Source organism: Bradyrhizobium sp. Arg816 (assembly GCF_029989365.1).
In the GTDB taxonomy this organism is placed as follows: domain Bacteria; phylum Pseudomonadota; class Alphaproteobacteria; order Rhizobiales; family Xanthobacteraceae; genus Bradyrhizobium.
The window spans coordinates 112,058-167,091 of record NZ_JAPRAQ010000003.1; the positions used below are offsets into that span (position 1 = coordinate 112,058).

The window sequence follows — 55,034 nt, forward strand, 5'->3', positions numbered from 1 at the left end:
AATCTCCTGGTCGCCTCGCTCGAAAAGGCCGGCCTGTCCTGGTCCGACATCACGCCCGCGCCGCTCGCGCCGGCCGATGCGACGGCAGCCTTCGTGAAGGGTTCGGTCGACGCCTGGTCGATCTGGGATCCCTATCTCGCGCTCGCCGAATTGAAGGAGAACGCGCGCGTTCTCGTCTTCGACAAGGACGTGCACAAGCCGAACGCCTACTACATCGCCAACACCGACTTCGTCGAGAAATATCCGTCGCTGGTCGCGAAGCTCAACACGACCTTCGCCTCCGAAGGCAAGTGGGCGGAGCAGCATCACGAGGAGGTCGCAAAGGCGCAGGCCGAGGCGACCGGCGTCGACATCGAAGCTGTCAGGCGCTTCGTCAACCGCTCCGTCTACAGCGTGGTGCCGCTCGACGCGGAGGTGATCAGGACCCAGCAGGCCGTCGCCGACCGCTTTGCAAAGCTCGGCCTGATCCCGAAGCCGGTCAACGTCTCCGACATCGTCTGGAAGTGGACGCCGGGGTCCTGAGGCGGCTCAGCCTTTCAGCGCCGCCAGCAGCTCATCCGGGCGCTCGGCCATGATCATGTGGCCTGCGCCCGGCACCACGACGGTCTTCGCATGCGGGATCGCCGCCGCAAGCGCCTTGCCGGCCTTCGCCGGCGTCATCATGTCGCGTTCGCCGAGGATGAGCGTGGTCGGCACCTGCACGCTCGCCGCAGCGGTGAGTGCATTCGCGTAAGCATTGCAGGCCGACAGATCCCTGAAGAGCACGCCGGGCTCGCAAGATTTCAGCACCGCCTGCGCGCCGCCATGCATCCACAGGCCCGGCGCGAGGCTGCCGCCGAGCTCGGCGTTGAAGCCGAGGCCCCAGATCGACACCATGTCGTTGGCGTCCTGCGAGTTGGCCTCGGCCGCCTTCAGGAGATCCGGGCCGACCGTCATGGTCGCGGCGGTGCCGATCAGGCTCAGCGCGGAGACCTTGTCGGGATGACGCGCGGCCGTCTCCAGCGAGATCAGCGATCCCATGGAATGGCCGATCAGGTGCGCCTTCGCCACGCCGGCCGCGGCGAGCAATGCCGCCGTCCAGTCCGCCATCTCGGTGATGCCTCCCAGCGAAGGTCCGGCCGAGCGGCCGTGGCCGGGCAGGTCGGGCGCCAGCACGCCAAAACCGTGATGAGCGAACCATCGCGTGTGCAGCGCCCAGGTCGAATGATCGAAGCCGGCGCCGTGGATGAAGGCGACGGCGGGCAGGGATTTGTCGAACTCGCGGCCACCGTTTGCGACAAACACCTCGGCGCCGTTGACAGTGAGCTTCATGGTGTCAGACCTTTTGCGAGATGCGCAGCGCCTGCGCAAGATCGTCGATGATGTCGCTTGCCGTCTCGATGCCGACCGACAGGCGCACCAGCTCCTCGCCGATGCCGGCGGCCTTGAGCTGTTCGGCATCCATCTGCTGATGCGTGGTCGAGGCGGGGTGGATCACCAGTGTCTTGGCGTCGCCGACATTGGCGAGATGGCTGATCATGCGCAGCGATTCGATGAATTTTCGGCCGGCGGGTCGCCCGCCCTTGATGCCGAAGGAGACGATCGAGCCGGCGCCGCGCGGCAGCAGTGTTTTTGCGAGCTGATAGTCCGTGTGGTCCTCCAGCGAGGGATGCAGGACCCAATCGACAGCCTTGTTCGACTTCAGCGCCTCCAGAACCAGATGTGTGTTCTGGATGTGCCGGTCCATGCGCACGCCGAGCGTCTCCACGCCCTGCAAGAGTTGGAACGCGTTGGTCGGGGACAGGCAGGCGCCGAAATCGCGCAGGCCCTCGGTGCGTGCGCGCATGATGAAGGCGCTCGTGCCGAACTGTTCGTCGAAGACGATGCCGTGATAACCGCCATAGGGCTCGGTCAGCACGCCGAATTTCCCGGAGCCGCGCCAGTCGAACCGGCCGCCGTCGACGATGGCACCGCCGATCGCGATGCCGTGGCCGCCGATCCATTTGGTCGCCGAGTGCATGACGATGTCGGCGCCAAGCTCGATGGGGCGGCTGAGATAGGGCGTGGCAAAAGTGTTGTCGATCAGCAGCGGAATCTTTGCCTCATGGGCGATAGCGGCGACCTTCGGGATATCGAGCACCTCGAGCCCGGGATTGCCGATGGTCTCGCCGATCACGAGTTTCGTGTTAGGCTTGATCGCGGCGCGGAACGCGTCGAGGTCGCGCGGCTTCACAAACGTCGTCGTGATGCCGAAGCGCGGCAGGGTGTGCGCCAGCAGATTGATGGTGCCGCCGTAGAGCGAGCTCGACGCCACGATGTGGTCGCCGGCATTCAAGAGCGTCGCGATGGCCAGATGCAGCGCGGCCATGCCGCTCGCGGTGCAGATCGCGCCGACGCCGCCTTCGAGCGCCGCGAGCCGCTCTTCCAGCACGCCGGTGGTCGGATTGGAGATGCGCGTATAGATGTGGCCGGCGCGCTCCAGATTGAACAGCGCGGCGGCGTGATCGGAATCCTGGAACACGTAGGACGTGGTCTGGTAGATCGGCACCGCGCGGGCGCCGGTCGCGGGATCCGGATGCTGGCCCGCATGCAGGCTCAGGGTCTCGAAGGCAGGCGGTTTTGGCGCGGGCATGCGTGGCCTCGTTGGTCGGTCGGCGGAGGTGGCCGTTGTGCCATAAAATGGCGCGGCACGTCAGCCCATTGACAGCGGCGAAGGTGCGCCCCCTCGCCCCGCTTGCGGGGAGAGGCGAAGAGTCGCCTCAGCCAAGCTAGCCCCCGATCGCCTGCTCGATGATCCGCGCCTCCCGCAGCAAAATCTCCACCACCTCCTGCTCGCGTCGCGGGCCGAGCCTCGTCCGAACGGCGGAGACGGTGATCGCCGCGGCAGGCCGTCCGTCCGGGGTCTTGATCCAGGTGGAGATCGATTTCGTGCCCTGCACGAGGCCGATCTCCCTCATGCCGTATCCCAGCCGTCTCGCGGCCGTGACCTGGCCGAGCACCGTCGCGACGTCGGTCCGGTAGGCCTCGAATCGCTTCTCGTTGGCCGCGACGATTTTTCGCGCATCAGGCGCCGGCATCGCGGCGAGGATGGCGACACCTGCGCTAGAGACGCCGAGCGGCCGGCGCGCGCCGACCTCGATCGACAGCACCTGGATCGGATAGATTCCGATCCTGCGATCGACGCACAGCGTGTCGTTGCCGGTCCGCACCGTCAGGAACAGCGTGTCGCCGATCTCGGTGGAGGCGCGCCGCAGCGACGGATTTGCGGCGACCAGCAGCCGCGACGGCCGCGGGCGTGCAAGTGCGAGCTCAGGCACCTGGTTGCCGATCGCGTAGCGGCCGGTTCGCTCGTAACGTTCGACGATGCCTTCCTCGATCAGCACGTGGACGATGCGATGCACGGTCGGGCGGGTGAGGCCGGTCGCGCGCACGACCTCGGCCAGTGGCACGCCGTCTTCGCGCCCTGCGGCAAGAATACGCAGCACCGCGAGCGCGCGCCGGATCGCCTGCGCGCCCTGTCGCGGCTCAGGCGTTCCGCGGGCGGATCTTGCGGAGTTCGTCCTGTCCATAATATGGACAAGAACGCCACAATTCACTCGACAGGTAAAGCGCTCATCTGGAGATTGCGCCGCGATCGAGCGCCATGCGCGACGTCACGGCATTCGATATGGAATTGGAAGCGCCGCCGGGAGGTTAACATGAGATTAATCTGGATTGCCATAGCTGCCGCAGCTGCGATGCTGGCGGGACCCGCATCGGGCCAGCAATGGCCGGCGCGCAGCGTCAAGCTGATCGTTCCCTATCCCGCCGGCGGCAACGTCGACAGCGCCGCGCGCATCGTCGCCGACAAGCTCCAGGAAAAGCTCGGCCAGCCCTTCATCATCGAGAACAAGGCCGGCGCCGGCGGCATGATCGCTGGCGAAGCCTTCGCGAAATCGGCGCCCGACGGCTACACGCTGTTCGTCGGCGCCAACGGTCCGGTGCTGTTCGCGACCGAGATCAACAAGCGCGAGGCCTATAACTGGAAGAAGGATTTTCTTCCGATCTCGACGATCTCGATGACGCCGCTGGTGCTCGAAGTGCACCCGTCCGTGCAGGCCACGAATTTCAAGGAATTCATCGAGCTCGCCAAGCGCGAGCCCGGCAAGCTGACGATGGCCTCGCCCGGCCCCGGCACCACCAACCATCTGCTCAGCGAGCTGATGCAGTCGAGCCTCGACCTGCAATGGGTCACCGCGCATTACCGCGGCAATGCGCCGGCGATCAACGATCTCCTGGGCGGCCAGGTGCAGTTCGCGTTCGACCAGCTCACGGTCAGCCTTCAGCACATCAAGGCCGGCCTGTTCCGTGCGCTCGCCGTCACCAGCCCACATCGCCTGAAGTCGTTGCCTGATGTCCCGACCTTCGCCGAGCTCGGCTACAAGGACTTCGACGGCCAGACTTTTACGGGCCTGTTCGCGCCTGCCGGCACGCCGGCGCCGATCGTCGACAAACTTCACGAGACGCTGGTTGCGATCCTGAAAGATCCCGGTGTGGTCGACAAGTTCGAAAAGCTTGGCGGCGAATCCACCCCGATGACGCCGGACGAGTTCAAAGCCTATCTCGTGCGCGAGGACGCCAAGTGGATTCCAGTCGTGCGCAAGGCCAACATCAAGGCTGATTGAGCGATGCGGATCGACCCCACCGAGCTCGGCGCGGAGCGCATCTACCGGCTGATGACCGGCATCGTGGTGCCGCGCCCGATCGCGTGGGTCACGAGCCTGTCGCGCTCCGGCGTGCTCAACCTCGCCCCCTTCAGCGCCTTCACCTTCGTCTCGCAGAAGCCGCCGATGCTCGCCATCAGCGTCGGCCGCAAGGGCGCCGATTACAAGGACACCGCGCACAACATCCTCGATACCGAGGAATATGTGATCCACATCGCCGATACCCCGCTGATGTCCGCGGTGCACGACAGCTCGGTCGAGCATCCGCCTGAAATCAGCGAGGTCGAGCATCTCGGGCTGGAGACGCTGCCGTGCGAGCGGATCAAGGTGCCGCGGCTGGCGGCGGCACCCGTGGCGATGGAGTGCCGCTTCCGGCAGTGCCTCGAATTCGGCGAGGCACGCAGCCGGCTCATCGTCGGCGAGGTCGTGATGTTCCACATCCGCGACGGCCTCGTGAATGACGGCAAGGTCGAGACCGCGGCGCTCGACCCGATCGCGCGCATCGGCGGCCCGCGCTACGCCCGTCTCGGCGAGATCGTGACGCTGAACACCGTCTTCCAGACTCCCAAATCCAAAGACTGAGCGCGCGGCCCATCGCACGGGCCCTTGTGCCTGAAGACCATCGGAGAACACGACAATGCGACTCGTAAGCTATCTCTTGAACGGAGAGCCGCGCTACGGCGCCGCCGTTGAAGGCGGTGTCGTCGATCTGACCAGGCGGATCGGCCGCGACTTCTCCGACGTGAAAGCGTTGATCGCGGCCAATGCGCTCGCGGACGTGCAGGAAGCGGTGGCCGGACAAAAGCCCGACCACGCGCTGGAAGGCCTCGTCCTGCTTCCGCCGGTGCTGGCGCCGGAAAAGCTCTGGTGCATCGGCGTCAACTACGCCGAACGCAACGCCGAGTATAAAGACAGCTCGGACCTGCCCAAATATCCCAGCCTGTTCGTGCGCAGCATGTCGTCCATGACCGGCTCCGGCCAGCCGATCGAGAAGCCGCATGTGTCCGACCAGCTCGATTATGAAGGCGAGCTCGTCATCGTGATCGGGCAGGGCGGCCGTCACATCCCGCGAGAGCAGGCCTTCGCGCACATCTTCGGCATGACCCTGTGCAACGAGGGCACGATCCGCGACTGGCTGCGCCACGGCAAGTTCAACGTCACCCAGGGCAAGAACTTCGACCGCTCCGGCAGCATCGGGCCGTGGATCGTCACGGCCGACGAGCTCGATCCGCGCGGGCCTCATGACATCATCACGCGCGTCAACGGCGAGGTGCGGCAGCAGGACACGACCGAGCGGCTGATGTTCCCGTTCGATTTCCTGATCTCCTATCTCTCCACCTTTGCCACCCTGAAGCCCGGCGACATGATCGTCACAGGCACGCCGACGGGCGCGGGCGCGCGTTTCGATCCGCCGCGTTGGCTCAGGGTGGGCGACGTCGTTGAGGTCGAGTCCAGCCGCATCGGCGTGCTGCGCAACACCGTCGCCGCGGAGCAGTAACCCATGCTTGATACCGCCACGATCGAACGCCTCGCGGCGCGCCTGGATGAGGCCGAGCGCAGCAAGACGCTGATCCCGATGTTCTCGAAGGAATATCCCGACTTCGCCATCGAGGACGCCTACGCTATCCAGCGCGCCTGGACGAAACTTCAGCTCGACCGCGGCCGCATCATCAAGGGGCACAAGATCGGGCTGACCTCGAAGGCGATGCAGAACGCGGTCGGCATCTCCGAGCCCGACTACGGCGTGCTGTTCGCCGACATGTTCTATGCCGACGCCACGCCGATCCCGTTCGACCGCTTCCACGCGCCGCGCATCGAGGTCGAGCTCGCCTTCGTGCTGAAGGCGCCGCTCCGTGGGCCTGACTGCACCATCTTCGACGTGCTCAACGCCACTGACTACGTCACGCCTGCGCTCGAAATCCTGGAGACGCGCATGCATCGCGTCGATCCCGATACCGGCAAGACGCGAAAAGTCATGGACACGATCTCGGACAACGCGGCGAACGCCGCGCTGGTGCTGGGCGGCCGCCCGTTCCGTCCCATGGATGCGGACCTGCGCTGGATCGGCGCGCTGCTGTTCCGCAACGGCGAGGTCGAGGAGACCGGGCTTGCCGCCGGCGTGCTCAACCATCCCGCCAACGGCATCGCCTGGCTCGCCAATCGCCTCGCGCCGCATGACGAACATCTCGCGGCCGGCGAAGTGGTGCTGGCGGGATCGTTCACGCGGCCCGTCGACATCCGCCGTGGCGACACCTTCCACGCCGACTATGGCGTGTTCGGCTCGGTGTCGTGCCAGTTCGTCTGAATCAACACATAAGAGGGAGCGCACCATGACGGGTCAAACGCGCCGCAAGAGCATCCACATCGGCGGCTTCAAGCACGCCAACCCGATTCCCAACGCCTGCCGCATCGGCAATCTCGTGATGTCCGGTGTCATCCTCGGCCGCGATGCGGCCGGCGTGATGCCCGAGGGCCTGGACGCGCAATGCGCCAACATGTTCGCGCACATGAAGGCGACGGTGGAGGCCGCCGGCGGCACCACGGACGACATCATCAAGATGACGGTGTGGCTGAAGGACCGTACGCAGCGCGGCCCGGTCAATGTCGAGTGGCTGAAGATGTTTCCGGACGAGCATTCGCGCCCGGCGCGCCACGCGCTGCCGATGGACAACATGGACGGCGGCGCGCTGGTTCAGTGCGACTTCACTGCCGTGATCGACTGAAGGAGACTCGCGCATGCCGACCTATCTGCCGTTCGACCCGAACCCGCGCCGTCCCATCAAGGCGCCGCCGCCGAAGACCGTCGACAGCCAGTTTCACGTGCTGGGGCCCATCGATAAATATCCGGAGCGTCCCGGTGCGGCCTACCGGATGCCGACCGCGACGTGGGAAGCGGCGCTGCGCGTGCACAAGACGCTCGGCATCGAGCGCGGCATCATCGTGCAGACCACCACGTACGGCGCGGATCATTCGGTCGTGCTCGACGGCCTCGCCGCGATGGGCCCGAATTATCGCGGCTGCGCCAATGCGCTGGTGTTCGCGGAGGCGAACGACGCTTATCTCGCCAAGCTGCATGACGCGGGCGTGCGCGGCGCGCGCTTCAGTTTCCGCCAGGAGCTCGGCGCGGTGCTGTCGGACGCCGATTTCGCCCGCGCCATCGCGCGCATCCGCGAGCTCGGCTGGTACGTGAAGATCCAGCCCGAGAAGGACGGCATCGTCTCCAGCGTCGCCAAGTACGAGAATCTCGACGTCCCCGTGCTGATCGACCATATGGCGCGGCCCGATCCGGAAGCCGGCAAGGCCGATCCGAACCTGCGCAAGATGCTCGAGCTGCTCGCCAAGGGCAATTTCTGGGTGATGCTGTCGCTCGGCGAGAAGACCTCGAAGGTTGGCCCGCCTTACGACGACGTGGTCCCGATCGCGCGCGCCTATATCGAGGCCGCAATCGACCGCTGCGTCTGGGCCAGCGACTGGCCGCATCCCGTCTCCGTCAAGCAGCCGCCCAACGACGCCGACCTGCTCGAGCTGATGTATCGCTACGCGCCCGACCAGGCCGAGCTGGAGAAGATCCTGGTGCACAATCCGGCAAAGCTGTTCGGCTTTCCGGACTAGTCGGGTCGTTCACGATCGGGGGGCATGTTGATGGTCTCGGCACGGCGAAGGCTGCGCTGCCAATCTTGGCCGAGTGCGGCGCTTGCTTTCGTGGGGTGCGCCGTCTCTATCGCAACTGCGGCCGCCGGCAGCGACGCCGTCTCGCCCGTGACAGCATGCGATCGGCTTCAATCGGAGTCCGGTCCGACGATACGCGTGAGCGAGGCCCAGCTGCGTCCGGCGGCCGGCGGGCTGGCCGCTCATTGCGAAGTGCTTGCCTACCTGGACGAGCGAACCGGCGTTGACGGCCAGAAGTTTGCCATCGGCCTGCATCTCAGATTGCCGGAAGCGTGGAACGGCCGCTTCGTGTTCCAGGGGCAGGGAGGCACCGATGGCGTCCTCGGCAGCGGGGATGTGCAGCCCGGTGGCGGACGGCCCAGCGCGCTCAATCAGGGCTACGCGACGGTCACGACAGATGCCGGACACAGCAACGCGCCGGGTCCCCTCGGCGGCGCCAGCTTCGGCCTCGATCCGCAAGCGCGGATCGATTTCGGCTATCGCGCCGACGACGTCGTGACCCGGCAAGCCAGGCACTTCATCCAGACCTATTATGGCCGCTTGCCCAGCTACTCTTATTTCCTGGGCTGCTCCAATGGCGGGCGGCACGGGATGGCGATCACGCAGCGCTTCCCGGAGCACTTCGATGGGGTGGCAGCGGGTGCACCGGCTTTTCGAATGCCCGAGAAGGGTCTTGCGGGGGCCGCGTCGACGCAAGGCTTTGCGGCGATCTCACCGAAGGCCCCGGACGGCCGCCCCATCCTGGCGCAGGCCTTGTCTCAGGCCGATATGGAATTGCTCTCCAGGGCGATCGTTCAGTCCTGCGACGCAGCCGATGGACTTGCCGACGGGATCATCGACAATGTGCCTGCCTGTCGATTCTCGCCGCGCACGCTGCAGTGTACGTCCGAGAAGACCGCCAGCTGCCTCTCCGCTGCTCAAGTCGCAGCACTCGAAAACCATTTCCAGGGGCCGACCACGGCACAGGGGCGCCGGATCTATGCGTCATATCCCTATGACTCCGGAATTGCCACGGAGGGATGGCGGCGCTGGATTCTCGGCACGGCACCCGACAGCCGCGTCAACGCGTTCAACGTGTCCTTTGGAGCGACGCTGGCATATCTCTATATGACCCCTCCGCAGGCGCCGTTACCGAATGAAGCGGAGGCGGTTTACGACTTCTACCGCTCCGTGGATGTGACGGCCGCCCACACGAGAATATTTGCCACGAGCGCGGCGATGCCGGAATCCTCGGTGCAGACGATCTCCGCGAATGCAGTCGATCTCTCCGGTTTCCGTCAGCGGCGCGGCAAGCTGCTGCTCTATCACGGCGTCAGCGACCCAACCTTCTCGGCGCTGGATACGCTGGATTGGTACAAGCGGCTCACGGACGCGGCAGGCGGAGAGAAGGCGACGGGCGAATTCGCCCGCCTCTTCCTTGTGCCCGGCATGAATCATTGTTCGGGAGGGCCTTCCACCGACAGCTTTGACGTGCTGACCCCGTTGGTGACCTGGGTCGAGCAGGGCCGCGCGCCGGAGCGCATCGAAGCTCGCGCGGGTGCGACGACACCCTGGCCGGGGCGCAGCCGGCCGCTGTGCCCCTATCCTCGCCAGGCCCGCTATCTTGGCCAGGGCAGCATCGAGCAGGCCGAGAGCTTCACCTGCGCCGCTCCATAATTCATCCGTCACCGTGACACTCACGGTGCGCGATGCTCACGCTGCCGGCTGCTTCGCCAGCCGATCGCGCGCTTCGGCCGCGATCTCGAACGAGCGCAGCCGCGCGGCGTGGTCGTAGATCTGGCCCGTCGTCATCAGCTCGTCCGCGCCGGTCTCGGCGATCAGCGCCTTCAGCTTCTGCTCGACCGTTTCAGGCGCGCCGATGGCGGAGCAGGACAGCGACTGGCCAACCATGGCCTTCTCGGCCGGCGACCACAGCGCGTCCATGTCGTCGACCGGCGGCGGAAGCGGGCCGGGCGTGCCGCGGCGCAGATTGATGAATTGCTGCTGGAGCGAGGAGAACATCCGCTGCGCCTCCGCGTCGCTCTCGGCGGCGAACACGTTGACGCCGACCATCGCGTAAGGCTTGTCGAGCTGCGCCGACGGCTCGAAGCGCGCCCGATATTCGCGCAGCGCCGGCATCATCATTTGGGGCGCGAAATGCGAGGCGAACGCGAAAGGCAGCCCGAGCATCGCCGCAAGCTGCGCGCCAAAAGTGCTCGATCCCAGGATCCAGAGCGGTACCTTCGTCCCAAAGCCGGGCACGGCGCGGATAGCCTGGTTCGGCTGGACATCACCGAGCAGCGCCTGCAACTCCAGCACGTCGTGCGGAAAATTTTCGGAAGTCGTGGCGAGGTCGCGCCGCAATGCCCGCGCCGTGAACTGGTCGGTGCCCGGCGCGCGGCCGAGCCCGAGATCGATGCGCCCGGGATAGAGCGACTCCAGCGTGCCGAACTGCTCGGCGATGACCAGCGGCGAATGGTTCGGCAGCATGATCCCGCCGGACCCGACCCGGATCGTCCTGGTCCCGCCCGCAACATGCCCGATCACCACCGACGTCGCCGCGCTCGCGATGCCCGTCATGTTGTGATGCTCGGCCAGCCAGAACCGCTTAAAATCCCAGCGCTCGGCATGCTGGGCGAGGTCGAGCGAATTGCGGAACGCCTGCGCCGCATCGCCACCTCTTCGGATGGGAGCGAGGTCGAGCACGGAGAAGGGGATCATGGGTGGGTACCGGGTGGGAGTGCGATGTGCGCTGCGGCCTCACATGTAGTGGCTCATTATGGAAATGTTAGCGCGCCCGTAGCGCGCAAATGCAATCCAAATCTGCTGCGCTAACGTCAGAGACGATGTAGCGGGCCAGGATCTACCTTTCTGCTTCTCAAGAGCGAAATCGTCCTCCGTTACTAGTTTTGGCTCAGCCCCCAGCGGTCGAGATGTGGCCGGCACCTTTCCCGTTGGCGGCAGCTACAGCAAGCCGCGCTTGTGCTGGATGATGATGATAACGCGAATGATGCAGTCCGATACCGACTCGCCGGGCCGCCGTGCCTTGTGCAGCATTTGCCACGTCACCTCATCGATCTGTATCTGCCATTTGCCGCTTGCCAGGCGTTGTCCGGTATCGTCGGACGGGAACTCGGCCGCAATCAGAGCGCGGCACTCGTCGGTGATTTCAATTTCCGGCATTGTTGGTCGTTCTCGCGGACGGTGTGCTCGCGTGCAGCCCTCGCCCGATCTGGAGAGATCAGCCAGTTAAATCGCGGTAACAACCGATCCAGCCGAAGCCGATGCCGATCGTCCTGACCGTGGACGAGGAGCGCGACATCTGGACGCAGTCGCGGTAGGGCGCTGCGGCGCCACCAGTGGATGCCTGCTGAATATTGAGGGATGCGGCGCTGACAAGAAAGATCATTCAACGGCTTGGGTCTCGTTCGCGCAGCCGTGACGCTCGAGTCGTCGGGCTCCCGTCGTCGCCGGACATTGCCAATCCTTCACAACCTTAATGCGGTTTAACGAGGTTTCCATAAGCGGTGCGAGTAAACCGCGAGTCGCCGGGGGCGTCCTCCAGACACGAGATGACGCCGTGAAGTTTGACGAACAGGAACGCACCGCGCTGACGGACGCTGGGTTTTCCGTCGCCGACAACAGCAAGGCTGCCTACGTCGAAGCCGTCGTGGTGATCGCCCCGTACGACGCCGAAACCTATTGGCTGACGTTCGCCCTGCCGAATGATGCCAAGATCGTGTGCGTTGTGCCACGCGACCAGATTGCCGACGCGATCACGGATAACCACGCAGCTCGGCGGAACCAACTTCAGTGAAGCTGACCTTTCCTCATGCAAGGCTGAAGGCGCTCTGGAACGAGGCCGTCCGGCAATGGCCGGTTTCGGTGCGAGCCATGAACGGTCGAGATTCACCCGGTTTCTGGCTTGTCGGTGGCCAAGGCATCTATCTCGTGCATAACGGCGCCCGGCCTCGGGGCAGCGTGACTCTGGCCTACGCAAACGAATGCGACCCGCTCAGGGTGCCGGTCCAAACCTGGTCGGGTATCAAGCGCGCCATCTTCGGCGATAACGATGGGAGGGAATTCGTCGATCTGGTGATGATCGGCACTGCCGTCGATGCCGGCGCCGACGTCGAGGTGACCTTCGAGCCCGACACGATGACGGTGGCTGTCGTCGAAAAAGGAGCGGCGAGCATACGACTGCAATCGCTGCGCATCCGGGACAAAAATGACACCGCGTCAGGACGCAGTCGTCGGGTTTGAGTCTGAATCTCGGCTAAGGACCAGACGCGGTATCTCGGCCCGCTACTCTCTCCAAGCCCCGCACGTCGTTGTCCTCCCAGTCCTCCCATTCCACGTTGTTGGTTTCGAGATAACGGGCGACGGCTACGCCGATTGTCGGGAAGAAGTAATGCTCTCCAAGCTGCGCGAAGAGGCCAAATCTTTTCAGCTTGTCCTTCACGGGATCTTTGAGTTCGGCAAAACAAAACTCTATGCCTTGCGCGTGCAACGATCGGTCCAGTTCGGCAACCACGTCGCAGGCGGTGACGTCTACGCTCGTGACCGGCTCCGCGGCAACAACTAGCCAACGCACGGGTGTTGGCGATGTCGCTACGGCTTCCAGGACGCGTTCCCTGAAGAATTCGGCGTTGGCAAAAAACAGAGGTGCATCCCAGCGAAACAGGACCAGCCCGGGGACCCGGCGCGCATCCGGATATCGTGTGATGTCGTGATAGCCTTTGACGCCGTAGGCGCGCCCCAATACGGCGGAGTGTGGGCGCCAACCGTCCCACAGGAACTCGATGATAGCGATTGCGATCGCAAGACCAATTCCTGGAATGACTCCGAGCACTGCTACACCGACAAAGCAGACGATCGCCAGCCAGAATTCCCACCGTTGAATGCGATAGATTCGTTTGAGATCGGCAACTTCAATCAAGCCAATCGCCGATGCGATGACGACGGCGGCCAATGCGGCGGTGGGTAGATGTTGGAGCAGGCTCGGCGCGACCAGGAGGAGCAACGCGATGGCAAGCGCGCCTACGACGCTGGTGAGTTGAGTGCGGGCACCGGCGGCTTCCGCAACGGGTGTCCGTGAACTACTGCTGCTGATCGGGAAGCCCTGGAAAAATCCCGTCGCCAGATTGGCGGCACCGAGCCCGACCATCTCTTGGTTGGGATCGACCCGAGACCCCAATCGTGCAGCGTAGGCACGTGAAAGTACGCTCGTATCGGCAAACGAAACCATCGCTACTGCACAACCGCCGATCAGCACCGGGACGAGGTCGCTGGAGGTGATCCATGGGACAACGAAACCCGGCAGGCCCTGGGGAAGGGGGCCCAGCACCTTGACGCCGTATTGCGTCCCGAGATCAAGTACCCCGACGACGAGCGTAGCCCCAACGACCGCGATCAGAAGCCCCGGTACCCGCTTGTTGTTCCTGAGAAGCAGGATCACGATCAACGTGGCGAGGCCAATCGCGAACGCGACCCAGTTTATCTGCCCCCCAAGGATCGCGCTGACAATCGCCCACAGGCTTCGCAGTGGCCCCTCGCTCTCGATGGAAAAGCCGAAGAGCTTAGGCAGCTGGCTGATCAATACGGTCAGGGCAATTCCGTTCATATACCCGTAGCGTATCGGCTTCGAGAGAAGCTCGGTGATAAAGCCAAGGCGCGCGACACCAGCCAGGATACAGACCGTCCCTGAGACAATCGCCATCATGCCCGCGAGTGTCACGGCCCGCAGGGGATCGCCCTGGGCCAAGGGAGCGATGACTCCAAGGAGTATTGCCGCCAGCGCCGAGTCCGGGCCAAGGACGAGAATGCGGCTTGGGCCGAACAGCGCGTAGGCCAGCAGCGGCACGATCGTTGCGTACAAACCGTAGATGCCCGGCAGGCCCGATGCAGCTGCATAGGCAATGCCGACCGGGACCAGCATTGTCGCCAGGACGATGCCGGCGAAGATATCGTGCGGAAGCCATGCTGCCTCATATTGACGGAGAGTGTCGAGTCCGGGCAACCAGCGCTTCATTGATGGTCTCTCCCAGCCCGCATTGAGCAAGTTTGCCCCGCATGATGTGTTGGATCGATCAGGCTATTACGCCCGCAGCAGGCTGAACAGTGACCCGGCGCTATGGCCGAAGCAGCACAGCGGGCCACATGGGTGCCAGCCGGCACCAAGTCTTCCCTGCGCCCTCTTCACGGAAGAGGGGGAAGGACCAAAACCGAACTCGGGCGTTTCATGCCGCGAGAATGGCGTTCGTTAGCGGCTGTTTGACTGGCCTGTGCCTCCGTTCACAACCCTGTTATTGCGACCTATGGCGCCCTTCGTCTCAACTGGGCGTTTTGCGCCTGTTGTTGTACCCTCGGCGGAGCCACTGCACGGGTCGAGGAGGAACTGACATGACCATGGTCGTACTCAACCGACGCTATCTCCTCGCCGCCGGCGGCTCGGTCCTGGCGGCCGGGATGTCCGGGCTCCTGTTGCCGGCCCGCGCGGAAGGCCTCGCGCCGACCGAGTCGATGTCGGGTGGCGCGAACAACTATCGCAAGGGCGCGCCGACCGTGGACCGGATCGGCAAGGGCGGCTTCTGGATGAGCGGCAGCGTACGCCGCGCAGGCGACGGGGCGCCGCTCGTCGGGCAGCGCATCCAGATCTGGGCGCACACGACCGAAGGGCAGGAGCACGAACCGCAGAGTCATGGCGCCACGCTCACCGACAAGGACGGCAAGTTCCGGCTCGAGATGCCGCAGATCATTCCCATCTTCGGCCAGCCGCATGGTCACCTCGCCTATGACAGCGGTGAGTTCAAGACCGTCTTTCTGCGGCCGGTGATGCGGAGCGCGAAGGAGACGAGCCTGGAAGCGCACTTCGTCCTGCAGCCGGCCTGACCGGGTTGCGAATGAAGGGGTGGAGACTGGCCCGGGTGATCCTGATCTGGGTTGCCCTTGCTTTCGCCATTGGCGTGCCGATCGTCGCGGCAGCGGGAAGCGAGCAGCTCGCATGGCGCGGTCCGCTCTACGTCGTGGCCGGGTTTGCGGGGATTGTTGCCCTCGGCCTCGTGCTCGTTCAGCCCCTGCTGATCGGCGGATATCTGCCGGGATTCCCGGCCTATCGCGGACGGCGTGCGCATCACTGGATCGGCGGCACGCTGGTCGCAGCGATCGTGATCCATGTCGTTGGCCTCTGGATCACCAGTCCGCCCGACATGATCGACGCGCTGACCTTCTCATCGCCGACCCCGTTCTCTCCCTTCGGCGTGACCGCCATGTGGGCCATCTTCGCGGTCGCACTCTTGGCCGCCCTGCGCCGGCGATTGGGCCTGCGACCGCGAACCTGGCGCTTCATTCATATGCCGCTGGCGATCGTCATCGTCGCAGGCAGCGTGGCCCATTGCCTGCTGATCGAGGGGACGATGGAGACGATCTCGAAGGCGGCGCTCTGCGCGCTCGTCCTCGCGGCAACCGTAAAAGCCATGATTGACTTGCAGGTGTGGCGAAAGCGAAGGACGTTGCGCGGTGAGAGCACTGCGCCGCAGTGACATGGCCGCGCGTTAGGATGGGTAGAGCGACTTGCGAAACCCATCATGCTTCGTCACCAACCAGCCCGCGATGGGTTTCGCTTCCGCCTTCGCCCTTTGGGCTTCGGCGGACAGGTCGCTCTACCCATCCTGCGAAACTTTTGCTGGTCATATTGTTCGAACGACGCTGAGCGTCGTCACCGCCGACGTCTGCTCTGCTTGCCGCAGATAGCGACGGGGCGTATCCTAGCGCGATGGTTGTCAGTGCCCCCGAGCTGAAAACGTTCCTGCTCGCGACACCGTTCTTCGGCGGTCTTCCGGACCCGAGCCTCGACCTGCTGATTTCGATGCTGGTCGAGTGCCGCTTTGATGCCGGCGCGACCGTCGTGGCGGAAGGCGAGCCGGGACGCTCGCTGTTCATCGTCAAATCCGGCCGGCTGGCGGTGAGCAAGCAGGCGAACTCGGGAAGCGTCATCCCGATTTCCGTTCTGGAGACTGGCGATTTCTTCGGTGAAATGACGCTGATTGAAATGCAGAATCGCTCCGCCACGGTGGTCGCGGAGAGTCCGACGGTGCTGTACGAGCTGACGGCGCGAAAGCTCTACGCTTGCTACAAGGCCGATATCCACGCCTATGTGATCGTCCTGCAGAACGTCAATCGCGAGCTATGCCGGCGACTGCGCCGCGCCGACGATCGCCTCACCGGACACCAGGCGGGCGAAGACGAAATTCCTGCGCGATGAATGTGGCCCCGGATTACGCTTGCGCGCCATCCGGGCTACGCCACTTCGCGCGGGACGTTCAGCCCACCGGTCCCGGGATCCAATCGTCCCCGGGAAGTGGGCTGACCCTTACGCCAACAATGACTCCGCGCTCCAGGCTTGGATCGAAATGGCGCATCGTCCGCTCGTTGAGGTCGATGATGCGGCCGGGCCTTAATGGCCCCACGTCATTTATCTTGACGATGACCTTCTTGCCGACGGCCTCGACCAGGGCATATTTCGGCTTCGCGCCAAATTGGACTCCACCAAATTTCCCGCGCAAATTCGTCTTGATGGCAGCCGCCCAGACAGAGGGATCATAGCGCTCGCCGGAGGCTGTGTTCGGACCGCCCTCCTCCTTGCCGGGCTTGAACGGATTGTACATGGATGCGGCGCCGACGACCGCCTCCCCGGAGGCGGCATCGACGACGGCGCTTGAGTGAACTTCACACGCTTCACTTCGATCAACGGGAACAGAAACGGCAAGCGCAACCAGGGCGCCGCAAATTGCGGCGCTCGAGCGGAACAGCATTATAACTCCTGTGATTTTTTCGAACGTCCGGTTCCGCTACCGCAAGCATGGTCAAGCGAACGCGGAAGCGTTCATGAACTTGCACCAATGCTTTGCGGATTCGAGCCAACCCCTGGCTACGGAACCGATGTGCGAACCAGAGCGGTCCGCACGCAGTGTTTTAGGTTGTCACCGACTAAGACAGAGAATGCGTCAGCAGCATGACCTGATGGAACCTGCGGCGAGTGACAAATGCGATGTCGCCACAAGCCGACACGCTCGCGCTAATTGATGCGTCGGGCAACACACCCGCCGCTCGCACAAACCCGTCAATCCTCTGCAGTAAAAATATTCCACTTTACCGAAATTCGGAATTGCGGCATTCTCTCCGCCATCCCGGCCCGAGAAGAGGGGCGATCGTACGTCGTCGCGAACGTGGGCCGGGGTGCGGTGGACGCGGCAGTGCCGGGCACGCGAATGCGGGACCAGGGCGAGATGAACCTCGTGAGGGCCTTGACTGCGTGCGGAACGGACGGCGCCTGTGTCCGGCGAAGCCCTTGGGCGGAGCTGGATGGCTGCGTACGGCGAAAACGCGTGGTCCTGACCGTCGTTGCTACGGTCAAGCCTTGCGGAGATGGATCGGGGCTCTACCGGGTTTCGAGGCATCGCCAATTCGCGAGGCGACGGAGGCCAGAAGGAACTCGGCTCCGGGGAGAGCGCGCATAAGCCGTCAGACCATCGCGCAGGGAAGGCCGGGTGTTTTTCCGGCCCACCTGTTTCCCGCCTGCGCATTTGCGTGTGCAAGTTCCTGGCGCGGCGGATCATGGGTGCCAGCCGGCACCCGGCCTTCCCTGCGCCCTCTTCACGGAAGAGGGCGAAAGAGGAGAGCAAAACTCGGGCGCCAAGTGCCGCGAGAATGCTGATCTGTGCGTGATGTGAGCCAGAGAATGGTGCTGCCAGACAGGATTGAACTGAGTTAAAGATCCTGGCGAGCGTTGATTCTATTGAACTTTTCGGTCCGACGAGCATTCTTTGTGTGGCACTCTTGAGTGCCACCATGTGACCTTGATTATCACATTCGGCGCGAGTTAGCCACTGTCGGAGATGCCGTTGTTTAGACTCACCTTCGCGGGACAGGCGAGCGTCCCTAGTCATCTGGAACGCAAATTCGTCGCATTAGTTGTTGCTCTCTCTAGAGAGGAGAGCTGATGCACTCGGACAATTTAGGTGTCGATCATCTGGACAGCGGCATCATGGGCAGTGGCAAGCGCTTCTGTGATGCGGCCCCAAACACCGGCCCGCCGCCACCTGACGAAGCGGTCGTAGCAAGTGGTGTATGGGCCAAACGCCGTCGGCAGATCACGCCAGGGTGCTCCTGATCGGAGGACCCAGAAGATGCAATTCAGGACCCGTCTGTCGTTCACCCGAGGAACGCCACGCGGCTTGTTCGGCAGCATCGGCTTGATGGCCGGTCCATTCATGGTCGGCGAGTTGGAAGCGCATGATTCGAGCCCCCAGTTCGGGAGTTTGAATCGCGGCAGTCCGGCCAAACGCGACGCTCCTGGCCCGCTCTTGGTACGGCGCTTACGGACAGGAGCGGAACCAGCCCTCAATCTCTGCCAAATGCGTCGAAAATGACCAGAACAGACATTGGTGACCGATCACTCCTCCGAGGTTGAATTGTCGCCATCGCCATGTATAACGGCGTTCGGGTGCTCGCTGGCATAGAGCAGCGACAGGCTGAGCGATGGTCGGGCCGCCACGCGGAAAGCGCGTGCCCATGAACGATAGCTGTTCATTCGACGATCTGCCGAGAGCCCAGCGGCTGGCGGAACAAGCCCTCAGCACCCTTCACAGGTTCCTGCATGTTGAGGCTGTCAGCGGTGCCGTGCTCCTCGCGGCCGCTGCCGCTGCACTGATTTGGGCCAACTCTCCGTTCGATCATAGCTATCACGCCTTCTGGAGCCTCCCGCTCACAATCGGTGTCGGAGGATACGTTTTTTCCCAATCGCTGCACTTCTGGGTCAACGACGCGCTGATGACAGTTTTCTTCCTCGTCGTGGGCATGGAGATTCGGCGCGAGGTTCATGAAGGCGCACTGAGCAGACTCGACCAAGCCATTCTGCCGCTGGTCGCGGCGACTGGTGGCGTCATCGTCCCGGCGCTCATCTATCTGACCCTCAACAGCGATCCGGCTAGAGGGCAGGGCTGGGCCGTGCCAACCGCGACAGACATCGCCTTTGCCGTTGGGGTGCTCGCGCTGCTTGGACGAACGATCCCGGTCAACGTCCGGGTCTTCCTGCTTGCGCTGGCGATCATCGACGACATCATTGCGGTATTGATCATTGCCATCTTCTACACCGCCAGCTTTCAGCTGGGCGGTTTCATCATTGCGTCGATTGGTGTTCTCGCGGTTTTGGGATGTCAGCGGATTGGGATCGGTTCTGCGCCCTTTTACGTACTGCCGGGTTCTTTGGTTTGGATTGGGTTCATGGTAGCCGGCATCCATCCAACCCTGGCAGGTGTTGTGCTCGGGCTGATAACTCCGGTACGCGCTATACCGATGCGAGAGCCGCCGCTGGAAGTAGTGTCGCGAGCGCTCAAGCAGTTGCGAAGCAGCGATGCGGTGAAGGCAGGGGATCCGCACCTGTTAGAGCAACCGCTGCGAGACCTTCGCGTAGCTCACCGCGAGATATTGCCGCCGGTGTCGCGGGTGCAGATGGCAATGCATCCGTGGGTGGCTTACGGCGTCATGCCGATCTTCGCGCTGGCGAATGCCGGCGTCAGCCTAGCAGGCGCTGATCTCTCCGCTGGGAGCCATCTGGTGATGATGGGCACTGCGCTTGCCTTGATCGCTGGGAAACCGCTTGGCGTCGTCGGCACGACTTGGGCCGCGGTACGATTCGGCTGGTGTCGCCTTGCTCCGGGCGTTTCGTGGGGTGGCGTCTGTCTGGTCGGCCTGCTGGCTGGGATCGGCTTTACCATGTCGATCTTTATCTCGATGCTCGCCTTCTCCGATGAGGGATTGTTGAGGGCGGCGAAACTGGGGGTGCTCCTCGGCTCGCTTGTCGCCGCCATACTAGGCCTTGGCTGGGGCGTCATCTACGTTCGACGTCAGGGAAGGGGACTCTAATGTCCTTCAAAGCGCCGCACACATCTTTCGTATCATTCGCCATTGAAGTTCTACCCTCCGGGATTACCCAGGTGATGATCGTCGAAACTGGCTTGCACCTGAATCCGAAGCATCCCTCGTACAATCGATCCGCCGTAGAAGCTCTCATCTTGGCCGCGCAAAACTATGTTAGCGCCAACATAGAAGGTCCTGCCGCTATTCGGCTTGTTTCAACCCAAAGCGGGGAGATCTGACTGTCTGCTATCCCGTTGTTCGTCAGGAATCGGCTCTATTGGACTTCGCTATCTCGCCAAAGGTTTGATCCGCCGGTAGATCGTCAATGAAAGATGATAAACTTCTATTCTGGCTTTCAGTATTAGTGGGCGTCCTTGTGATCGGCTACTCGCTCTACTTTCTCTATTTCATTTTCGGTTGAGAATGGATCTTGTGGCTCCCTTGTTGCGATGCTGGGGGATGTCGCCTTATGGCCCATCGCTTCCGTTAGCGCGTCGCAGCGGGATGTCCGGAGCCAGGCGCAAACCGGAAGCGCCCCGGATTGGTCGAAACGGCGCCCCTTGACCCACAACGGTCATCTCACGCAAAGCACTTGACGCCTCGTCCATCCAACCTAATATCGGGCTAAATGTTTGATGGGGATGGGGTCCCCCGACAACCGCCGCGAGGCTGATGGCTCCTACCAGACGCAGGGCGTCGGTAGGGATCATTTCGCTCCCAGCAGCGCCCGAGAGAGGGCGAACAATGGCTGGGTTTCCAACTTCCTTGTCTATCGCAATGTGGCTCGTGGGTGCGCTGTGGGTAGTTGGCGCGCTAGCCTACTGGCTTGAGTATGACGGCGAACTCATCTGGGTGACCGCAGCTATTGGCTCCGCATTCGCCGGGACTGAGTGGCGCGCGACCAAGAAGCGCGACAGCGCTCGGTCAACCTCACGGCCGGGAGAGAACCATGACTGAAATCTGGACCTTGGCTGCGCTGTGGCTCGGCCTCGCGCTTGTGGCCACCTTGGTTTCCATTTGGCTCCGTATAGCTACTGCGTTGTCCGAAATCGTCGTCGGCACAATCGCCCAACTCGCAATCGGTGCGACGATAGGTTCGGCCATGCTGGGTACCGACCAGACCTGGGTGAAGTTCTTGTCTGGGACCGGCGCAATCCTGCTCACGTTCCTGGCCGGCGCCGAGCTTGATCCGGTTGTCTTCCGCGAACGCTGGAAGGAGGCAGGTGCAATCGGGCTTATCAGCTTCCTTGTCCCATTCCTCCTCTGTGCAATGGCAGCTCGGTATCTCCTCGGGTGGGACACCATGGCGAGTTGGCTCGCTGGCGTCGCCATGTCCACCACATCCGTAGCCGTCGTATACGCGGTCATGCTTGAGTTCGGCTTCAACGCGACCGAGTACGGAAAGGTCGTGCTCGCGGCGTGCTTCGTCACAGATTTGGGCACGGTGTTGACCTTGGGCCTCATCTTCGCACCATTCACTATCAAAACGTTGATCTTTGTGGGCGTGTGCGGAGCTGTGCTGATCTTCTTGCCGTGGATCACGACGCAGTTTTTCCGCCTGTACGGTGGTCGCCCTTCCGAACTCGAAACCAAGTACCTATTGCTGCTCCTGTTTGCTCTCGGTGGCCTTGCTGCTTGGGCGGATAGTGAAGCCGTGCTCCCAGCCTATCTGATCGGCATGATCCTTGCGGGCAGCGTCGGAAAAGATCACATACTGATCCGAAGGCTGCGGACCTTGTGCTTCGGCTTTCTCACGCCCTTCTACTTCATCCGAGCGGGATCGTTCGTCTCGGTGCCTGCTCTGATAGCTGCACCGGGCGCCTTCCTGCTTATGCTCACGGTGAAGCTTGTCACAAAGATTTCAGGGGTCTATCCCGTCACCCGTAGCTTCGGTTCGCCGCCCCGGGAGGGGATGTACACGACGTTGATGATGTCCACCGGGCTGACATTCGGCACCATCTCGTCCTTGTTCGGCTTATCGCACGGGATCATCACTCAGGCGCAATACTCCGCACTCGTGGCGGCCGTCATTGGAAGTGCCGTAGTGCCGACCTTGATTGCCAATGCATTTTTCCTTCCGCGTCACCTTTTGCCAGATGTCGAACCTGAGGAGCGCGAAAGGCCAATCGTTCCAGAACCGCGTAACGTGTAGGAGGCTGTTATGGACGTTCCGAAGGACGCAATGCTCCTGCGCATCTTCTTTGGCGAGGATGATCGATTTGAACAGAAGCCGCTCTACGAGGCCATTGTGCTGAGGGCACGAGAGATGCACTTGGCAGGGGCAACGGTGCTCCGAGGGCCGATGGGCTTCGGGCACTCCAGCCGAATGCATACGGCTAAAGTGCTTCGGCTCTCCTACGACCTCCCGGTGGTCGTGGAGATTGCGGACACCGAGGCGAAGATCAACGAGTTCTTGCCGGCGCTCGACGCAATGATGGCCAGCGGGCTCATCACCTTGGAGAAGGTACAGGTGCTGCAATACGGGAAGGAGGGACTTAAGGAGCGTGCAAATCTACCATGATTTGGAACGCCTGGTCGAACAGCTCCTAACAGTTGCTCTCCATCAACTCTCTCTTCTGCTGTCCGATGTTCGGTTCTGGCCCATCGCGACATATTGCGCTGCCACACGAAGTCGGTCGCTATAGGGGCAAAGCAGACATTGCTTTAGTCGCATCACGCCGCCGGGTTTATGGGTACTCGGCCTAGTGCTCGGGCTTCGTGGAGTGCATCCTAGGCATCCGGAGCAGCACCGCATGGCGATCGCATTCATCGCAGGAAGCACGGACGGTCTTGGCCGGGCCGCGGCACATCCCCTCCTCCATCAGGGACATCGAATGGTGTTGCACGCGCGTTCGCCCAATCGCATCGCAGCGCTCGAAGTACTCGCGTCGCGCGCCGAGGGAGTTGTCGTTGGGGACCTGCAGAGCGGCGCCGAAACGAGGTGCATCGCGGACCCAGGTCAACGCGATCGGGCGCATGGAGACTGTCATCCACTATGCCGGCGTCTATGCACAGCGGAGCCGCAGTTCAACGCCGGAAGGTCATGCCGTCACGCTGGCAATCAACACCCTTGCGCCGTACATGCTGACTGCATTGATCAAGCGCGCCGACCGGTTGGTGTATCTCAGCAGCGGACTGCACCGCGGAGGAGAGGGCTCGCTAGATGACCTCGACTGAGCGAAAAGGCCTGGGGATTCGGGAAAGGCCTGCGCCGAAAGCAAGCCGCACGTCGTCGCGCTGGCGTACGCCCTGGCGCGACGCTGGCCGAGGCTGCTGAGCAACGCCATCGATCCCGGCTGGGCGCGCACCAGCATGGGCGGCGCGGGCGCCCCGGTCGATGTTGAGACTGGTCAGAAGACCCAGACCTGGCTGGCGGGGAGCGACTATCCTGCCGCGCAGGTCAGCGGGCGCTACTGGCATCACGAGCCGGCCGGCGAAGCAGCGGATCCCGGTTTTCAGGACAAACTCATTGACAAGCTTGGCGACATGACCGACGTGGCGATTCCGGAGTCTTGAATACTTCCGGCTCTTGCTCAACAGCGTTCCTCGAGCCGCCACTCTCTAAGGACAGCAAAGGGCCCAAATGCAGACGCCGCCCGAAAGGCGCCGCCCACTGAAGCTGCCTTACTCTGGAGCGATCCTGTAAACGTCGCCGGGCTCGAGGTTCAGTTCCTCGAACATCCTTTGCTGCTTTTCAGTGAGAACCGCTGGCACAACTTCCGCTGTCCAGCCTTCCGGAACGGCAGCGAGAACCAACGTCAACGCTTGCTTGGGCTTGGCTAAGGCCAGCCACATCTGCTTCGTGGGCCGGAGCGTGTCGTCCGATGTCACCTCGACGATAGTGAACGAATTGCCGAACGACTCTGCCATTGATGGTCAATCCGGGGACATGCTGAGAGTTGCAATAACTAACGAGTCGAGGAAGTCGGGCAGGGCCGGCAGTCAACCTATAGGTGGGCACCCAGCGGTCTTCCAACATTCCATGGTCGCGCTGCAAACCGAGCACTCGAAGGTGGCGACCTACCGACTCCGGGCCGTCGCCTCGGACCGCGCCACGCCGACAGATCGGTAACGATAATCGGTCATATCCGTTCATTCGTCCGAACGCGAAACAGACCACTGCGAAAACGCCGCTGAGGCCGGAAATAGGCTAGTGCCGGTGAGGTTGAAGATAAAGCCCGCAACCGGAACCTAAGCTTAGAATTGCTATTCGGGATGCCGCCTTGCTCCATGCTCTGCAGGTGGTTACGCTCCAGCAAACGTCGACTCGATCCTGGCAGGACCTCACATGCCAACGGCGACACGCGAGTACATTGATTTTTGGATCGAGAATAGCGTTCACGCTGCGGAGCAATACGGGGCACCGGGCGCTTCACAAAGCGTGGACGTATTGGTTGGGCGCCTCGTTGACGGGGCCAAGAATCAAAACATCACGCGAGAGGCCATCGAGAAAGAGGTTGGTGATCTAAAGCCGTACATCGAGGGAAAGCTCGCGGCTGCCAACCGGATTGAGCAGGATCGCCGCAAATAACATCGACTTGCACCTGAGTTCCAGGGCCGCGAAGTCGCGTCTGCCTTAGCCCCGATCACGAAGGCACTGCGAGAACAACCATGGCAATGCGAGAAGAAATAAAGCGAGTGATACATGCTGCAACACCCGGTATGTCGCAGCAGCTCTACTCAACCCTGCTGGTGTTGGGCGAGCTCTTGAGCAGCGCACTCGACAGAATCGATGAGCTCGAGAAGAAAGCCGACAGACAAACGGCAGATAAGCGCTGATCGAGCACCAAGGGGAAGAACATCCCTCAAATGAACTTCAAGATGCTTCATTTGCCACTCTTACCCTCGACCTCTCGCGCTAACCGCTCCGCTCTGAGACGCTTGTGGTTTTCTTGGAACTCTGGATCGGCCTGACTGTCCGCAATCGTTTGCCGCGCTCCGTTTGGGTTCTGCGCCTTGCGGTCCGCCTCATCGGCTACCTGCTGCTGGGCGGAGCGTTTCCGTTCGGTCATTACCAGATCCTTGCCTCATTGATCAGGGCCATATCGCCCTGCAAAGATAGTTGGAGGAAGGAGGCATCAAGTCACTTCGCGTAACCCTGGGATCGGAGCCACGCGATCCGACGCTCTCCATTCATCCAATCGTCAATTTCCGTCTTGCTTGTGAAACCCGCAATTTCTCGGGGTTCTGCGCCTGGGTACTCCGCGACGATAGCCCAGTCGCCTTCAGAGTTACGGACGGGTTTGAAACTCACTTTGACTTTTGCCATGCCGAACTATGCAGGAAAGTGCGCAAAAAGTGAAGCTCGCGGAAGCATTTCAAGTCGCCAGCCTCGGCCGACCTTGTCATTTTTTGTGTAGGCGAGGAGCCGCTATATTTCCCAGCACCCAGAGGGCGTTCCCGCAATCAGTCACCAGGTTCGGAACAAATCCAACTAAGCGTGATGAAGAGCACCGTTGGCTTTCTTGTTGAAGTTTCTCAACTGCTGGTGTATTGTTTCAAACATCGATACTGGCCGAACAACTGTTCCGCTTTCGCCTCAGCTCCTGACGGCGCGCACGTTTCAGACATTCTCCAACATCGACTGACCGGAACACTGGCCGCAACTACGCGCGCCAGATCCTGCGCGTATACGAAAGGACGACTTGATGAACACAGGTACAGTGAAGTGGTTTAACACCCAAAAGGGCTTCGGCTTTATCCAGCCGACAAACGGCAGCAACGACGTCTTTGTTCATATCAGCGCAGTCGAACGCGCCGGCATGGGCACTCTCAGCGAAGGTCAGACGGTGTCTTATGACGTCGTCGCAGACCGTCGCACGGGCAAGTCCGCCGCCGAAAATCTTCGTGCTGCCGCTTAAGTAAGAGCACGACAGACCTGTCGCTCTCGCCGCGGATGTACTGGCAGAGCTTGTGGTCATGCCCCGTTTCCAAATCATTGGGAACGGGGTTTTTAATTGAACCCATCAAAGCGATGCTTGCTTAAGCAAGCTCGTCAGTGGCTTCGCTTCGCAATCATCGCGGTGGCCGGAAGAAGAGCTGACAAAGCAGTTTGGATGAGTTCGAGAAGACCCCGGATCGCTGGATGGCTGACTCGTAGTTCGATCCCTGGAGAAAGAGCAGCAAAGGCTGTTGAGACTCAACTGCGGGCGATGTTCTGCAGGAGTACCCGCTGGCGGGGATTATTTTTCGGTTGTCAAGCTCGCTCCCTCGGCTTGGTTGGCCTATTCAACCTCTTCAAGAAACATTCGTGTGTGCCTTGGGCGGCGTGCAATTCGACAAATGTGGTAGGGTTAGCCGCAAAGCAGGAGATCAAATGAGCATTGTAAAGCGGCATCTAGCCGAGCACGAAGAGCGCCTGGTCTTAGTCGAGGAAATCTGTATCGATAAAGGAGCGCTCGTCCTGGATACTGCCACCGACGAAGTCTACTTTTCTGCAGATGAAGAGGCTTACAGGAACGCCTACGTGGCCGTATTTCAAGCGTGGGCGAAGGGCACCATCAAGGGCACAGCGGAACAGATATTCGACGCTACAAAATCCATACTCGAGGATTAGCGAACCGGCCAAGGCAAAAATGGTCCGCCCGTAAGCGCGACTAGGATCCGGAAGCAACAGGATGCATTCCAGCCCCGCTAGAGCAGCAGCAACCGAAAGGTAAACACGTGTCCTATGCGTATAAGCTCAATGAAGACGTTCGTCACCAACCCCAAGGTCCACAAGGACGGGCCGGAACTGAACGGCCGGTGATTTACACCGTTGTACAGCATATGCCCATCGAATCCGATGGGCGAGTTAGGTACCGCATCAAGTGCAAGTCCGAGAAGATCGAGCGTGTCGTTACGGAAGATCAGCTTTCGTACGTTCAGTAACCTTCAGCGGTTGATCGATCGGGAAAATGTCCTGAGCGCGCGGCGCGAAAAGCCGCCTCAAGGGGACCAGGTGTGACAAAGGCGCGCGAATGTCGATATGACGCTCAGACTCGTAAGTTCGAGCGTTCGCAGCCACAAGATGCGCGCGTGCCGCACCCAGGGCGTTTGCGTCGGCCAGCGCATGATCTGCGAACTGCTGAGGCCTGTCACGCAAAAGGCGGTACCTCCACCAGCGTTCCGATCAATCGCAAATGCTTGCTGTTCGGGCCCACTTCCGTGACGCAAAAACTCACCCAACTCGACGTGGGATAGCCGCGCTCAATCGATCGACACCGAGCCAAGTGTGAAGAGGGCAGCCCGATCAGGACGAACACTCAGCGGGCCCCAAAGCAGCAACGCGCCTCGGAGGGCCAGCAGTAAGCTGCCAGTAAAATCAACACCGAAATTCTGTTTTGCATTGCGAGAATCGGCACCAGAGGCGGTGAAATCAACCATTTGGTTGAGGCGCCGTTCCTGTATCCCGGTCGCCACCACGGCTCGCAACCGCTCGAACTGCGCCGTCGTCGTGCCGGCTGCCCAGACCATTTCGCCCGGTCGCCGGAATTTTCTCATACACCAAGGGAGTTGGCCGGTTTTCATGCAAAGTGGTTTAGTTTGAGAATTGCGCTGGCCTGTTTGGAGTTTTCCAACATTTGTTAATGGCACTGGCCTGCGAGGTTGGCTAAATTTCTGACTGCAAAACCAACGGTTAGGACCGTACGCAGGACGCCAGTCATGATGCATCGCCGCCGGCTTAAACAAACCACCTCCCTCGAAGAACGCCTCGCCCTAGAAGCCGAACGATTGAGAGAGCAAGCTAAGAGCCTCCCTCAGGGCCGTGAGCGCGAAATCCTCCTCCGCAAAGCCAGACAGGCCGAGACCGGCTCGCATATGAGCGAATGGCTGACATCGCCGGGATTGCAAGCGCCGAAATAGATCATGGGAACAAATGTCCACTTTGGGACTTAGTGATTCACCTCTGGCAGGGGTGAAGCATGAACTACTTCAGCAGCGACAAATTTTCAGGGTTCAAAACGCAAGAGGACCGGCGGTGCAAGTGCGGTGCTCAACCCAAGCTCGTCCATAACATGATGGACTCCTTGCGTGGGATCACGGTTCGCGTGTTCGAATGCCAGTGCGGCGAGCGCACTTGGACCGAGGATCGAGAGTAAGGCCGCCCGCTGGCCTCTTTCATCACTATCTCTGAATAGTTTCGCCGGCGGTGTTTGCGTCGCTGTCGTCGCGGGCCGAGAAAGTGATGGCTGAGCCGCGCCAACGTCGTGCCCCGATATGAATGACAAACTTTCAAGCAGCTATTCGACGTTCGCCAAACTCGCATGTCCGTGTTTGGTGGCAAGCTGGAAGGCCGCGCCCTAAGCACAGCGTGAACAAATACCACAGGTGAGCTCCGTAGCCGTAACGATGGAACTCAAGCCACCTAGTATTGTTTTACCCCAACACTCCAGCTATCGGCGGGCTGGATAGGACCCGAATGGAAAACTCAGACGGCTTCGAAGCTGCACAGTCCAGCGAGGAGCGTTATCGGCTTCTTGTTGAGGCGATCACCGACTACGCGATCTATATGCTGGACCGCGACGGGCGTGTCACCAGCTGGAACCCAGGGGCGAAGCGCTTTAAGGGCTACGAGGCTGAGGAGATCATAGGGCACCACTTCTCGAAATTCTACACGGAGACCGAGCGGGAGCAAAAGGTGCCCGCCTTGGCACTAGAGGAGGCGGAGCGAACAGGACGCTTCGAGCGCGAGGGTTGGCGTGTGCGCAAGGACGGCACGCAGTTCTGGGCCCATGTGATCATTGACGCGATCCGTTCGCCTAAGGGCGAGCTTGTAGGTTTCGCCAAAATCACCCGGGATCTGACCGAGCGAAGGGCGGCCGAGGCTAAATTACGCGAAAGCGAGCAGCAGTTCCGGTTAATGGTCCAAAGTGTGACGGACTACGCCATCTACATGCTAGATGTGGAAGGCAACGTGGCGACTTGGAACGCTGGTGCTCAGCGCATCAAAGGGTACGCTCCCGAAGAGATCATCGGTAGCCACTTCTCCAATTTCTACACCGAAGAGGATCGCGCCGCGGGCCTCCCGCGAACAGGCCTGCAGACCGCAGCCCGCGAAGGACGCTGGGAGCACGAAGGTCAAAGGGTCCGAAAGGACGGCACTCGCTTTTGGGCGCATGTGGTGATCGACGCGATTCGAGACGACGACGGGAAGCTCGTAGGATTCGCCAAAGTGACCCGTGACATTACAGAACGGCGTCAGGCGGAAGCCGCGCTCCAGGCCGCGCAAGCAACGATGATCCGATCCCAGAAGCTGGAAGCGATCGGCCAACTTACCGGCGGCGTAGCGCACGACTTCAATAATCTCTTGCAAGTGATCAGCGGAAACCTGCAACTGCTCAGCAAGGACATCGCGGGTAATGCCCGAGCGGAGACGAGAGTCCAGAGCGCTCTGGCCGGCGTCGCGCGGGGATCGAAACTTGCTACCCAGTTGCTCGCCTTCGCGAGGCGCCAGCCGCTGGAGCCGAGGGTCGTGAATGTCGGTCGCCTGATCAAAGGCATGGATGACCTGCTGCGTCGCGCCATCGGCGGGGAAATCGAGGTCGAGACGGTCGTCGGCGGAGGGCTGTGGAACAGCCTCATCGACCCCGATCAACTCGAGAATGCCATTCTCAACCTCGCGATCAACGCCCGCGACGCGATGAACGGCCAAGGTCGGCTGACCATCGAGGCCAGCAACGCCTTCTTGGACGACGAGTATGTCCGCCAGTACGATGATCTGATTGCGGGGCAATATGTGATGATCGCGGTAACCGACACGGGCAGCGGCATTCCGTCAGATATCCTGGAGCGGGTCTATGAGCCCTTCTTCACGACCAAGGCGGAAGGCAAGGGCACTGGCCTCGGCCTAGCCATGGTCTACGGTTTCCTCAAGCAATCCGGCGGACACGTCAAAATCTACAGCGAAATCGGCGCCGGAACGACGGTGAAGCTATACTTCCCGCGAGAAATGGCGGTCGAGGATACGCTAGTCAGTGCCACCTCCGGTGACATCAACGGCGGCGAGGAAACCGTACTGGTGGTTGAGGATGACGATGAAGTGCGAGAGGTCGCTGTCTCGATGCTCTCCGATCTTGGCTACCGCGTGGTGAAGGCGAGAGATGCGGTGGCCGCGCTGGCCATCGTCGACAGCGGCATACCAATCGACCTGATCTTCACCGACGTGATGATGCCGGGCACTCTGCGCAGCCCGGAGTTGGCGCGAAAAGCCCGGGAGCGGTTGCCCAACGTCGCAGTCCTTTTCACATCAGGCTACACGCAGAACGCCATCGTGCACGGGGGACGGCTCGACCCGGGAGTGGAGCTTCTAGCCAAGCCCTATACACGGGAAGCGCTTGCGCGGAAGACCAGGCATGTGCTTGCCAACCATGCTCAACGGCGTCTCGCGGCTACGGAATCGCGTCAGCCCACACGGAAAGACGCCGTCAAGGGTGCGACCGTGTTGCTCGTCGAAGACGACGAACTGATCCGCCTGACTGCGACGGAGATGTTGAACGATTTGGGCTGCAAGGTGATGGAGGCCAGCTCGGCCGAAGAGGGTTTGAAGGCCCTGGATGAGGCTGCCGTGGATATCCTCGTGACCGATGTTGGCCTTCCCGGAGTGTCTGGCCTGCAACTCGCGAAGGACGCGCGCGCGCTGCGACCTGACTTGTGCATTGTTGTGGCGACAGGTGACGGCGGGATCAAATCCGAAGCTGAGTTCTTGGACGCCGTGCTCGTCGTGAAGCCCTATGCGCCGGAAACTCTGCACCGCAGCCTCGAAAATGCGCTGCAGACAAAAGCGCGACCCTAAACAGGTGTTGATAGCCTCGCAGCGGAAGCGCTTGCCGCAGCCTCTTCGGATTCCCTGTGGACACTCTCAGCCTTTCATTTCGTTAACGCGGATTCTCGCACTGACGCGGCTAGTGGCCTATAGGGAACAAAACCCCGCCCCCGTGCCTCTTCTTTTTTGGGTTCCTCAATCCCGCCCGCCCCTCGGCTCGGGCCGGACGGCATTCGAACAGGTCAGCATGAACGCGAGATTTCAGGGCGATTTCCCGATCGGCGGCGGTGAAATGGGCAAGCTCATCCGCGCCTTCGATTGGTCTCGCACTGAACTGGGGCCGATCGAAGGCTGGGGGCCCGCGCTCCGGACCTCCACCAATATCGTGCTGCAGTCGCCCCTGGCGCTGGTGATGCTGTGGGGACCGAGCGGCATCATGATCTACAACGATGCGTATTCGGAATTTGCCGGTCAGAGACATCCGCAGCTCCTGGGCTCCAAGGTCTTGGAGGGCTGGGCTGAGGTCGCGGATTTCAATGCGAAGGTGCTCGAAGTGGGGCTCGCCGGCGGCACGCTATCGTTCAAGGATCAGGAATTGACGCTGTACCGAAACAACGTCGCCGAACAGGTCTGGATGGACCTCAACTACGGGCCGGTGCTTGGGGAAGACAACAAACCCGAAGGCGTGCTCGCCATCGTGGTGGAGACGACGGCGAGGGTGAAGGCCGAAAGGGCTTTGGCAGAACAACAGGCCGTGATTGAGGAGGCCAACAAGCGGCTGTCCGCCGAGTCGAGCTTTCTCCGAGACCTGTTTGAACAAGCGCCGAGCTTCATGGCAATGATGAGCGGGCCTGACCATGTCTTTACGCTGGCCAACGCGGCCTATCGAGGTCTCGTCGGGGACCGCGGCGAATTGGTGGGGAAATCCGTCCGTGAAGCGATTCCCGAGACCGATTCTCAGGGCTTCCTTGGTTTGTTGGACAGCGTCTATCGAAGCGGCCAGCCCTTCGTCGGACGAGGCATTACCGCGCATCTCCAGCGTCAGCGCGGCGCTGAGATGGAAACCCGCATCCTCGATCTCATCTACCAGCCTGTCCGTTCGTCGTCCGGCGAGATCGCCGGCATCTTCGCGGAAGGCCATGACGTCACGGAGCGCGCGACTGCCGAGGCGCAAGTCAAGGCCAGCGAGGAGCGTCTTCGCGCGCTCATCAATGCGACATCGGACGCAGTCTACCGGATGTCACCGGATTGGCGCGAAATGCGTCAACTCGACGGACGCGGATTTCTGGCCGACGCCGACGGGCCATCGATCGCGTGGATGGAAGAGTATTTGTTTGCTGAAGACGAGCCTCTGGTCCAGGCCGCCATAGCGGAGGCCGTCCGGGATAAAAAGCCTTTTCAACTGGAGCATCGCATCCGGCGCCAGGACGGCTCGCAGGGCTGGACCTTTTCGCGGGCCGTGCCGCTGTTGAACGGCACGGGCGAAATCGTCGAGTGGTTCGGCGCGGCAAGTGACGTGACGGCACGTAACAAGGCCGAAGAACACCTTCGTCTGGTGATCAACGAACTGAACCATCGCGTCAAGAATACGCTTGCGATGATGCAGGCGATTGCGGCCCAGACGTTCCCGAGGTCCGAGCATCTGGCCGGGGCCCACGCGAATTTCAGCGCGCGCATAAAGGCCCTGGCCACTGCAAGCGATCTGCTCACAGGGGAGAGATGGGTAGGTGCGTCCCTGCGGGACGCCACGGAAAAGGTGCTGCAGCCGCATCATACCGACGCCCCGAAGCGGCGGATTGTTCGAGGACCGGAGGTCCGACTGACAGCAAAATCGGCCATTTCGCTTTCGATGGCGCTGCACGAATTGGCGACGAATGCGACCAAGTACGGAGCCTGGTCCGGAGCGGACGGGACCGTGACCATCGAATGGAATGTCGTGCGGACCGGCAAGGGAGAAAGACTTGCGTTCGAGTGGAGGGAAGAAGGCGGTCCGCCTGTCGTTCAGCCTGTGCGAAAAGGCTTCGGATCCCGTCTGCTGGAGCGCGGCCTGGCTGCCGAATTGAGCGGCGACACTCGTCTTGAGTTCAGGCCGGAAGGCGTCGTCTTCCGAATCGACGCTCCCTTGGATCCCTACGCGGGTGAGGATCGATGAGCGGGCGACGACTCCAGGCGCTTGTCGTCGAAGACGAGATGACCATCGCGCTCATGATCGAGGACATGCTGACCGACCTCGGACATCAGGTCGTCGCGATGGCGATGCGGCTGCCCCAGGCGCTGGAGTTGGCTAAGACTTCGGAAATCGATTTCGTAGTCCTTGATGTGAATCTGGATGGCCATATGTCGTTTGCGGTGGCCGACGCCCTTATCGAGCGCGGCGTGCCTTTTGTGTTCGTCACGGGATACGGCGCCGCAGGAGTCGATCCGAAGTATCGTCATCAAGGCATCGTCCTTCAGAAGCCGTTCGATCTGGCCGACCTTGAAAAAGCGATTGAGCGGCTTCCGCCACGTTAATCCTGTATGGGCGGGTGCGGTTCGGGGAATGAAATCTGCTTGCGCTTGCTCGCGCCTATCGAGGAGGACTTGAGTTGCCAAAGGCCGCAATTTTCGATCTGGACGGAACGCTTCTCGACTCGGTGGACCTTCACGCACTCGCCTGGCACGAAGCGATGGTCAAGTTCGGCCACCATGTGAGCTTCGAGCAGGCTCGCAGCCAGATCGGCAAGGGAGGAGACAAGCTCGTTCCCGTGTTCCTGTCCTCGGACGAACAACGTGAGCACGGCAAGGATCTGGAGGAATGGCGCGCCAATCGTTTCAAGACGGAGTATCTGCCGCTTGTGCGACCGTTTTCGGCCGTTCCGGACCTGCTGCGGCGAGTGCGCGATGCGGGACTTCGGATTGCCGTCGCTTCATCCGCAAAAAAGGATGAACTCGAGACGTACCTGGACATCGCACGCATCTCGGATCTGGTCGAGGTGGCGACATCGTCCGACGATGTGGAAGAATCAAAACCGTCGCCCGACGTCTTCGAGGTCGTGCTGAAAAAGCTCGGGTTTGAAGGTTCGGACGCCGTCGCGATCGGCGACACGCCTTACGATGCCATCGCGGCGGGGAAGGCGAAGGTTGCGACCATCGGCCTGCTTTGTGGTGGGTTCACCGAAAGCTCGCTGCGGCACGCTGGATGCATCGATGTGTATCCCGGACCTGCATCGCTTTTCGCTGGATTTGAAGACTCCCTGCTCGCGCGGTAGACCCGGCCCGCACGTAATGAAACGACCTCCGGGACTCGCAGAGTACCCGGAGGTCGATCGTGCGATCTGTAACGCCGGAGATTCAGGCGCAGTTTGGTTGGACGGTTCTAATCGCCGTCGGAGGTTTCAAGGATCCCTCCAGCAGTCGCCGGACTCGCGGCGATCGGAGTGGATCATCGCCAAGCATTGAGGACGGTTGACGAGAAGGAACCTGCGAGAACTTGGCCATCCACCGACGCTCGATGCGGTTCAATACGTCTCTGGGCAAGGCAATGCTATCCATCGCGACCTCCTCCTCAAGCGGCGAGAAGTCTTGATGTCGAACAGAGACGGTTGGGCTTGCCTCCGGGTGGATTGCGTGGGCCGCCGTCAAGTTCGCACAATGCTTCGAGTATCTCGTCGATGGCGACCGGCGCTTTAAGTCCGATAGGCGCTCGCAACGAGGGGCAGGAGGCTATGGCCGATGCGTCGGACGCCCAGGAGGCCAGAATGGCGCGTTTCTCGGAGATTGAAAGCGAAGAATCCGCCAGCACGTCCCTCGGGTGGTCGAACACCGTGCCGGGATGCAGTAGCGCGTTCAAGTCGATGACGTTGTCGTCGGAAGCGGTCGTCGGCCGCATGGTATCCTCCATTCTTTAGACGAAGCCAGTTGCCGCGCGTCGCACGACGCGCGGCATTCTCCAGGTGGATCAATCAGGCCGCCTTGGCCTCGATCTGATGGACGTTGTTGGAAGACGTGGCGCCGGCAATGGCGATGCGCCGCGGCTTCATGGCCTCCGGGATTTCCCGGACCAGTTCGATCTTCAATAGACCGTTGTCGAACGCCGCGCCCTTGACCTGGACGTAGTCGGCCAGGTTGAACTGGCGCTTGAAATGACGGGTCGAGATTCCCCTGTAGAGAAACTCGCGCTCGGCCTTCTCGGTCTTGCCGCCCTCGATCGTGACGACGTTCTGCTCGGCCGTGATCGAAACTTCATCAGGCGAGAAGCCCGCCACCGCCAGCGTGATCTGGTAGCGGTCTTCCGCAAGTCGTTCGATGTTGTAGGGGGGATAGCTTTCCTCGGCGGCCCGCTGAGCCGTTTCGGCGAGGTCGAACAGACGATCGAAGCCGATCGTCGACCGGAACAGGGGCGAGAAGTCATAAGTGCGCATAGCCAAATTCTCCAAAGAGCAAGATGGGTATGAGGCACCGGACACGACCGGTGCCCGTCTCAAATCCGAGGCCCCGGAGGGCACCTCGGACGCCACGCGAAGGTGACGCCGAAAAAATTAGCAAAACCGGTTTTGGTTTCAAGAGGGGAGACAAAAAAATTCGATCGGGTCAGGGGATCAGGCGATCCCGGTCAAATTCCGCAGCGTCGCGATGAGCTCGGCCTCACGATACGGTTTCGGCAGGAAGACGCTGCCTTCCGGCAGATCCTTGTCCGCGGCCCGCACATGGCCCGACGTCGCGACGATCTTGATTGGCGGCCAACGGTCCCGGACGAACCTGGCGAGCTTCAGCCCGTCCATCGAACCCGGCATCTGGATATCGGTAAAGACCAAATGGATGTCGGAGCGGGCGGTCAGGATCGCGATGGCTTCGTCGGCATTCCCCGCCGGGATGACCTCAAACCCGGCCTCTTCGATCACCTCGACGGAATCCATCCGCAACAGAAACTCGTCTTCGACGATTAGGATGACAGGCTTCAAACTCGACATTTAATTGCGATCCTCTGCGGCTCAAGCGGCCTAAGCAGAATTTGTTCCGAAGGATTTGTGACCAAGGATTCGCACTCATTCAATTCGGCGCGGTCGTGGCGAGTGGCATTGAGAATACAAACCTCGTTTCCTCCGGCGTGGACGTCACCGCGATCCGTCCCCCGTGCGCTTGCGCGATCTGGGAAGCGATATGAAGTCCCAGCCCGAGACCCTGTCGGCTGTTGCGGACGTCGCCGCGAAAGAACGGCTCGAAAAGCCTCTCCATGGCCGCCTCTGGAATGGGTTCACCTACGTTGGCGACCCAGAACTCGAATTCATCGCCATTCGTTTTCGCACCCACGCGCACGGGCATGTCCCGCGCTCCGTGGGTGAGGGCATTGCCGATAAGATTGGACGCAAGTTGTCCGATCCGCGTGTGATCGCAATTGACCGGCTCGACTATCTCGAAGCGGGTGTCGATGGCGCGCTGTGGAGAGGCTGTTCGCAATTCGTCGACGACCTGCTCGAGTACCGGCTCCAGCGGCCGCATGGCTCGATGCAAAGTAATGCCGCCTCCCAGCCGCCCGCGCGCGAAGTCCAGGATGTTGTCGATCAGATCCGACATTCTGGTGACGGTCGAGTTGATCATGTCCAGGACGCGGAGTTCTTTCTGGTTCTGGAGGGCGCCCGAACGTTGAAGTATCCTCGCGCCGGCGCTGATGGCAGCCAACGGATTCCGCAGATCATGACCCAGGACCGCTATGAACTGCTCGCGCAATTCCGCCGTCTCCCGCTCGCTCGTGAGCCCTTTCTGCAGTTCAGATCTCGAGTCCACCAACTGCCGTTCGTAGCGGCGTCGGTCGGTCGCCTTAATGACGACCAGGGCCGTGAACAGAACTCCGCCGTCGGCATCGCGACGCTCGACTGCGTTCGCGATTACCGGTAGCCGCTCGCCGGCGGCAGTCTCGAAATCCAGTGCGAACTCGTTGAAGGACCCTTGCATCCGCAGCAGGGGCGCGATGTGGGTTTCGTAGTAGATACGGCCCGCCATGTTCAAGAACTGATGAAGGCGTTGGCCGACAAATCTATCGGGGGCAAACCCTGTCCACGACGCAAGGGTAGCGTTGACTTTCGTTATGCGTCCGTCGGGACCGATCGTGAGGTAGCCGCAAGGGGCGTTCTCGAACAGGTCCCGGTAGTCGTCGGATCCGGGCTCAGACATAAGCTCGGATCGCCGACACAACCTCAGCCGGCGCACTCAGATTCGGACAATGACCGGTGGCCTTGAGAAAAACGATCTCACTGCCGGGAATGCGGCTTCGCACGAACTTTCCCACCTCCTCGGAGGCGATGATGTCCTCGCTACACTGAAGGATTAGGGTGGGGACGGTGACCTTAGGCAGATCGCTTCGGTTGTCGGAGGTGAAAGTCACCCGAGCGAAGGCCTTCGCGATCTCGGGGTCGGTCCGACAGAAGCTGTTGGTCAGTTCCTCGGCGAGTTCGGGCCGATCCGGGTTGCCCATGATGGAAGGTGCCATCGCGGCGGACCAACCCATATGGTTGTCTTCGAGGAATTCGAGAAGTTCGGCGATCTGCTTTTCGGTGAAGCCCCCGACGTAGTCGCCGTCGTCGATGTATCTGGCGGAAGGACCGACCAACACCATCCGGCCGAACAACTCCGGAGCCTTGATTGAAGCCAGCACCCCGATCATGGCGCTGACGGAATGGCCGACGAATATGGCGTCCGTCAGCCCCAACGCGCTGCCGATCTCCGCCAGGTCGTCGGCATAGCCGTGGAGCGTCGAATACTTCGATTTGTCGTAGGCCGACAGGTCGGACCCGCCCGCGCCGACGTGGTCGAAAAGGACGACCTTGAATTCGCTCTCGAACTCAGGGGCCACGAACCGCCACATGTTTTGGTCGCAGCCGAAGCCATGAGCAAACACCATAGCCCGATCACCCCGCCCACTAACGTGGACGTTGTTTCTCGCCATCACATCCATGCAAATTCCCGGACTGCCGCCGATCGGACGGGAAATTAAGCCCTAGCACCACTCGGAAACCGGTGTGCCCCGAGACCCAAGCGCCGCGAGCGTCATTTGTTCCTCGCCAGTTACGGCACGGCGGGATATTGAGCCTCCCCGACCTCCGGGCCGGCTACGCCCCCGTTAAGCGCAGATTCCGGCTAGTTGCGAAAATCGTGCGCAGGGCCGCGGGCGAGTCTTATTACTCAAAACGCTACCTTTACTGATCTGCCGCAAGTGCGCCCTATCGTTCACCCAATTGTTTTTCCGTGCCAGGCAACGGGCTGGCTAACGGCCGGAAGGCTGCCGAACAGGGCCCGCGATCAGGTGATAGGTCGGCACCCAAGCCGAATTCCATGTCTCGATAGTGTCGCCGCACACAGAACACTCGAAGCTGCTCAATTCCCGAGTTGCGGCCATCGCCTCGGTTCTGCGATAAACCGCCCCGCATTTGCAGTTCCTGTGTTGATCAGCCATGGGTCCAGCCTACGCCTTCTCAACTGATTTGCCCACGCACGACTCGCCGAAAGCGATACCGACCTCTTTCGCGCAGCGTGATCAGCCATCGCCGAGGGCGCCGCTCGCAGATCGGAGGTTGCCCTAAGAGGATCGTAGGAACGGCCGCAGTGGGACAACCTATGCTCGGGGAAGCCGAATTGTGAATGTCGTGCCCGTCGCTTCATCAGAGGCAACGTTGATCTCCCCGCCGTGGGCCTCGACGATAAGTTTTGCGATGTAGAGTCCTAGCCCGAGATGCGAGTGCTCACCCGTATCCTGGACTTGGCCACGCATCCACGATTGAAAAATAGTCTTCTGGGCTCGCGGGGGAATGGGTGGACCGTCATTGTGAACACTCACGGCCAGCGTTGAAGGATCGGTCCCCGATATCGACACGGTGACGGGACCGGATGCATCGCTGTATTGGATCGCGTTCCCGATCAAATTGGACAAAACCTGCCCCATCCTTGCGGCGTCCCAAAGCCCGGTCGAATCCCCCTCGTGCGTGACATCGATCGTCTGCTTTTCGTGTATGCTCCGCAGTTCGTTGACGATCGACTGGCACAGCGAGAGCATGTCGGTTCGGGCTTTCTTGACGGGGATGTCGGTTCCGAAAGACGCGCGGGTGAGATCGAACAGGTCGTCGAGGATTCGGCTGGCTCGGTCCGTCGTGCTGACGAGATCGGACACCATCTTTGGGTGTCTCGGATCTGTGGGTCCGGCGCGTTTCATCCACTGGGCCGCCATCGACGCCGCCCCTATGGGACTTCGCAGGTCGTGACCTAAGATCCCCAAGAACAGATTCCGGGAATTGTTGATGGTCTTGGTGTAGTGGGCGACGGACTCCGCTACGGCTTGGTCGATCGCTTCGTTGAACCGTGTGAGATCCTCGAGGTCCGTGCCGGCGAGCTTCTGTTGATGGGCTGCCCATTGCTTGACGACGCTGGCCCTCAGGGCTCGATATTCTGAGACCATCTGGTCGATGTCGAATCCGTCCGCAAGACGAAGCGCCGCATGGATCTCGGCTGCGCTCTGGCGAAATGGCCCGTCGCTGTCGGCCAGACCTCGCGATTTGTCCATCTGTTCGGATGGAGTTTGCTCGGACTCCAGGTCGTTGGCCACGAACTTGAGGATGTCGACGATATGATCCTGGAGCGCCAGCTTCGACATTCCGTCGCTCGCCGGCGTCCTCGTCCGGGCGAATTCGGTCCATTCCTTTATGATGGCGGGCTGGTTTTGTCGGATGAAATCCGCAAGCCTCAGATGCGAAGTGGGCTGGTGTTCTTTGCCGGTCATGTCACGCCCCCAATCTCGCTTTACTCAGAAAGGCTGTATTTTGCGGCCCTTCATTCTAGTCTCACACTGCAGCAGAAACCAGTCAGCCGGTCCGGCCCGATCGGCTACGCCGCGGCAGTCGTCGTAACTTCGCGCAGGGCCGACATGACTTCCTCCGTCGCGGTCTGCTGGATCATGTGGCCGTTTCCCGCCAGCCTGTGAAAACGGCTGTGCGGTATTGCGGAATGCAGCTTGGCCGACTGGGCTTCGATATCGACGACTTTGTCCTGCGCGCCCGCAATGATCACCACTGGCATTTTGAGATCGCCGTAGTGCCGGCGCTCCATCAGCGCGTCCGGAACCATCAGCGTAGCTTCCGCCGCGGCAGCCCGCAGTTGGGACGGCCGGAGCGCCATTTCCTTCGGAAAGCCACTGAACTTTCCGGGCACGCGCCGGGGGCCGAACATCTTCGCCATCATCCTCGGCCAGGCGAGCCGCCCGACCAGAGGTGAAAAGGTATGGCTGAGAATGTCGCCCAGCAGGGGCAGTGAGGCCGGAAGAGATGTGAAAGTATCGGACCGGACAGATGGGTAGTAGTATCCAGACGCGAGAACCAGTCCACGGACGAAGGAGGGATCTTGAAGGGCCATCGCGATGGCGACTGATGCGCCCCACGAATGACCTAGGACGATGGCACTGGAGACGCCGATCTTTTGCAGTGCGAGCTTCAACAGCTTCGCTTGAGCGTCAGGTGTCCACACGATGTCGCGCGGGCGCTCACTGTGCCCGAACCCTGGGCGGTCGAATGCGATGACGCGATATTGCTCGGCCGCAAGGTCGATGAGTCCGCTGCACTCGAAGTCCTGCACCATGCTGCCGTTGCCATGCAAAAGCACGACCGGCTCGCCTTCGCCACGTTCAAGGTAGTGCAGACGCACGCCGTTCACTTCGACGAAGCGGCCCTTGGCTGGATTTGTGGCTTCAGCCGCCTTCGCCAAGTACAGGTTGATCGCTGCGATGGCCGCCAAGGAAAGGACCGTGACTGCTATCAGGGAGCCGGCTGCGGCCGAATGGGCTCGGCGCGCGGAGGCCGCTGGAACGATATGCATCGGCACTTTCCGGATTTGCCCGCAATCCGGACGGCGCCCGAAACGTTGCGGCGCAAGATGAACATGCGGAAGCCGACATCGTTCCAACCCAGCTTCAGTGGCCTATTAAGCCCCTCGGACAGGTATCGCCGATCGAACCCCAAGACATCGCATACTTCCGCGACCGCTTCGGCGGCCGAGATGCCACTGACGAGCGAGATGGACTACGCGCCCGTGGGCGTGCGGGTCGGCCGGTCCTTTGTCCAGCCGTGCTCCTCGCGTTCGTGGATGTCATTGTTCAATATCTGACGCAGGCAATAGTTCAGCTGTCAGACAGGCTTGAACTGTGACAACAATCCCACCAGAGCTTGATTTTATTGTACTTTTCGGTCCGGCGTTTTTTTTTGTGTGGCACCCTTGAGGGGCGCCGCGCAGCAACGTTTACCACACTCGGCGCGAGGTCACCACGGAGGAAATCCCGTTAGTTGCAGGAGCTGACCGGTCTAACTCTTCGATAGTTGTTGGTTCTTACGGTACCGGCAAAGGTCGCACTGGCGGAGATAGTGGGACTCTCTTCCTCAAAGCACCGGATGCGCGAAAACCGCGGAAAACAAGGATTCCCAAAAAGGGCCGGTTGTGACCGCTGTGTACCACCTGGCCGGCCGATGCGGCCGTCAATCTCGGTCGATTTCGGAGCAGTTGGAGAGGTCTCGAACAGACAAGATGGGCCTAGGGCCCCAGGGACGAGGAGCGGACCGGTGCCGACGAGGAAGAATGTTATCCGAGATCTCTTTGGGGACGCCCCGGCGCATTCGCCCGGTCTCGCGACCGAAGCTGGCGGCTTCGACGGTGCGGTGCCGGCGCCCGCCGATCAGGTCGAACGGCGATCGCTCCGGCTGTTGTCGACCCATCCAGGGGAGGCCGCGGCGCCGGCGTCATCTCTGCGCGACACGCTCAAGCACCGAGCGCGCCAGATGTCGCGCTATCTGGAGCCGGCGACGACGCGCTGCGGAATATCGCGCATCGAGTGAGAACCAAGATGCATGTTCTGCTGCTGTAGGCGCTCGATCAATTTCGGAAGAAGCGCGTTACATCGCCGTCGCACGTTGACTCCGCGCCTATCGGCGTGCGTGAAGCCCCCGGGCGTCAGAACGAACTGCTGCGGGCGGCACGGAGATAAGTCTATCCCGTCGTGATGCCGCCGCGCGGTATCTTTTTGCTCGGCATGACTTCCGATAATTAGGCATTACCGATGGTGACGTCCGCTTTGTCACAATCCCAGGCAAGGTAGGACGTGTACTAAACCCGATGTCGTGACTGCTCTGAAAACGAGCGAATTGCTGCGCGGCAGCGAAATGACGAGAAGGTGCCATGCGTGGGCGGCTGGTCGAGGGGCGGGCGGAAGGCGCACACGTTCTGATTAAATGTCTGAATCCACCCCCTCATCCGGCAGATGATGCTCGTGCCAGACAGCATTGAGAATGCCGCAGCTGCAGGCGAAACCGATGCCGAGTATCCAGGCGAAGTACCACATCGCGCGTCCTCAATAGAAACTAGCCGAATTTTTCTCAACCAAGCTTGCCGTCACCGGCCCGCGCATCGCGCGAAACACAATCGCGGTATAGGCTAGTACAATCGGGAGAAAGATCAGCGTCGCCAGCAGCATCACGAACAATGTAAATCGGCTTGAAGAAGCATCCCAGACGGTCAGGCTCGCCTCAGGCGCGATATTCGACGGCACAAGAAAGGGAAACATGCTCACACCGGCAGTGCCGACGATGCCGAAGATGCCAAGCGCACTGGCGACAAACGTCAGGACCCGATGGTGTGTCATCGCCAGAAACGGAATAAGAAGCGGTCCCAGCACGCCGAGAAGCGGAGCGAGGATCATCCAGTGATGAGCCCTGTAGTTGGCGAGCCATTGGCCGGGCTTGCGCACGACCGTTTTCAGCAATGGGTTGGACGAACCATCGCTCGTCACCACGCTGGTGATGGCGTATCCATCGATGCCTAACCAAACCCAAAGCCCCGCCGCGACAAACAAGACGAAGGTCGCTAACCCTCCGATCTTCACGACGTCGCGCGCGCGCTGTTGCACGGCATCGTCGGTCTTGAGGGCGAGATAGGCGGCGCCGTGGGTGGCGAGCATCGCCGCCGACACCAGGCCAGACAACAGGCCGAAGGGATTGAGTAGCTCAAGAAGTCCACCCCCTTCGTAGAGGACCCTTAGATCGCTATCGATGCGAAAAGGAACTCCCTGCAACAGATTGCCAAATGCCACGCCGAAAATCAGACTCGGCAGAACGCCACCCAAGAACAACGCATAGTCCCAGAACGCCCGCCAGCGCGTATCGGCGAATCCGTTCCGAAACTTGAACCCCACGGGCCGCAGGATAAGCGCCGCGAGCACCAGGAACATTGCAACGTAGAAGCCCGAGAAAGTTGCTGCATAGACCTCTGGCCAAGCCGCGAACACGGCACCCGCACCGAGGATCAACCAGACTTGATTTCCCTCCCAGAACGGTCCGATGGCGTTGATCGTGATCCGTCTCTCTACATCGTTTCTCGCCACATATCGCAGCAGGATTGCCACCCCGAGATCGTATCCACCGGTTATGGCGAAGCCGATGAGCAACAGACCGAGAAGAAGCCACCAGATGACGCGGAGGGTTTCGTAGTCGAGCGGGATGGTCATATATGCCCCTCACTCAGCCAGGGAGAGTTTCGGCGCAGGCCTCAAACCCAACGCCTCCACGGGTCCCATGTGGACGTATTTGCGCAACAGAACGATGTCGACAACGAGAAGAGAAGTATAAAACATAACAAAGCCGGCCAACGTGAACAGGACTTGGCCGGCTGATACCGAAGACGCCGCGAGAAATGTCGGAAGCACCCCATCGATTGCCCAAGGTTGGCGTCCATATTCGGCGACGATCCAGCCGAGTTCAGCGGCGATCCAGGGAAGCGGCAACGACCACACCATCAAATGCAACAGCCACCGACGGGAAAAATTCCTGTGCGACGCATTCCAGAAGATCAGCGCGAACAAGCCTATAAAATAGAAGCCCAATCCCACCATGACACGGAAGCTCCAGAACAGCGGGCCGATGTTGGGGATCGTGTCTGCCGCGGCTTTCGCAATGGTCAAGGCGTCCGCGGTGCGCGGGTCGGTGACGTGCCGTTTGAGAAGCAGGGCATATCCAAGATCGGATGCATGGTCACGGAGCTGCGCCGCGGCTTGGCTGTCGCCGCGATTCTGCTTCAGCCGCTCGAGTGCGTCGTAGGCGATCAGACCATTGCGGATTCGGCTTTCGGCGTGCTCCACAAGGTCGTTAATTCCCGCAACCTGCTGGTCAAACGAGCGCGTGGCGATAATGCCTAGCGCCCATGGGATCTTGACGCCATAGACGACCCGGCGGTTTGCAGTGTCGGGAATCCCGAAAACATAAAATCCCGCCGGCGCCGGCTCGGTTTGCCACATGGCTTCGATGGCCGCGAGTTTCATCTTCTGATTCTCTGACAGAGTGTAACCGCTCTCGTCCCCGAGAACGACGACACAGAGGGCCGACGCCAACCCAAATGCCGATGCAACGATGATCGATCGTTTTGCGAAGGCGTGGAAACGTCCCGAGAGCAGGTAGTAAGCCGAGATCGCTACAACGAACATTGAACCGGTGACATATCCGGCCCCGACCGTGTGGACAAACTTCGCTTGGGCGACAGGATTGAAGATCAAATCCCAGAACGAAGTGAGCTCCATCCGCATGGTGTCGGAGTTGAAAATGGCGCCAACCGGATTCTGCATCCATCCATTGGCGATGAGTATCCACAAGGCCGAAAGGTTCGAGCCGATCGCGACCAGCCACGTTACGGCCAGATGTCCGAGCTTCGGCAAACGGTCCCAACCGAAGAAAAACAGACCGACAAAAGTCGATTCCAGGAAGAAGGCCATCAACCCTTCGATCGCAAGCGGTGCGCCGAATATGTCGCCGACGTAGTGGGAGTAATACGCCCAGTTGGTTCCGAACTGGAATTCCATGGTTATTCCAGTGGCCACCCCCATCGCAAAGTTGATGCCGAAAAGCTTGCCCCAGAACTTGGTCGCGTCACGCCAGATTTCCCGACCCGTCATCACGTAGACGCTTTCCATCATGGCAAGCAGTAGCGAGAGCCCAAGCGTCAGAGGAACAAACAGGAAATGATATAGAGCCGTGATTGCGAATTGCAGTCGGGCAAGGCTGACGGGGTCAAGATCGAACATCATCAAATATCCGTCGCTGGTTACCGCGGGGACGTGGATGGACCTAACACACGGGCTACGGTGGTTGCGTCAACGAGCGGCTTCGCGTTATCCGGAAACATGAAAATCTTCATGCTGACGATTCCGATCAGCTTGATGACAAGAACGAGCATGATCGCCCTCGCAAGCGGCGTTTTCGGCCTGGCTCCGGCAACCAGAAATTCGCTCAACGACGACAATATCGAGTTCAACTAGAGGCCCTCAACATGGAGGCTCGGGACGCCCGGTCAGACACTCAAGTCGACGGGTTGCCAAAGCCAAGACCGCCCTCTCGGCCGCATCGGCGTCGCCCCTGGAATGCTTTTCGAGATCGAACTTGAGAGTTCCGTTGGTGTCCCGTTCGGCATCCGCGAGCTCTGCTACGCTGCCCGCAGCGCCGATCTTGTCCATCAAATCGTAGAGGCGCACAGCCGACGGTCCACCCGACGGTATGAATTTCTCGTCGTAAACTTCTACATCGCGGCGAACATCGATGCCAACAGGCTCAAAGACATAGAACATTTTGTTCGCGTGCCTGTCGAGAAATGACTGCTACTTGCCGTTAAAATACCCTGCCGCGCCCGGATGGGCGGGAATGTAGGCGTCCTTGCCGATGCCCGGCGCACTAATCTGCGCGAGAAGTGGACCTCACAGTGATGGGCACAGAAACGAAGTGTTGGACGTCACCGCCCATCGTCATGGCGCAGTGAACTCAAGGCTTGCTTCGCCGGTCAGGAACGGACAGGTGCGTCAGCTATCAAGATCGCTAAAAATTCATTTCCGCATCGACCCGGTCTCCTCCAGTATGCGTGGCAGCACGTCCTTTAACGAGCGGAAATCGTGGAAGAGGTCCTTCTCCGGCACGACGTCGGGGACGAGGTGGAGCGTCTTCAAGATGTCGAGCTGTGCCACCGGCAGCCCAACGATGAGGATGCGCAGGCCGGCGGCCTTCAGGTCGATCAACGCATCCACAAGTGCATAGGCGCCCGACTGGTCCATGAAGCGGACCCGGTCCATGCGGAGCACCAGCAACTTGCCCCCCTGCGCGCGCTGGGCGATGTCGGCGAAGCCGCGGGCGAAGCCGAAGAACAGCGGACCCTCGATGTGCTTGACAAGGAGCCGGTCCCGGTCCGCCGCGGGCAGACTGAGCTCGTCGGCCCATGGCTCGTCTGCCATCGGGCCGATGGTGGTCTGCTGTTCGGAGAGATCGGCGACGTTCTTCATGAAGACGAAGGAGGCCGCGACCAGGCCGGCAGCGACGGCGACGATCACACCGGAGAAAACCGTCAGCACCAGCACCAGGAGCATCAGCGCCGCATCAGCGCGCGGCACCTTTGTGATGTGACCTAGGCCACGCCTGTCGATGCAACTCAGGCCGGCCGCGACCAGAATACCGGCCAGCACCGCCGTCGGGATGTATCGCACCACGCCTGAAAGGCCGAGCAACACCGCCAGCAGGAATAAGCCGTGAACGACTCCCGACAGACGTGTGCTGCCGCCGGCCTCGATATTGACGATGGTGCGGATGCTGGCGCCAGCGCCAGGGAGCCCGCCGACCAGCGCCGCGGCCATGTTGCCGATACCCTGTCCGATCAGCTCGCGGTCGCTGGCGTGATGGGTCTTGGTGATGTTGTCGGCCAGCAAGGCACTGAGCAGCGAATCGATGGCGCCGAGCAATGCGAGCTCCAGCGCCGTGGTCACCATGAAGCTCACCCGCGTGAAATCGAATTCGGGCACGACAAACGCCGGCAGCCCGGACGGGATGGCGCCAATGCGCGGCGCGTCCACGCCGAACAGGAGCGAGCCCGCGGTCACCAGCACCAGGGCGACGACGGATGAAGGGATCGCCCGCGTGACGCGCGGCAGGAGATAGATGATTGCAAGCGTCGCCGCAGCCATCAGCGCAGCAGGCCAGGCGAATCCGGCGGGCAGCGTATGCAGCTTGGCGAGGATCTTTGCGGGCTCCGAGGAAGGCGCCGCCATTCCGGCCATCGGGAAAATTTGCTGGATGAAGATCAGGACGCCAATGCCGCTCATGAATCCGGAGATCACGGGATACGGCACGTAGCGGATGTAGCTCCCGAGGCGCAGCAGCCCGAACAGCGCCTGCAGCGCGCCCGTTAGCAGAAAGACGGCGACGACGAAAGCAAGGTTCACCTCACCGTTGGGAAGCATGCTCGCGGCGACGACGCCGGCCGAGACCAGCGTCATAGGCGCGGTCGGGCCGGACACAAGCACTGGCGTACCACCGAATAGCGAGGCGAGTATCCCGAGCACGATGGCGCCGTAGAGACCTGATTCCGGGCCGAGGCCCGAGAGCGCGCCGAGCGCGAGGCATAACGGCAGGGCCACGACGCCTGCGGAAAGCCCACCGAACAGGTCTCCGCGGCTCGGAATAAATCTGGCAACCATTATGGTTGATCCACCTGGAAGCTTTGCGGGCGTCTCAGTTGTCGGGTGAGTATGGCAGCGCCGATTTGTGCGCGCAGAGCCGCAACCGGCCATCGGCGCAGCGGCGAAAAACGAAGGTCTTATCTACCATGATCTCCCCCCCGGACGCGCTCTGCGCATAAACATTGCCCATGGTGATGGCGATGTCGCCGTGAATCTGGATTCCGTTCTCCGCAGCGTTGTTGTCGTACCAGACCTTCACCCAGTGATTCAGCGCAAATCCCTTGTCCTCCGGGAAGTCGGGGTCACCTGCGACGAAGTAGGACAGCGCACCTTTCTTCGTGCTGCGGAACGCGTTCTTGCCGTAGGCGAGCGTCGGCTTGAAGAAGACAGTCCCCTCTGCGTAATCGTACAGGTCATCGATCAGCGCGCCGGCGACGGCACGGAAGTCACCGCCTTCGGCGTGCACCGTACCAATGCGTATCAGTGCGTCGCACCAGGCTTGCTGGACGGCGTTGACCTCGTCTTCGGTGATGGGGGTCATGAGGGTGCTCCAATTCTTGGCTCTTGGTCGGCAGACAAGTTTGCAAGCGGAGGACCTATGATTAGCAGTCCGTCCGCCCGCTGGGAACCGATTTCGCGATACCGAGCAGCGAGCGACTCCGGCCTGTGAACTCATGCCCAACACCCTCTCCGCCCGGATCAGCGTCCCGCGCGATCGACGACGTGACCGGGCTTTCCGCGGAAACCGAACAGCAACAAGTACCCGGCCGGAACGAACAACAGCGTCAGCATCGACGCCACGGCAAGCCCAGACATCATCAAGACGGCCATCGGCGTCCAAAGCGCTCCACCGAAGATCGCCATAGGCAGCAGCCCGAGAACGGTGGTCGCCGAGGTCAGAAGGATCGGACGCAAGCGTTTTTTGGACGCCGCGACCACGGCCTCCTGCAGCTCCAGCGTCTCGCGCTCGATATCAATCTGGTCGATCAGCACGATCGCGTTGTTGATGATGATGCCCGCAAGGCTGATGATCCCCAGCGTTCCGAAAAACGACAGCGGCTGTCCGGTCGCCAGAAGCGCCCAGGGTATCCCGACGAAAATCAACGGGATGGTCACGAACGTCAGCAGCGTGCGACGGAACGAATTGAATTGCAGGATGATCGCAAACACCATGACCACAAGGGCAGCCGGAAGCCATTTGCTGAGCCTTTGATTGGTCTCGGCGCTCTTTTCGATCTCGCCGCCGATGACGACCTGGTATCCGCCGCCGAGATCGAGCTTGTTCAGGCCAGGCTGGATAGACGCCAGAAGCTCTCCGGCCGTCAGCGTCGCGCTGCGACCGGTGGCGATGACCGTCCTCTCCTGGTTCTTCCGGCGTATCCTCGAGAAGTCAAAACCCATCCGTAATGTCGCGACCTGGGCAAGCGGAATCAGGCTTCCATTGTGCGCGAAGGTGGCGCTGGTCAGCCCCTCGACGCTTCTGTGTGTCTCCGCGCCCGCCCGGAATACGATCGGGATCGAGTTATCGCCTTCGCGATAGACAGAAACCGACGTTCCCGTGAAATATGTCCTCAGCTGCTGGGTTATTTCTTCAGACGTCAGCCCAAGCTGCCGGATACGGTCTTGATTGACGTCGACAATGACCTTGATGACCTTGTTTCCCCAATCGTCATCATTGTCCCGAATACCGGGTGCGTTTCGGAATAGCGACCGCACCTGCCCGCTGAGCGCAAGAAGGCGATCTGCATCCGGTCCCGATATTTCTACGTCCACGATGCCAGCTTCCACCGCCCCCATCGCAAGCCGCTTGATCTTGAAGTTCGCTTCGGGATGACTTTGGAATAGATGCTTCCATGCGCGATCCGCGGCGCGAACGGCACCCTGATAGTCTTTGGTGTTGACTAGAAAAAACGCCGTGCCGGGGTCCGCCGGCACCGGCGTCAATGACAGATAGAACCGCGGTCCGCCATCGCCGACATAAAGGATGTGGCTCGCGATCTCCGGGTTTTCTTTTGGGTCGGCAAGCCAACGGGAAATCTTCAAGGCGCTGTTCTCGGTCTCCGATATATCTGTGCCGTCAGGCATGTTCATGTAGATCAGGAACTGGTTGCGTTCGCTGAGCGGAAACATCTGCTTGGGGATCCGGCCGAACTGCATGACGGAAAGCACGACCAGCGCACCGCAGATGCCCAACACGATCGGAGAGGCACGAAGTACCACGCGCAGCACCGCGCCGTAGGCCTTATGAAGGCCCGACTCGGGATCGCTTTCATGGCTTGTGCGGATTCTCGGGCCCATGAACCAGACCGTCAGGGCAGGAAGAATATAGAGCGCGGCAATCCATGAACCGCCCAGCGTCACCGCGACGACAGCACCGAGTGAAAAGCCGTATTCGCCCACCGCTCCCGGAAGCAGGAAGAGCGGAAGAAATGCGGCGACCGTCGTGACCGACGAGACCAGGAGAGGAAAAGCATATTGCTGCCCCGATGCCAGCGCGGCGTCGGTCGGCGACATGCCCCGTCCTACTCGACTGATGATGTCTTCGACGATGACGACACCATTGTCGACCAGGAGGCCCAGCGCAATGATGATCGCTGCGATCGAAACCTGCTCGAGCGCGATGCCGAGCACGCGCATCCCGATGAGCGAGAACATCACGGCAAAGGGAACGATCATCGCTGCGATCAATCCGACCCGAAGCCCGAGGAAGATGATGACGATGGCGCCGACGACGAGGAACGTCTGCGCGACGCTCGAGAGCGCCGAGTTGACCGCAGCGCTGACCTGTTCGGCCTGATAGGCCGCGAAATCGATTTCGTAGCCGATCGGCAGCTTGTCCCGATAGCTCCGCGCAAAGGTGCGAAGTTTTTTCCCGAGCTGGGTGACGTCCTGATCCGGCTGCATCACGATGCTGAGCGCGACGGCGGGTCGACCATTGAAAAAGATCGGCTTCACCTTCGGCGAGACGTAGTCGCGGCGCACCGAGACGACGTCCGACAGCCGCACCAGATTCTCGGTTGTGCCAACCCGGGTCAACATGGTTTCGATGGCGCGCACGTTCGGAAAATCGCCGGAGGCCTCCAGCAGGATGCGCGTGCCGTCGGCTACGATATTTCCAGCCGGCAGGATGACGTTCTGCGTCTGCAAATCCTTGACAAGGGTGGTCACCTGAGCACCCACCGCCGCCAGCTTGCTGGTGTCGATCTCAAGCCAGACCCGCTCGTCCTGAACCCCCAGCACTTCAACTTTGGCGACCCCGTGAACCAGATAGAGCTTCTTGCGGAAATCGTCCGCGACATCCTTCATCTCGCGCTGGGTAAAGCCCTCGGCCGTGATTGCAATCGTTGCAATCGCGACGTCGCCGAAGTCGCTGTTGACGAAGGGGCCGATGGTGTTGTCCGGCAGCTCGATCTTGACGTCGGTCATCTTGTCGCGCAGGCGCTGCCATGCCGCGTTGACGTCCCCGACTTCGTCCTCGAGGTCGACGTAGACGATCAGCGATCCCTCGATCACCAGCGAGCGGATATCCTTGACCTCGGCGAGCTCCCTGATCTTTCGCTCGATCGGAACGGCGACCAGATTTTCCATGCGTTCGGGGGCCATCCCCGGAAACAGCGCGGACACCACCGCCGTTCTGATCACCACGACCGGATCTTCGCGTTTGGGGAAATCGGGATACAGCGCAAAACCAGCCGCCAGTAGGCCTATCATGATGGTGATGGTGAAGCGCGAGCGCGCCAGGCCGAACCGGGTCAGAAAATTCAAAAGCGCTACTCCTGAAGCGGAAGAAGCTTCACTTTCTCACCATCAGTCAAATAGGACACTCCGGCCGAGGCGACGATGTCGCCGACGCCGAGCCCCTCCGTCACGACAAGGCGATTGTCGCGAACGCCACCAACGGTGATTTGGCGCTTTTTGACCGTCGAGCCCGCCGCGTCATAGAGGAATACGGTCGCGACACCCCGCAGATCGTTGCCGCCCTCCGGAACAAGTGCGGTCAGCGGCAGCAAGAAGCCGCTTGCGCTGCCGCCGATCAGCGGCTCTTCGATCGTGACCTCGACCGACATGCCGGCATTGAGGCCCGGCGCGCTGTTCTTGAGCCTGACCACGACGGGAAATGCCGACACTTGTTGGGCCTTCGAGCCCAGCTCCTTGATCTCCCCCTTAAGGGAAAGATCGGGCCTGTCGGCGACCTTGACGGCGACCGGCTGTCCGACCGTGAGCGTCTGGAACGTTCCCGACGGCACCAGGAAGTCCATCTCGAAGCTGTCGTCGCTATACAGCGTAACGATCGATTGACCTGCCGCCACCTGCGCAAACGATTTCACCTCGACGCCGGCGATTGTGCCGCTGAAGGGAGCCAGCAGCTTGCTGCGATCAAGATTGTGAGTTGCCAGATCCAGTTGACGTTGCGCCTGGTCGAGCTGCGCTTTGGCGGTAAGCAGTGCTGCGTTGGCTCGATCGAAGTTGGCTTGTGTCGCGACGGCTCTCTTCAGAAGCTGATCCTGGCGCTGAAATTCCGCGTCGGCATTGTTCAGCTGAGCTTGAGCTTGATTTACGCCGGCGCTCGCCTGGTCGACCTGTGTCTGCAGCGACCGCGGGTCGATCTCCGCCAACACGTCTCCCAATTGGACTTTTTGGCCAGCTTCCAGCGTTACGGCCCTGAGCTGTCCGGCAATTTCGAAGGACAGGCGGCTGACATCGGCGGGCTGCAGGATGCTTGGGAAGTGGCGCAAACGGCTCTCCGCCGTCGCAGCGACCTTGTAGGCGCGAAGGCCGCGAACCGGCTGCTCGGCAGGTTCGCTCTGCTTTTCCGAGCAACTGCATAGGGCAAGAAGCAGGATCAGTCCCGAGGCTATCGCGAGCGCTTTCCGACCGGAGATCACAACCAAGCTCCGCGCTAAGGACGTTCCATATCATAGCCGAATTGTTTTGACCGTCCACTCGCAGCGTGGAAGACTGACGCAAACAGGACCGGGCCCGGCCAAGGGACAGGACCACGAGGTCCGGTATGAGGCGAAGAAGGTCGGTGGGTCGGCACGCCTTGAAGAAGGCCGTCAAACGGCAACAGCCGCAAGCGCATCGAGAAGCGGCTCGGCCGGTATCCAACGCTCGATCGGTACGGCGGCCGCCTTCATACCCTGCAAGAAAAGCGAGTGAAAGCCGTCAGCCGCTGCACGCTGGGATCGACGTCACGCATGTAGATCTCGGTTCGCAAAAACGCGATTTCGTCGTCTACGGCGGTCTCACAGAGGTCGATGTACCAGCTCTTCGGACGCCCATCGCTGCCGTCGTTCCAACGGTAACCCCTGCGCTTCAACGAGTCCTTGAGTTCGAATGCGGTCTGCTCCGCCCAGACCCGTAGCGTCGGCTTGCGGGCGGTCTCGAGCAGTAGCGCGAGCGCCGGCGCACCGGTCGTCGGCAGTACGAAGTCAAGGACCTCCAGCAGGGCGTGGCAGTCGTCGACGGCGCGGTGGGCCTGGTGGAAGAAGCCGGTCCCGTTCAACAGGTATTCCAATTGCGCGCCTGCGAATCCATGTGAACGCCAGTCGATCTCGGTCGCGCTGCAGCCCCACGCCTTCTGCTCGAACACGGGCCAGTAGCGTTCGGCGAATTTTCTGTCGAATCCGCTGTTGTGGGCGATGACGATAACCGCGTCGTCGACGAAAGCTGCGACAGCCGCGTCGTCGAACTTATGGCCGGCCACCATCTGGTCGTTGATGCTGGTGAGCGCCGTCACGTCGGGCGGGATCTGTGCGGACGGCTCGTTGAACGCGGAGAACGCATCGCGGACGCCGACGATCCGGCCCTCGGCTGAGTAGTCGAATTTGACCATCCCCAATTCGATGATCTCATCTCTGGCGTGGTCGAGGCCCGTCGTCTCGGTGTCCAGCAGGATTCCGGTCCTGCAATCCTGCCCGATTGTCGGCTGGGACGCCGGCCGCGGCACCAGGCGCCGCAGCACCCGATAGTCGGCCGACCGGCTCAATGCCTCGGCCATGGCAACCAGATCGGTCGTGTCCTGTAACATCGCTGCTCGGAAAGGCTGCCAGCACCGGTCGGCTGGCTCACCGCAGAATATCCGCAGCGCCGGCAATGAGGTACCTGAAAAACGAGGGATTCACGGGCTTTTCGGCTGCTGTGGATTCGATAGCGGGCATCCGGTCTGCATTCGTCGTTGCAGCGGGCGGCTGCCGCCAAGAGCCGACGTTCCAAACGTCCCAGCTTTGCTCAGCCAAGAGCCACGTTCGGAGTGTTCGTTGAGAACACCGTGCATTGTTCTGCGAGGAACCGCTGCGCAACACTTTCGTTGTGCTGATCTTCCGGACAGCAAAGGAAACGATCATGGACCGCGAACATGTGAAGGGCGCCGCCGACAAGGCAAAAGGCGCCATCAAAGAAGGTGCCGGCAAGCTAACTGGCGACAAGGACATGGAAGCCGAAGGCAAGCTCGATAAGGCCAAGGGATCCGCCCACAACGCCGCGGGGGACGTGAAGGATGCGGCGCGGGACGCCGCTGACGCCCTCAAGAAGTAAGCAGAAGAAGCGAAGATCAAAAACTGGCCGCCTCCAGGCGGCCTTTTCGCGCCAATTGACACGGCGAGCGGGCTTTCAGCCGGAGATCAGAGGAACGAAGCGGACCTCCTCTATCCTTTCCTCGATGAAACTACCGTCCGGCTTGCGTGTCAGCTTCGTCAGCCACTGCACACCGTCAGGATCGCCGAGCGGGATGAGCAGTCGTCCCAACGGAGTAAGTTGATTCTTGAGGACCGCGGGCATCTGCGCGCTGGCGGCCGAGACCAGGATCACGTCGAACTCGCCGCCATCCGGCCATCCTGCGGTCCCGTCCCCATGACGCAGATCCACGTTGCGGCAGCCGAGATGCCGAAGTCGCGATCGGGCGCGCTGCACCAATGCCTCGTGACGCTCGATCGCGCAAACCTCCCGCCCGAGCTTGGCGGCGAGCGCCGCCAGATAACCCGAACCCGCGCCGATCTCCAGAACCCGGTCCGATTTGGCGATCGCGGCAGCCTCGAGCATCTTGGCGACGATGTAGGGCTGAGAGATGGTCTGCCCTTTCGGAATCGGTACGGCAATGTCTTCGTACGCGGCTTCCGCGAACCGCCGATCAAGGAAAATTTCGCGAGGGACCTGGCGCATCGCCAACAGGACCCGCCTGCTGCGAATGCCGCGGCTGGCAATCTGCACGTCGACCATCGCGTCGCGGAGGAAGCGGGACCTCTTGGACCGTTTGCTCTCCCTGACCGCGCGCATGACCTCTCCAGGCATGGACGATTTCGCTCCAACAGATGGAAAACTCGGAAGCCCGCGACTTGCTCCTTGACGAGACGGCTGGGTCGCTCTCGCCGACGAGACCGAGTTCGCTGCCGATGAGTGAATCGCGGAGCTGCCGTCAGGAACGTGCCCGCAACGGGAACGACCGCCTCCGGATCGAATTGATTTCGCGGAAACCGAGCCCGGAGAACGCTCATGAAATGGATCTTCAAGGCGGCATGCGTGGCCGCAATGGCGCTGGCATCGGCCTCCGGCGCGG

Annotated in this window: 57 protein-coding genes, 2 pseudogenes and 1 riboswitch (2 of these 60 running past the window's edge); of the genes and pseudogenes, 30 read left to right on the plus strand and 29 right to left on the minus strand. The window is 61.3% G+C overall.

Annotated elements, in window-relative coordinates; all coding sequences use genetic code 11:
* Positions 1-522, plus strand: the 3' portion of a protein-coding gene (locus OWC48_RS09170; RefSeq protein ID WP_038957690.1) for a sulfonate ABC transporter substrate-binding protein. Its footprint begins 432 nt before the window's first position; 522 of the gene's 954 nt are visible here — the last part of the coding sequence; its start codon lies beyond the left edge, outside the window; it ends in the stop codon at positions 520-522.
* Positions 523-528: 6 nt separating this feature from the next.
* On the opposite strand, the gene OWC48_RS09175 is transcribed toward OWC48_RS09170, so the two are convergent.
* From OWC48_RS09175 to OWC48_RS09185, 3 genes are all read right to left on the minus strand, one after another.
* A complete protein-coding gene (locus tag OWC48_RS09175; protein WP_282519697.1) occupies positions 529-1,311 on the minus strand; it encodes an alpha/beta fold hydrolase in 783 nt (260 codons plus the stop codon).
* Between the two features lie 4 nt (positions 1,312-1,315).
* Positions 1,316-2,611 carry an O-acetylhomoserine aminocarboxypropyltransferase gene (locus OWC48_RS09180; protein ID WP_282519698.1) on the minus strand — a complete coding sequence of 432 codons (1,296 nt, stop codon included), beginning with the start codon at positions 2,609-2,611 and terminating at the stop codon, positions 1,316-1,318.
* Between the two features lie 136 nt (positions 2,612-2,747).
* A complete protein-coding gene (locus OWC48_RS09185) occupies positions 2,748-3,548 on the minus strand; it encodes an IclR family transcriptional regulator (protein ID WP_282519699.1) in 801 nt (266 codons plus the stop codon).
* 129 nt (positions 3,549-3,677) lie between these two features.
* On the opposite strand from OWC48_RS09185, the gene OWC48_RS09190 reads away from it, so the two are divergent.
* The 7 genes from OWC48_RS09190 to OWC48_RS09220 all read left to right on the plus strand — a co-directional run bounded on the left by OWC48_RS09190 (position 3,678) and on the right by OWC48_RS09220 (position 10,007).
* Entirely contained in the window at positions 3,678-4,643 is a 966-nt protein-coding gene (locus OWC48_RS09190; protein WP_282519700.1) for a tripartite tricarboxylate transporter substrate binding protein, read from the plus strand.
* A gap of 3 nt (positions 4,644-4,646) precedes the next feature.
* Positions 4,647-5,264, plus strand: coding sequence for a flavin reductase family protein (locus OWC48_RS09195; RefSeq protein ID WP_014491471.1), 618 nt, complete (start codon positions 4,647-4,649; stop codon positions 5,262-5,264).
* A gap of 55 nt (positions 5,265-5,319) precedes the next feature.
* Complete coding sequence (locus OWC48_RS09200; protein WP_282519701.1) at positions 5,320-6,180, plus strand: fumarylacetoacetate hydrolase family protein; 861 nt, start codon at positions 5,320-5,322, stop codon at positions 6,178-6,180.
* Between the two features lie 3 nt (positions 6,181-6,183).
* Complete coding sequence (hpaH, locus tag OWC48_RS09205; protein ID WP_282519702.1) at positions 6,184-6,987, plus strand: 2-oxo-hept-4-ene-1,7-dioate hydratase; 804 nt, start codon at positions 6,184-6,186, stop codon at positions 6,985-6,987.
* A gap of 25 nt (positions 6,988-7,012) precedes the next feature.
* The gene (locus tag OWC48_RS09210) at positions 7,013-7,405 is read left to right on the plus strand and encodes a RidA family protein (protein ID WP_282519703.1); all 393 of its coding nucleotides are present in this window, start codon (positions 7,013-7,015) and stop codon (positions 7,403-7,405) included.
* Between the two features lie 13 nt (positions 7,406-7,418).
* The gene (locus OWC48_RS09215) at positions 7,419-8,294 is read left to right on the plus strand and encodes an amidohydrolase (protein ID WP_282519704.1); all 876 of its coding nucleotides are present in this window, start codon (positions 7,419-7,421) and stop codon (positions 8,292-8,294) included.
* 195 nt (positions 8,295-8,489) lie between these two features.
* Entirely contained in the window at positions 8,490-10,007 is a 1,518-nt protein-coding gene (locus OWC48_RS09220) for a tannase/feruloyl esterase family alpha/beta hydrolase (protein WP_282519705.1), read from the plus strand.
* 36 nt (positions 10,008-10,043) lie between these two features.
* Here OWC48_RS09220 and OWC48_RS09225 read toward each other — a convergent pair whose 3' ends face one another.
* From OWC48_RS09225 to OWC48_RS09235, 3 genes are all read right to left on the minus strand, one after another.
* Positions 10,044-11,051 carry an LLM class flavin-dependent oxidoreductase gene (locus OWC48_RS09225; RefSeq protein WP_282519706.1) on the minus strand — a complete coding sequence of 336 codons (1,008 nt, stop codon included), beginning with the start codon at positions 11,049-11,051 and terminating at the stop codon, positions 10,044-10,046.
* Between the two features lie 243 nt (positions 11,052-11,294).
* Positions 11,295-11,513, minus strand: coding sequence for a hypothetical protein (locus OWC48_RS09230; protein WP_028151408.1), 219 nt, complete (start codon positions 11,511-11,513; stop codon positions 11,295-11,297).
* Positions 11,514-11,571: 58 nt separating this feature from the next.
* Positions 11,572-11,739: a hypothetical protein gene (locus OWC48_RS09235; protein WP_282519707.1), complete on the minus strand. Its 168-nt coding sequence runs from the start codon at positions 11,737-11,739 to the stop codon at positions 11,572-11,574.
* A 171-nt stretch (positions 11,740-11,910) separates the two neighbouring features.
* Between OWC48_RS09235 and OWC48_RS09240 the strand changes: the two genes are divergently transcribed.
* Together OWC48_RS09240 and OWC48_RS09245 are read left to right on the plus strand one after the other, a co-directional pair.
* Entirely contained in the window at positions 11,911-12,147 is a 237-nt protein-coding gene (locus OWC48_RS09240; protein WP_282519708.1) for a hypothetical protein, read from the plus strand.
* Positions 12,144-12,593 carry a DUF3085 domain-containing protein gene (locus OWC48_RS09245; RefSeq protein WP_282519709.1) on the plus strand — a complete coding sequence of 150 codons (450 nt, stop codon included), beginning with the start codon at positions 12,144-12,146 and terminating at the stop codon, positions 12,591-12,593. The genes OWC48_RS09240 and OWC48_RS09245 overlap by 4 nt, the downstream gene beginning before the upstream one ends.
* Positions 12,594-12,606: 13 nt before the next feature.
* Here OWC48_RS09245 and OWC48_RS09250 read toward each other — a convergent pair whose 3' ends face one another.
* Entirely contained in the window at positions 12,607-14,361 is a 1,755-nt protein-coding gene (locus tag OWC48_RS09250) for a SulP family inorganic anion transporter (RefSeq protein ID WP_282519710.1), read from the minus strand.
* Between the two features lie 371 nt (positions 14,362-14,732).
* On the opposite strand from OWC48_RS09250, the gene OWC48_RS09255 reads away from it, so the two are divergent.
* From OWC48_RS09255 to OWC48_RS09265, 3 genes are all read left to right on the plus strand, one after another.
* The gene (locus tag OWC48_RS09255) at positions 14,733-15,221 is read left to right on the plus strand and encodes a Twin-arginine translocation pathway signal (protein ID WP_282519711.1); all 489 of its coding nucleotides are present in this window, start codon (positions 14,733-14,735) and stop codon (positions 15,219-15,221) included.
* Between the two features lie 11 nt (positions 15,222-15,232).
* Positions 15,233-15,871, plus strand: coding sequence for a ferric reductase-like transmembrane domain-containing protein (locus tag OWC48_RS09260; RefSeq protein ID WP_282519712.1), 639 nt, complete (start codon positions 15,233-15,235; stop codon positions 15,869-15,871).
* Between the two features lie 233 nt (positions 15,872-16,104).
* Complete coding sequence (locus OWC48_RS09265; RefSeq protein WP_282519713.1) at positions 16,105-16,593, plus strand: cyclic nucleotide-binding domain-containing protein; 489 nt, start codon at positions 16,105-16,107, stop codon at positions 16,591-16,593.
* 58 nt (positions 16,594-16,651) lie between these two features.
* Here OWC48_RS09265 and OWC48_RS09270 read toward each other — a convergent pair whose 3' ends face one another.
* Positions 16,652-17,143, minus strand: a complete 492-nt coding sequence (locus OWC48_RS09270) for a septal ring lytic transglycosylase RlpA family protein (RefSeq protein ID WP_282519714.1) — start codon at positions 17,141-17,143, stop codon at positions 16,652-16,654.
* A gap of 1,205 nt (positions 17,144-18,348) precedes the next feature.
* Positions 18,349-18,625 (minus strand): annotated as a pseudogene (locus OWC48_RS09275) (transposase); the annotation flags it as partial.
* A 277-nt stretch (positions 18,626-18,902) separates the two neighbouring features.
* Here OWC48_RS09275 and nhaA point away from each other — a divergent pair.
* The 4 genes and pseudogenes from nhaA to OWC48_RS09295 all read left to right on the plus strand — a co-directional run bounded on the left by nhaA (position 18,903) and on the right by OWC48_RS09295 (position 23,765).
* The gene (nhaA, locus tag OWC48_RS09280) at positions 18,903-20,255 is read left to right on the plus strand and encodes a Na+/H+ antiporter NhaA (RefSeq protein ID WP_282520075.1); all 1,353 of its coding nucleotides are present in this window, start codon (positions 18,903-18,905) and stop codon (positions 20,253-20,255) included.
* A gap of 622 nt (positions 20,256-20,877) precedes the next feature.
* Positions 20,878-20,938, plus strand: a riboswitch (Fluoride riboswitch).
* Between the two features lie 260 nt (positions 20,939-21,198).
* Positions 21,199-22,401 carry a cation:proton antiporter gene (locus OWC48_RS09285; RefSeq protein WP_282519715.1) on the plus strand — a complete coding sequence of 401 codons (1,203 nt, stop codon included), beginning with the start codon at positions 21,199-21,201 and terminating at the stop codon, positions 22,399-22,401.
* Positions 22,402-22,410: 9 nt separating this feature from the next.
* Positions 22,411-22,770 (plus strand): DUF190 domain-containing protein, encoded by a 360-nt coding sequence (locus tag OWC48_RS09290; protein ID WP_282519716.1) that lies wholly within the window; start codon positions 22,411-22,413, stop codon positions 22,768-22,770.
* A 232-nt stretch (positions 22,771-23,002) separates the two neighbouring features.
* A pseudogene (locus tag OWC48_RS09295) lies at positions 23,003-23,765 on the plus strand (SDR family oxidoreductase).
* A gap of 108 nt (positions 23,766-23,873) precedes the next feature.
* Here OWC48_RS09295 and OWC48_RS09300 read toward each other — a convergent pair.
* The gene (locus tag OWC48_RS09300; protein WP_282519717.1) at positions 23,874-24,119 is read right to left on the minus strand and encodes a hypothetical protein; all 246 of its coding nucleotides are present in this window, start codon (positions 24,117-24,119) and stop codon (positions 23,874-23,876) included.
* 418 nt (positions 24,120-24,537) lie between these two features.
* Here OWC48_RS09300 and OWC48_RS09305 point away from each other — a divergent pair, with 418 nt between their 5' ends.
* Both OWC48_RS09305 and OWC48_RS09310 read left to right on the plus strand, forming a co-directional pair.
* Positions 24,538-24,780 (plus strand): hypothetical protein, encoded by a 243-nt coding sequence (locus tag OWC48_RS09305; RefSeq protein ID WP_282519718.1) that lies wholly within the window; start codon positions 24,538-24,540, stop codon positions 24,778-24,780.
* 80 nt (positions 24,781-24,860) lie between these two features.
* Entirely contained in the window at positions 24,861-25,028 is a 168-nt protein-coding gene (locus tag OWC48_RS09310; protein ID WP_254137897.1) for a hypothetical protein, read from the plus strand.
* A gap of 47 nt (positions 25,029-25,075) precedes the next feature.
* Here OWC48_RS09310 and OWC48_RS09315 read toward each other — a convergent pair whose 3' ends face one another.
* A complete protein-coding gene (locus OWC48_RS09315) occupies positions 25,076-25,261 on the minus strand; it encodes a hypothetical protein (protein ID WP_282519719.1) in 186 nt (61 codons plus the stop codon).
* Positions 25,262-25,897: 636 nt separating this feature from the next.
* On the opposite strand from OWC48_RS09315, the gene OWC48_RS09320 reads away from it, so the two are divergent.
* Positions 25,898-26,110 (plus strand): cold-shock protein, encoded by a 213-nt coding sequence (locus OWC48_RS09320; RefSeq protein WP_234685336.1) that lies wholly within the window; start codon positions 25,898-25,900, stop codon positions 26,108-26,110.
* A gap of 455 nt (positions 26,111-26,565) precedes the next feature.
* Positions 26,566-26,805, plus strand: a complete 240-nt coding sequence (locus tag OWC48_RS09325; protein WP_282519720.1) for a hypothetical protein — start codon at positions 26,566-26,568, stop codon at positions 26,803-26,805.
* 632 nt (positions 26,806-27,437) lie between these two features.
* On the opposite strand, the gene OWC48_RS09330 is transcribed toward OWC48_RS09325, so the two are convergent.
* A complete protein-coding gene (locus tag OWC48_RS09330; protein ID WP_282519721.1) occupies positions 27,438-27,704 on the minus strand; it encodes a hypothetical protein in 267 nt (88 codons plus the stop codon).
* Between the two features lie 189 nt (positions 27,705-27,893).
* Here OWC48_RS09330 and OWC48_RS09335 point away from each other — a divergent pair, with 189 nt between their 5' ends.
* From OWC48_RS09335 to OWC48_RS09355, 5 genes are all read left to right on the plus strand, one after another.
* Positions 27,894-28,094 (plus strand): hypothetical protein, encoded by a 201-nt coding sequence (locus OWC48_RS09335; protein ID WP_282519722.1) that lies wholly within the window; start codon positions 27,894-27,896, stop codon positions 28,092-28,094.
* Between the two features lie 556 nt (positions 28,095-28,650).
* Complete coding sequence (locus tag OWC48_RS09340) at positions 28,651-31,023, plus strand: PAS domain S-box protein (protein ID WP_282519723.1); 2,373 nt, start codon at positions 28,651-28,653, stop codon at positions 31,021-31,023.
* A 217-nt stretch (positions 31,024-31,240) separates the two neighbouring features.
* The gene (locus OWC48_RS09345) at positions 31,241-33,145 is read left to right on the plus strand and encodes a PAS domain-containing protein (RefSeq protein ID WP_282519724.1); all 1,905 of its coding nucleotides are present in this window, start codon (positions 31,241-31,243) and stop codon (positions 33,143-33,145) included.
* Positions 33,142-33,504 (plus strand): response regulator, encoded by a 363-nt coding sequence (locus tag OWC48_RS09350; RefSeq protein WP_282519725.1) that lies wholly within the window; start codon positions 33,142-33,144, stop codon positions 33,502-33,504. Before OWC48_RS09345 ends, OWC48_RS09350 begins: the two co-directional genes overlap by 4 nt.
* 74 nt (positions 33,505-33,578) lie before the next feature.
* A complete protein-coding gene (locus OWC48_RS09355) occupies positions 33,579-34,241 on the plus strand; it encodes an HAD family hydrolase (RefSeq protein ID WP_282519726.1) in 663 nt (220 codons plus the stop codon).
* A 296-nt stretch (positions 34,242-34,537) separates the two neighbouring features.
* Here OWC48_RS09355 and OWC48_RS09360 read toward each other — a convergent pair whose 3' ends face one another.
* From OWC48_RS09360 to OWC48_RS09390, 7 genes are all read right to left on the minus strand, one after another.
* The gene (locus OWC48_RS09360) at positions 34,538-34,861 is read right to left on the minus strand and encodes a hypothetical protein (RefSeq protein ID WP_282519727.1); all 324 of its coding nucleotides are present in this window, start codon (positions 34,859-34,861) and stop codon (positions 34,538-34,540) included.
* A 73-nt stretch (positions 34,862-34,934) separates the two neighbouring features.
* Positions 34,935-35,393 carry a small heat shock protein HspD gene (gene hspD, locus OWC48_RS09365; RefSeq protein ID WP_282519728.1) on the minus strand — a complete coding sequence of 153 codons (459 nt, stop codon included), beginning with the start codon at positions 35,391-35,393 and terminating at the stop codon, positions 34,935-34,937.
* A gap of 177 nt (positions 35,394-35,570) precedes the next feature.
* Entirely contained in the window at positions 35,571-35,942 is a 372-nt protein-coding gene (locus tag OWC48_RS09370; protein ID WP_282519729.1) for a response regulator, read from the minus strand.
* 79 nt (positions 35,943-36,021) lie between these two features.
* The gene (locus OWC48_RS09375) at positions 36,022-37,143 is read right to left on the minus strand and encodes a PAS domain-containing sensor histidine kinase (RefSeq protein WP_282519730.1); all 1,122 of its coding nucleotides are present in this window, start codon (positions 37,141-37,143) and stop codon (positions 36,022-36,024) included.
* Entirely contained in the window at positions 37,136-37,924 is a 789-nt protein-coding gene (locus OWC48_RS09380) for an alpha/beta fold hydrolase (RefSeq protein ID WP_282519731.1), read from the minus strand. The genes OWC48_RS09375 and OWC48_RS09380 overlap by 8 nt, the downstream gene beginning before the upstream one ends.
* A gap of 657 nt (positions 37,925-38,581) precedes the next feature.
* Positions 38,582-39,739: a sensor histidine kinase gene (locus tag OWC48_RS09385; RefSeq protein ID WP_282519732.1), complete on the minus strand. Its 1,158-nt coding sequence runs from the start codon at positions 39,737-39,739 to the stop codon at positions 38,582-38,584.
* Between the two features lie 104 nt (positions 39,740-39,843).
* The gene (locus OWC48_RS09390) at positions 39,844-40,827 is read right to left on the minus strand and encodes an alpha/beta fold hydrolase (RefSeq protein WP_282519733.1); all 984 of its coding nucleotides are present in this window, start codon (positions 40,825-40,827) and stop codon (positions 39,844-39,846) included.
* A 737-nt stretch (positions 40,828-41,564) separates the two neighbouring features.
* Between OWC48_RS09390 and OWC48_RS09395 the strand changes: the two genes are divergently transcribed.
* On the plus strand, positions 41,565-41,837 hold the full coding sequence (locus OWC48_RS09395; RefSeq protein WP_282519734.1) for a hypothetical protein: 273 nt from the start codon (positions 41,565-41,567) through the stop codon (positions 41,835-41,837).
* A gap of 389 nt (positions 41,838-42,226) precedes the next feature.
* Here the strand turns inward: OWC48_RS09395 and cydX are convergent, their stop codons facing one another.
* From cydX to OWC48_RS09410, 3 genes are read right to left on the minus strand one after another with little or no spacing between them, the layout of a single operon-like run.
* Positions 42,227-42,340, minus strand: coding sequence for a cytochrome bd-I oxidase subunit CydX (cydX, locus tag OWC48_RS09400; RefSeq protein WP_282519735.1), 114 nt, complete (start codon positions 42,338-42,340; stop codon positions 42,227-42,229).
* A gap of 9 nt (positions 42,341-42,349) precedes the next feature.
* Positions 42,350-43,501, minus strand: a complete 1,152-nt coding sequence (gene cydB / locus OWC48_RS09405) for a cytochrome d ubiquinol oxidase subunit II (protein ID WP_282519736.1) — start codon at positions 43,499-43,501, stop codon at positions 42,350-42,352.
* Between the two features lie 9 nt (positions 43,502-43,510).
* Positions 43,511-45,067 (minus strand): cytochrome ubiquinol oxidase subunit I, encoded by a 1,557-nt coding sequence (locus OWC48_RS09410; protein WP_282520076.1) that lies wholly within the window; start codon positions 45,065-45,067, stop codon positions 43,511-43,513.
* A gap of 111 nt (positions 45,068-45,178) precedes the next feature.
* Between OWC48_RS09410 and OWC48_RS09415 the strand changes: the two genes are divergently transcribed.
* Positions 45,179-45,301: a hypothetical protein gene (locus tag OWC48_RS09415; protein WP_282519737.1), complete on the plus strand. Its 123-nt coding sequence runs from the start codon at positions 45,179-45,181 to the stop codon at positions 45,299-45,301.
* Between the two features lie 6 nt (positions 45,302-45,307).
* On the opposite strand, the gene OWC48_RS09420 is transcribed toward OWC48_RS09415, so the two are convergent.
* From OWC48_RS09420 to OWC48_RS09445, 6 genes are all read right to left on the minus strand, one after another.
* The gene (locus OWC48_RS09420) at positions 45,308-45,607 is read right to left on the minus strand and encodes a hypothetical protein (protein WP_282519738.1); all 300 of its coding nucleotides are present in this window, start codon (positions 45,605-45,607) and stop codon (positions 45,308-45,310) included.
* A 252-nt stretch (positions 45,608-45,859) separates the two neighbouring features.
* The gene (locus tag OWC48_RS09425; RefSeq protein ID WP_282519739.1) at positions 45,860-47,497 is read right to left on the minus strand and encodes a SulP family inorganic anion transporter; all 1,638 of its coding nucleotides are present in this window, start codon (positions 47,495-47,497) and stop codon (positions 45,860-45,862) included.
* A gap of 34 nt (positions 47,498-47,531) precedes the next feature.
* Positions 47,532-48,020 carry a phosphoribosyl-AMP cyclohydrolase gene (locus OWC48_RS09430; RefSeq protein ID WP_282519740.1) on the minus strand — a complete coding sequence of 163 codons (489 nt, stop codon included), beginning with the start codon at positions 48,018-48,020 and terminating at the stop codon, positions 47,532-47,534.
* Between the two features lie 158 nt (positions 48,021-48,178).
* The gene (locus tag OWC48_RS09435) at positions 48,179-51,244 is read right to left on the minus strand and encodes an efflux RND transporter permease subunit (RefSeq protein ID WP_282519741.1); all 3,066 of its coding nucleotides are present in this window, start codon (positions 51,242-51,244) and stop codon (positions 48,179-48,181) included.
* Positions 51,245-51,249: 5 nt separating this feature from the next.
* A complete protein-coding gene (locus tag OWC48_RS09440) occupies positions 51,250-52,365 on the minus strand; it encodes an efflux RND transporter periplasmic adaptor subunit (protein ID WP_282519742.1) in 1,116 nt (371 codons plus the stop codon).
* A 248-nt stretch (positions 52,366-52,613) separates the two neighbouring features.
* On the minus strand, positions 52,614-53,510 hold the full coding sequence (locus OWC48_RS09445) for a 3'-5' exonuclease (protein WP_282520077.1): 897 nt from the start codon (positions 53,508-53,510) through the stop codon (positions 52,614-52,616).
* 314 nt (positions 53,511-53,824) lie between these two features.
* Here OWC48_RS09445 and OWC48_RS09450 point away from each other — a divergent pair, with 314 nt between their 5' ends.
* On the plus strand, positions 53,825-54,016 hold the full coding sequence (locus OWC48_RS09450) for a CsbD family protein (RefSeq protein WP_282519743.1): 192 nt from the start codon (positions 53,825-53,827) through the stop codon (positions 54,014-54,016).
* Positions 54,017-54,091: 75 nt separating this feature from the next.
* Here OWC48_RS09450 and OWC48_RS09455 read toward each other — a convergent pair whose 3' ends face one another.
* Entirely contained in the window at positions 54,092-54,754 is a 663-nt protein-coding gene (locus OWC48_RS09455; RefSeq protein ID WP_282519744.1) for a protein-L-isoaspartate(D-aspartate) O-methyltransferase, read from the minus strand.
* A gap of 216 nt (positions 54,755-54,970) precedes the next feature.
* Here OWC48_RS09455 and OWC48_RS09460 point away from each other — a divergent pair, with 216 nt between their 5' ends.
* On the plus strand, positions 54,971-55,034 hold the beginning of the coding sequence (locus OWC48_RS09460) for a hypothetical protein (protein ID WP_282519745.1). 164 nt of this gene lie beyond the right edge of the window; 64 of the gene's 228 nt are visible here — the first part of the coding sequence; the start codon lies at positions 54,971-54,973; its stop codon lies off the right edge, out of view.

Coding starts and splice junctions, on each gene's coding strand:
- OWC48_RS09175 (WP_282519697.1), bottom strand. CDS start 1,311: ATGAAGCTCACTGTCAACGGCGCCGAGGTGTTTGTCGCAAACGGTGGC.
- OWC48_RS09180 (WP_282519698.1), bottom strand. CDS start 2,611: ATGCCCGCGCCAAAACCGCCTGCCTTCGAGACCCTGAGCCTGCATGCG.
- OWC48_RS09185 (WP_282519699.1), bottom strand. CDS start 3,548: ATGGACAGGACGAACTCCGCAAGATCCGCCCGCGGAACGCCTGAGCCG.
- OWC48_RS09190 (WP_282519700.1), top strand. CDS start 3,678: ATGAGATTAATCTGGATTGCCATAGCTGCCGCAGCTGCGATGCTGGCG.
- OWC48_RS09195 (WP_014491471.1), top strand. CDS start 4,647: ATGCGGATCGACCCCACCGAGCTCGGCGCGGAGCGCATCTACCGGCTG.
- OWC48_RS09200 (WP_282519701.1), top strand. CDS start 5,320: ATGCGACTCGTAAGCTATCTCTTGAACGGAGAGCCGCGCTACGGCGCC.
- hpaH (WP_282519702.1), top strand. CDS start 6,184: ATGCTTGATACCGCCACGATCGAACGCCTCGCGGCGCGCCTGGATGAG.
- OWC48_RS09210 (WP_282519703.1), top strand. CDS start 7,013: ATGACGGGTCAAACGCGCCGCAAGAGCATCCACATCGGCGGCTTCAAG.
- OWC48_RS09215 (WP_282519704.1), top strand. CDS start 7,419: ATGCCGACCTATCTGCCGTTCGACCCGAACCCGCGCCGTCCCATCAAG.
- OWC48_RS09225 (WP_282519706.1), bottom strand. CDS start 11,051: ATGATCCCCTTCTCCGTGCTCGACCTCGCTCCCATCCGAAGAGGTGGC.
- OWC48_RS09230 (WP_028151408.1), bottom strand. CDS start 11,513: ATGCCGGAAATTGAAATCACCGACGAGTGCCGCGCTCTGATTGCGGCC.
- OWC48_RS09235 (WP_282519707.1), bottom strand. CDS start 11,739: ATGATCTTTCTTGTCAGCGCCGCATCCCTCAATATTCAGCAGGCATCC.
- OWC48_RS09250 (WP_282519710.1), bottom strand. CDS start 14,361: ATGAAGCGCTGGTTGCCCGGACTCGACACTCTCCGTCAATATGAGGCA.
- OWC48_RS09255 (WP_282519711.1), top strand. CDS start 14,733: ATGACCATGGTCGTACTCAACCGACGCTATCTCCTCGCCGCCGGCGGC.
- OWC48_RS09260 (WP_282519712.1), top strand. CDS start 15,233: ATGAAGGGGTGGAGACTGGCCCGGGTGATCCTGATCTGGGTTGCCCTT.
- OWC48_RS09265 (WP_282519713.1), top strand. CDS start 16,105: ATGGTTGTCAGTGCCCCCGAGCTGAAAACGTTCCTGCTCGCGACACCG.
- OWC48_RS09270 (WP_282519714.1), bottom strand. CDS start 17,143: ATGCTGTTCCGCTCGAGCGCCGCAATTTGCGGCGCCCTGGTTGCGCTT.
- nhaA (WP_282520075.1), top strand. CDS start 18,903: ATGAACGATAGCTGTTCATTCGACGATCTGCCGAGAGCCCAGCGGCTG.
- OWC48_RS09285 (WP_282519715.1), top strand. CDS start 21,199: ATGACTGAAATCTGGACCTTGGCTGCGCTGTGGCTCGGCCTCGCGCTT.
- OWC48_RS09290 (WP_282519716.1), top strand. CDS start 22,411: ATGGACGTTCCGAAGGACGCAATGCTCCTGCGCATCTTCTTTGGCGAG.
- OWC48_RS09300 (WP_282519717.1), bottom strand. CDS start 24,119: ATGGCAGAGTCGTTCGGCAATTCGTTCACTATCGTCGAGGTGACATCG.
- OWC48_RS09305 (WP_282519718.1), top strand. CDS start 24,538: ATGCCAACGGCGACACGCGAGTACATTGATTTTTGGATCGAGAATAGC.
- OWC48_RS09310 (WP_254137897.1), top strand. CDS start 24,861: ATGGCAATGCGAGAAGAAATAAAGCGAGTGATACATGCTGCAACACCC.
- OWC48_RS09315 (WP_282519719.1), bottom strand. CDS start 25,261: ATGACCGAACGGAAACGCTCCGCCCAGCAGCAGGTAGCCGATGAGGCG.
- OWC48_RS09320 (WP_234685336.1), top strand. CDS start 25,898: ATGAACACAGGTACAGTGAAGTGGTTTAACACCCAAAAGGGCTTCGGC.
- OWC48_RS09325 (WP_282519720.1), top strand. CDS start 26,566: ATGAGCATTGTAAAGCGGCATCTAGCCGAGCACGAAGAGCGCCTGGTC.
- OWC48_RS09330 (WP_282519721.1), bottom strand. CDS start 27,704: ATGGTCTGGGCAGCCGGCACGACGACGGCGCAGTTCGAGCGGTTGCGA.
- OWC48_RS09335 (WP_282519722.1), top strand. CDS start 27,894: ATGATGCATCGCCGCCGGCTTAAACAAACCACCTCCCTCGAAGAACGC.
- OWC48_RS09340 (WP_282519723.1), top strand. CDS start 28,651: ATGGAAAACTCAGACGGCTTCGAAGCTGCACAGTCCAGCGAGGAGCGT.
- OWC48_RS09345 (WP_282519724.1), top strand. CDS start 31,241: ATGAACGCGAGATTTCAGGGCGATTTCCCGATCGGCGGCGGTGAAATG.
- OWC48_RS09350 (WP_282519725.1), top strand. CDS start 33,142: ATGAGCGGGCGACGACTCCAGGCGCTTGTCGTCGAAGACGAGATGACC.
- OWC48_RS09360 (WP_282519727.1), bottom strand. CDS start 34,861: ATGCGGCCGACGACCGCTTCCGACGACAACGTCATCGACTTGAACGCG.
- hspD (WP_282519728.1), bottom strand. CDS start 35,393: ATGCGCACTTATGACTTCTCGCCCCTGTTCCGGTCGACGATCGGCTTC.
- OWC48_RS09370 (WP_282519729.1), bottom strand. CDS start 35,942: ATGTCGAGTTTGAAGCCTGTCATCCTAATCGTCGAAGACGAGTTTCTG.
- OWC48_RS09375 (WP_282519730.1), bottom strand. CDS start 37,143: ATGTCTGAGCCCGGATCCGACGACTACCGGGACCTGTTCGAGAACGCC.
- OWC48_RS09380 (WP_282519731.1), bottom strand. CDS start 37,924: ATGGATGTGATGGCGAGAAACAACGTCCACGTTAGTGGGCGGGGTGAT.
- OWC48_RS09385 (WP_282519732.1), bottom strand. CDS start 39,739: ATGACCGGCAAAGAACACCAGCCCACTTCGCATCTGAGGCTTGCGGAT.
- OWC48_RS09390 (WP_282519733.1), bottom strand. CDS start 40,827: ATGCATATCGTTCCAGCGGCCTCCGCGCGCCGAGCCCATTCGGCCGCA.
- cydX (WP_282519735.1), bottom strand. CDS start 42,340: ATGTGGTACTTCGCCTGGATACTCGGCATCGGTTTCGCCTGCAGCTGC.
- cydB (WP_282519736.1), bottom strand. CDS start 43,501: ATGACCATCCCGCTCGACTACGAAACCCTCCGCGTCATCTGGTGGCTT.
- OWC48_RS09410 (WP_282520076.1), bottom strand. CDS start 45,067: ATGTTCGATCTTGACCCCGTCAGCCTTGCCCGACTGCAATTCGCAATC.
- OWC48_RS09415 (WP_282519737.1), top strand. CDS start 45,179: ATGCTGACGATTCCGATCAGCTTGATGACAAGAACGAGCATGATCGCC.
- OWC48_RS09420 (WP_282519738.1), bottom strand. CDS start 45,607: ATGTTCTATGTCTTTGAGCCTGTTGGCATCGATGTTCGCCGCGATGTA.
- OWC48_RS09425 (WP_282519739.1), bottom strand. CDS start 47,497: ATGGTTGCCAGATTTATTCCGAGCCGCGGAGACCTGTTCGGTGGGCTT.
- OWC48_RS09430 (WP_282519740.1), bottom strand. CDS start 48,020: ATGACCCCCATCACCGAAGACGAGGTCAACGCCGTCCAGCAAGCCTGG.
- OWC48_RS09445 (WP_282520077.1), bottom strand. CDS start 53,510: ATGTTACAGGACACGACCGATCTGGTTGCCATGGCCGAGGCATTGAGC.
- OWC48_RS09450 (WP_282519743.1), top strand. CDS start 53,825: ATGGACCGCGAACATGTGAAGGGCGCCGCCGACAAGGCAAAAGGCGCC.
- OWC48_RS09455 (WP_282519744.1), bottom strand. CDS start 54,754: ATGCGCGCGGTCAGGGAGAGCAAACGGTCCAAGAGGTCCCGCTTCCTC.